The 57,671-nt window shown below is 36.9% G+C and carries 51 protein-coding genes (2 of these 51 cut by a window edge); 19 read left to right on the forward strand and 32 right to left on the reverse strand.

From position 1 onward, the window contains the following. From BZG01_RS00320 to BZG01_RS00330, 3 genes are all read right to left on the reverse strand, one after another. Positions 1-721 carry the beginning of a thiamine pyrophosphate-dependent enzyme gene (locus BZG01_RS00320; RefSeq protein WP_101307826.1) on the reverse strand. The gene continues 902 nt to the left of window position 1, outside the view, so only the first 721 of its 1,623 coding nucleotides appear in the window; its start codon is at positions 719-721; its stop codon lies off the left edge, out of view. Between the two features lie 449 nt (positions 722-1,170). Then, positions 1,171-1,962 carry an ABC transporter permease gene (locus tag BZG01_RS00325; protein ID WP_101307827.1) on the reverse strand — a complete coding sequence of 264 codons (792 nt, stop codon included), beginning with the start codon at positions 1,960-1,962 and terminating at the stop codon, positions 1,171-1,173. Beyond that, entirely contained in the window at positions 1,959-2,555 is a 597-nt protein-coding gene (locus BZG01_RS00330) for an ATP-binding cassette domain-containing protein (protein WP_180327150.1), read from the reverse strand. The genes BZG01_RS00325 and BZG01_RS00330 overlap by 4 nt, the downstream gene beginning before the upstream one ends. A gap of 331 nt (positions 2,556-2,886) precedes the next feature. On the opposite strand from BZG01_RS00330, the gene BZG01_RS00335 reads away from it, so the two are divergent. After that, positions 2,887-5,370 (forward strand): CoA-disulfide reductase, encoded by a 2,484-nt coding sequence (locus BZG01_RS00335; protein ID WP_101307829.1) that lies wholly within the window; start codon positions 2,887-2,889, stop codon positions 5,368-5,370. A 570-nt stretch (positions 5,371-5,940) separates the two neighbouring features. Here BZG01_RS00335 and BZG01_RS00340 read toward each other — a convergent pair. From BZG01_RS00340 to BZG01_RS00355, 4 genes are all read right to left on the reverse strand, one after another. Then, positions 5,941-6,318 carry a hypothetical protein gene (locus BZG01_RS00340; RefSeq protein ID WP_101307830.1) on the reverse strand — a complete coding sequence of 126 codons (378 nt, stop codon included), beginning with the start codon at positions 6,316-6,318 and terminating at the stop codon, positions 5,941-5,943. Positions 6,319-6,368: 50 nt separating this feature from the next. Beyond that, a complete protein-coding gene (locus BZG01_RS00345; protein WP_101307831.1) occupies positions 6,369-7,346 on the reverse strand; it encodes a deoxyhypusine synthase family protein in 978 nt (325 codons plus the stop codon). A 117-nt stretch (positions 7,347-7,463) separates the two neighbouring features. Then, positions 7,464-8,870: a type III PLP-dependent enzyme domain-containing protein gene (locus tag BZG01_RS00350; RefSeq protein ID WP_101307832.1), complete on the reverse strand. Its 1,407-nt coding sequence runs from the start codon at positions 8,868-8,870 to the stop codon at positions 7,464-7,466. Between the two features lie 190 nt (positions 8,871-9,060). After that, positions 9,061-9,309 carry a hypothetical protein gene (locus tag BZG01_RS00355; protein WP_101307833.1) on the reverse strand — a complete coding sequence of 83 codons (249 nt, stop codon included), beginning with the start codon at positions 9,307-9,309 and terminating at the stop codon, positions 9,061-9,063. Positions 9,310-9,531: 222 nt separating this feature from the next. On the opposite strand from BZG01_RS00355, the gene acs reads away from it, so the two are divergent. The 4 genes from acs (at position 9,532) to BZG01_RS00375 (ending at position 13,267) form a co-directional block, all read left to right on the forward strand. After that, a complete protein-coding gene (gene acs, locus BZG01_RS00360; RefSeq protein WP_101308025.1) occupies positions 9,532-11,445 on the forward strand; it encodes an acetate--CoA ligase in 1,914 nt (637 codons plus the stop codon). Positions 11,446-11,603: 158 nt separating this feature from the next. Further along, positions 11,604-11,978 carry a VOC family protein gene (locus BZG01_RS00365; RefSeq protein ID WP_101307834.1) on the forward strand — a complete coding sequence of 125 codons (375 nt, stop codon included), beginning with the start codon at positions 11,604-11,606 and terminating at the stop codon, positions 11,976-11,978. Positions 11,979-11,981: 3 nt separating this feature from the next. Beyond that, positions 11,982-12,731 carry a patatin-like phospholipase family protein gene (locus BZG01_RS00370; RefSeq protein ID WP_101307835.1) on the forward strand — a complete coding sequence of 250 codons (750 nt, stop codon included), beginning with the start codon at positions 11,982-11,984 and terminating at the stop codon, positions 12,729-12,731. Between the two features lie 95 nt (positions 12,732-12,826). Next, on the forward strand, positions 12,827-13,267 hold the full coding sequence (locus BZG01_RS00375) for a C-GCAxxG-C-C family protein (protein WP_101307836.1): 441 nt from the start codon (positions 12,827-12,829) through the stop codon (positions 13,265-13,267). 48 nt (positions 13,268-13,315) lie between these two features. Here the strand turns inward: BZG01_RS00375 and BZG01_RS00380 are convergent, their stop codons facing one another. Then, the gene (locus BZG01_RS00380) at positions 13,316-14,629 is read right to left on the reverse strand and encodes a cysteate synthase (protein WP_101307837.1); all 1,314 of its coding nucleotides are present in this window, start codon (positions 14,627-14,629) and stop codon (positions 13,316-13,318) included. A gap of 363 nt (positions 14,630-14,992) precedes the next feature. On the opposite strand from BZG01_RS00380, the gene BZG01_RS00385 reads away from it, so the two are divergent. From BZG01_RS00385 to BZG01_RS00400, 4 genes are all read left to right on the forward strand, one after another. Further along, entirely contained in the window at positions 14,993-15,970 is a 978-nt protein-coding gene (locus BZG01_RS00385) for a Gfo/Idh/MocA family protein (RefSeq protein ID WP_101307838.1), read from the forward strand. A 4-nt stretch (positions 15,971-15,974) separates the two neighbouring features. Continuing rightward, positions 15,975-16,442 (forward strand): hypothetical protein, encoded by a 468-nt coding sequence (locus BZG01_RS00390; RefSeq protein WP_101307839.1) that lies wholly within the window; start codon positions 15,975-15,977, stop codon positions 16,440-16,442. Between the two features lie 319 nt (positions 16,443-16,761). Next, positions 16,762-18,384, forward strand: a complete 1,623-nt coding sequence (locus BZG01_RS00395; protein WP_101307840.1) for an AMP-binding protein — start codon at positions 16,762-16,764, stop codon at positions 18,382-18,384. A gap of 284 nt (positions 18,385-18,668) precedes the next feature. After that, positions 18,669-19,244, forward strand: a complete 576-nt coding sequence (locus tag BZG01_RS00400; RefSeq protein ID WP_281256408.1) for an acetate uptake transporter — start codon at positions 18,669-18,671, stop codon at positions 19,242-19,244. Positions 19,245-19,430: 186 nt separating this feature from the next. On the opposite strand, the gene BZG01_RS00405 is transcribed toward BZG01_RS00400, so the two are convergent. From BZG01_RS00405 to BZG01_RS00430, 6 genes are all read right to left on the reverse strand, one after another. Then, complete coding sequence (locus tag BZG01_RS00405) at positions 19,431-19,745, reverse strand: putative quinol monooxygenase (protein WP_101307842.1); 315 nt, start codon at positions 19,743-19,745, stop codon at positions 19,431-19,433. Between the two features lie 312 nt (positions 19,746-20,057). Continuing rightward, positions 20,058-20,819, reverse strand: a complete 762-nt coding sequence (locus BZG01_RS00410; protein ID WP_101307843.1) for a DUF2202 domain-containing protein — start codon at positions 20,817-20,819, stop codon at positions 20,058-20,060. 122 nt (positions 20,820-20,941) lie between these two features. Continuing rightward, on the reverse strand, positions 20,942-21,388 hold the full coding sequence (locus BZG01_RS00415; RefSeq protein ID WP_143470798.1) for a hypothetical protein: 447 nt from the start codon (positions 21,386-21,388) through the stop codon (positions 20,942-20,944). Between the two features lie 86 nt (positions 21,389-21,474). After that, on the reverse strand, positions 21,475-22,008 hold the full coding sequence (locus BZG01_RS00420) for a periplasmic heavy metal sensor (protein ID WP_180327151.1): 534 nt from the start codon (positions 22,006-22,008) through the stop codon (positions 21,475-21,477). Beyond that, positions 22,001-22,438: a zf-HC2 domain-containing protein gene (locus BZG01_RS00425; RefSeq protein ID WP_101307846.1), complete on the reverse strand. Its 438-nt coding sequence runs from the start codon at positions 22,436-22,438 to the stop codon at positions 22,001-22,003. Before BZG01_RS00425 ends, BZG01_RS00420 begins: the two co-directional genes overlap by 8 nt. Before the next feature lie 46 nt (positions 22,439-22,484). Then, a complete protein-coding gene (locus BZG01_RS00430; RefSeq protein WP_101307847.1) occupies positions 22,485-23,060 on the reverse strand; it encodes an RNA polymerase sigma factor in 576 nt (191 codons plus the stop codon). Between the two features lie 283 nt (positions 23,061-23,343). On the opposite strand from BZG01_RS00430, the gene BZG01_RS00435 reads away from it, so the two are divergent. The 5 genes from BZG01_RS00435 to BZG01_RS00455 all read left to right on the forward strand — a co-directional run bounded on the left by BZG01_RS00435 (position 23,344) and on the right by BZG01_RS00455 (position 26,193). After that, positions 23,344-23,682 (forward strand): TM2 domain-containing protein, encoded by a 339-nt coding sequence (locus tag BZG01_RS00435; protein ID WP_101307848.1) that lies wholly within the window; start codon positions 23,344-23,346, stop codon positions 23,680-23,682. 26 nt (positions 23,683-23,708) lie between these two features. Further along, the gene (locus tag BZG01_RS22055) at positions 23,709-24,101 is read left to right on the forward strand and encodes a DUF2752 domain-containing protein (protein ID WP_425436046.1); all 393 of its coding nucleotides are present in this window, start codon (positions 23,709-23,711) and stop codon (positions 24,099-24,101) included. After that, complete coding sequence (locus tag BZG01_RS00445; protein ID WP_101307850.1) at positions 24,098-24,556, forward strand: magnetosome magnetite crystal formation protein family; 459 nt, start codon at positions 24,098-24,100, stop codon at positions 24,554-24,556. Before BZG01_RS22055 ends, BZG01_RS00445 begins: the two co-directional genes overlap by 4 nt. 24 nt (positions 24,557-24,580) lie before the next feature. Further along, complete coding sequence (locus tag BZG01_RS00450; protein WP_101307851.1) at positions 24,581-24,934, forward strand: hypothetical protein; 354 nt, start codon at positions 24,581-24,583, stop codon at positions 24,932-24,934. 614 nt (positions 24,935-25,548) lie between these two features. After that, a complete protein-coding gene (locus BZG01_RS00455; protein WP_101307852.1) occupies positions 25,549-26,193 on the forward strand; it encodes a PQLLE family protein in 645 nt (214 codons plus the stop codon). Between the two features lie 149 nt (positions 26,194-26,342). On the opposite strand, the gene BZG01_RS00460 is transcribed toward BZG01_RS00455, so the two are convergent. The 16 genes from BZG01_RS00460 to BZG01_RS00530 form a co-directional block, all read right to left on the reverse strand. Next, on the reverse strand, positions 26,343-27,629 hold the full coding sequence (locus BZG01_RS00460; RefSeq protein WP_101307853.1) for a glycoside hydrolase 5 family protein: 1,287 nt from the start codon (positions 27,627-27,629) through the stop codon (positions 26,343-26,345). 49 nt (positions 27,630-27,678) lie between these two features. Then, positions 27,679-30,279 carry a beta-mannosidase gene (locus BZG01_RS00465; protein WP_101307854.1) on the reverse strand — a complete coding sequence of 867 codons (2,601 nt, stop codon included), beginning with the start codon at positions 30,277-30,279 and terminating at the stop codon, positions 27,679-27,681. A 59-nt stretch (positions 30,280-30,338) separates the two neighbouring features. After that, positions 30,339-32,300 carry a sialate O-acetylesterase gene (locus BZG01_RS00470; RefSeq protein ID WP_180327152.1) on the reverse strand — a complete coding sequence of 654 codons (1,962 nt, stop codon included), beginning with the start codon at positions 32,298-32,300 and terminating at the stop codon, positions 30,339-30,341. A 68-nt stretch (positions 32,301-32,368) separates the two neighbouring features. After that, positions 32,369-32,509: a hypothetical protein gene (locus BZG01_RS21470; protein WP_180327153.1), complete on the reverse strand. Its 141-nt coding sequence runs from the start codon at positions 32,507-32,509 to the stop codon at positions 32,369-32,371. A 63-nt stretch (positions 32,510-32,572) separates the two neighbouring features. Further along, positions 32,573-33,208: a GDSL-type esterase/lipase family protein gene (locus BZG01_RS00475; RefSeq protein WP_101307856.1), complete on the reverse strand. Its 636-nt coding sequence runs from the start codon at positions 33,206-33,208 to the stop codon at positions 32,573-32,575. Between the two features lie 49 nt (positions 33,209-33,257). Continuing rightward, complete coding sequence (locus tag BZG01_RS00480) at positions 33,258-34,376, reverse strand: SGNH/GDSL hydrolase family protein (protein ID WP_101307857.1); 1,119 nt, start codon at positions 34,374-34,376, stop codon at positions 33,258-33,260. Between the two features lie 89 nt (positions 34,377-34,465). Continuing rightward, positions 34,466-35,839, reverse strand: coding sequence for an MFS transporter (locus BZG01_RS00485; protein ID WP_101307858.1), 1,374 nt, complete (start codon positions 35,837-35,839; stop codon positions 34,466-34,468). Between the two features lie 93 nt (positions 35,840-35,932). Further along, positions 35,933-37,144: a glycoside hydrolase family 27 protein gene (locus BZG01_RS00490; protein ID WP_101307859.1), complete on the reverse strand. Its 1,212-nt coding sequence runs from the start codon at positions 37,142-37,144 to the stop codon at positions 35,933-35,935. A 5-nt stretch (positions 37,145-37,149) separates the two neighbouring features. Continuing rightward, positions 37,150-38,349: an AGE family epimerase/isomerase gene (locus BZG01_RS00495; RefSeq protein WP_101307860.1), complete on the reverse strand. Its 1,200-nt coding sequence runs from the start codon at positions 38,347-38,349 to the stop codon at positions 37,150-37,152. A gap of 58 nt (positions 38,350-38,407) precedes the next feature. Then, complete coding sequence (locus tag BZG01_RS00500; RefSeq protein WP_101307861.1) at positions 38,408-39,829, reverse strand: glycosyl hydrolase; 1,422 nt, start codon at positions 39,827-39,829, stop codon at positions 38,408-38,410. A gap of 96 nt (positions 39,830-39,925) precedes the next feature. Further along, the gene (locus tag BZG01_RS00505) at positions 39,926-42,205 is read right to left on the reverse strand and encodes an IPT/TIG domain-containing protein (protein ID WP_143470799.1); all 2,280 of its coding nucleotides are present in this window, start codon (positions 42,203-42,205) and stop codon (positions 39,926-39,928) included. 26 nt (positions 42,206-42,231) lie between these two features. After that, positions 42,232-43,416 carry a glycan-binding surface protein gene (locus BZG01_RS00510; protein ID WP_180327154.1) on the reverse strand — a complete coding sequence of 395 codons (1,185 nt, stop codon included), beginning with the start codon at positions 43,414-43,416 and terminating at the stop codon, positions 42,232-42,234. A gap of 154 nt (positions 43,417-43,570) precedes the next feature. After that, entirely contained in the window at positions 43,571-45,292 is a 1,722-nt protein-coding gene (locus BZG01_RS00515; protein WP_218972970.1) for a RagB/SusD family nutrient uptake outer membrane protein, read from the reverse strand. Between the two features lie 17 nt (positions 45,293-45,309). Beyond that, positions 45,310-48,477 carry a SusC/RagA family TonB-linked outer membrane protein gene (locus BZG01_RS00520; RefSeq protein ID WP_101307865.1) on the reverse strand — a complete coding sequence of 1,056 codons (3,168 nt, stop codon included), beginning with the start codon at positions 48,475-48,477 and terminating at the stop codon, positions 45,310-45,312. 178 nt (positions 48,478-48,655) lie between these two features. Beyond that, positions 48,656-49,846: a glycoside hydrolase family 130 protein gene (locus BZG01_RS00525; protein ID WP_101307866.1), complete on the reverse strand. Its 1,191-nt coding sequence runs from the start codon at positions 49,844-49,846 to the stop codon at positions 48,656-48,658. Between the two features lie 9 nt (positions 49,847-49,855). After that, positions 49,856-50,953 (reverse strand): glycoside hydrolase family 26 protein, encoded by a 1,098-nt coding sequence (locus tag BZG01_RS00530; protein WP_101308026.1) that lies wholly within the window; start codon positions 50,951-50,953, stop codon positions 49,856-49,858. A gap of 371 nt (positions 50,954-51,324) precedes the next feature. Between BZG01_RS00530 and BZG01_RS00535 the strand changes: the two genes are divergently transcribed. Next, positions 51,325-52,203, forward strand: a complete 879-nt coding sequence (locus BZG01_RS00535) for a helix-turn-helix domain-containing protein (protein WP_101307867.1) — start codon at positions 51,325-51,327, stop codon at positions 52,201-52,203. A 110-nt stretch (positions 52,204-52,313) separates the two neighbouring features. On the opposite strand, the gene BZG01_RS00540 is transcribed toward BZG01_RS00535, so the two are convergent. Both BZG01_RS00540 and BZG01_RS00545 read right to left on the reverse strand, forming a co-directional pair. After that, the gene (locus tag BZG01_RS00540) at positions 52,314-53,435 is read right to left on the reverse strand and encodes a DEAD/DEAH box helicase (protein ID WP_101307868.1); all 1,122 of its coding nucleotides are present in this window, start codon (positions 53,433-53,435) and stop codon (positions 52,314-52,316) included. 188 nt (positions 53,436-53,623) lie between these two features. Then, positions 53,624-54,100: a hypothetical protein gene (locus tag BZG01_RS00545; protein WP_101307869.1), complete on the reverse strand. Its 477-nt coding sequence runs from the start codon at positions 54,098-54,100 to the stop codon at positions 53,624-53,626. 585 nt (positions 54,101-54,685) lie between these two features. Here BZG01_RS00545 and BZG01_RS00555 point away from each other — a divergent pair. From BZG01_RS00555 to BZG01_RS00570, 4 genes are all read left to right on the forward strand, one after another. Then, entirely contained in the window at positions 54,686-55,477 is a 792-nt protein-coding gene (locus tag BZG01_RS00555) for a DUF4382 domain-containing protein (protein WP_101307871.1), read from the forward strand. A 142-nt stretch (positions 55,478-55,619) separates the two neighbouring features. Then, complete coding sequence (locus BZG01_RS00560) at positions 55,620-56,003, forward strand: hypothetical protein (RefSeq protein ID WP_101307872.1); 384 nt, start codon at positions 55,620-55,622, stop codon at positions 56,001-56,003. Positions 56,004-56,320: 317 nt separating this feature from the next. Then, a complete protein-coding gene (locus BZG01_RS00565; protein WP_101307873.1) occupies positions 56,321-57,055 on the forward strand; it encodes a peroxiredoxin in 735 nt (244 codons plus the stop codon). A gap of 172 nt (positions 57,056-57,227) precedes the next feature. Continuing rightward, positions 57,228-57,671: the 5' portion of a hybrid sensor histidine kinase/response regulator gene (locus BZG01_RS00570; RefSeq protein ID WP_101307874.1), read on the forward strand. The gene runs 1,746 nt beyond the window's last position; 444 of the gene's 2,190 nt are visible here — the first part of the coding sequence; it begins with the start codon at positions 57,228-57,230; its stop codon lies off the right edge, out of view.

Below are 57,671 nucleotides of genomic sequence, written 5' to 3' on the forward strand. Positions count from 1 at the left end.
CAATGATACCCATTGACTTATCTGCAGCATCGGTATATGCATTATAAGCTGAATCTTCTGATGCGGCTTCGAATTTCTCCTGATTACTTAACAATTTCTTATAACGCTTACGCGCGATAGCTGGAAGTAATACGAATTGAACCTTATCTTCAGGAAGTTTCAATTCATTTTGTACCATTACCTCAGCAGATCTTGCAACACCGGCACGGGAATGAGCCAAACGAGTCGTAATTCTCATTAAAACAGGAATCTCAAATGCTTCTGACAATTCGAAACCGAAACGAGCCATATCGTATGCTTCCTGTTGGTTTGACGGCTCTAAAACCGGCATCATGGCAAACTTACCGTATACCCGGGAATCCTGCTCATTTTGAGAAGAGTGCATAGATGGATCATCTGCAACTACGATCAACATTCCTCCGTTTGCTCCTGTAATTGCAGCATTCATAAAACAATCGGCAGCTACATTCAATCCAACGTGCTTCATACAAACCATTGCTCTTTTTCCTGCATATGACATACCGAGAGCTGATTCCATGGCTGTTTTTTCATTCGCAGCCCAATCGCTGTGAATGTTTAATTCTTTTGCTTGTTTCGAATGTTGTATGTATTCGGTAATTTCAGTAGACGGAGTTCCCGGGTACGCGTAAACTCCGGACATTCCACCATCAATTGCCCCTTGAGCAATGGCTTCAACGCCTAATAATAAAGACTTTTGCATGTTGTATTTGTTTAACTATTTTGATTAATCTATAAGTTACAACACTTAGAAAAAAAAAGTGCCTAATTATAAAATTATTGATGCACTAAAACATCAATTACATTTACTCAAAAAATAGAATAGAAAATTGATCACAAGGATCGAGGTAGGGAATGGATTTTATAGTCCGCCAAACATTTCAAGGTAACTTACCAAGTAGGCGCAAACGTAAAAATAAATTTCAAGAAAATCCATATTTTTGCTTGTGAATTGGAATTAAAACAAGTCTTGTTTTTAATATTCGGCACTAAAATACCAATATTTGGTTTAAAATCAACAAAAGAGAAACCAAAGCAGGAAGTTTAGAATTAGTTCAAATAACGAAAACGGTTGCGCAAAAACAAACTGCGAAGCTTATGTATTAATATTCAACACAATAGCAAAAACACCTTACAAACTGGCGGGGGATACTATTTCTTAAATAAATTGGCTTTAATTCGTCCAAAAGAGTCGAATGCAAAACGATTTGCCAGAAGAATACTAAGCATTAGATTTATAGAACAACCAACAAATATGGCAAGCATAATTAATATCTGATATTTTATGGCGACCATAGGAGAACTTCCACCTAAAATCTGTCCTGTCATCATCCCGGGTAAGGAGATTAAACCAATAACAGACATGGTAGCTATTAACGGATTTAAACCACTTTTTATGGCCGAGCGGATAAATGGTGCCAGTGAATTCTTTCTGCTATCTCCGTTCACCAAAAGAAAATAATACAAATCCTGTTCCTTAGCTAACCTGCCAAAATAATTGCTGATACCAACAATGTTATGATTTAAAGCATTTCCCAACACCATCCCCGATATAGGAATAAAATAACGGGCATCAAAAACATAGTCGAGATGAATAACAAAACCTAGAAAGAAAGCATCCAAAATTAGAATACTTATAAATCCTGAAATTGCAAACGGAAGGATGAAAAACCGATAGGTAAGCCCTGCCCTCTTAATTGTTGTAAAAGCACCAACCAAAATCATTACACAAACCCAAATTACATTTACCCAGGCATTGTTCCATGCAAAAATATATTCCAGATAAAAGGCGACCAAAGAAAGTTGTATCACCATCCGAATTAAAGCAATAACAGTTTCCTTAACAATTTTCACTTTAAAATAGATGAAGCCTGCAATGGGAATAATCATGAGCAAAAATCCCAAGGCCAAACTCCCTATTCCTATGTCAACAATTTCTTTCATAACTCAATTGTTCTGTTGCAATAGTCAATCCATTTCTTGTTATGGGAAGTTGAAACTATTGTTTTGTTAGGCAAAGAATTCAATGTAGCAAAGAGAAGATCGATGGAATAATCATCAAGAGCGGAAACTGGTTCATCTAAAAGGATAATTGATCTATCAAGACTTAAACATGCAGCCAAAACTATCCTTTGCTTTTGGCCACCACTAATTTCTGCAAAACTTTTATCGTCGCCGCATTCCCTAACTCCCAACTGATCCTGAAACTGTTGAAATCTTTCTACTTGTTTTGCATTCATTTGAAGTAAATCAGATAGCTCATTGGCTGAATCAACAGGTAAATTACTATTTTGCGGCAACCAGATCATTTTGTTTCGAATCGCTGCAATCGTATCACTATTCAACTCTAAACCGTCAATTTGAATATTCCCGGATTGTGGTGTAATAAATCCCATTAATACTTTTAATAATGAAGATTTGCCCTTACCCGATGGTCCGCTAAAACATATTGACTCACCTGCAAAAACCTCGAAACTAAGATCTTTGCATATGAATTGCTTTGGAAAACTTAAATTAATTTTTTCACATTTTATCATATTCCACATCTATACTATAAAGAAAATAATATTATCTCAATTGTTCCCAATGCTAATCACATTTCTTTAGCAGAGATGAATAATGTTTGTTAAACGACTCTTATAATGAGAATATTCTCTCATAATTGTTTTCAATATCATCACAAACAATTTATTAAGCACTCTTTATCAGACAGTTTAATCAATGCAATCGATTTAATATGCTGAGCAACATATTAAAAACCCACATTGCATTAGTGATAAATTTTTCTGAAAGATTACTTTTGCATGATAGATATGTGGATATCTATATATGATGATTGCAATAAAATAACTTTTAAAACATATAACAATGGCAAAATACTTAATAGTTGGTGGTGTAGCAGGAGGAGCAACAACTGCGGCTCGTTTACGCAGAATGGATGAATCGGCAGAGATAATCATGTTCGAAAGAGGCGAACATATTTCGTATGCAAATTGCGGTTTACCATACTATGTTGGTGATGTTATTACAGAGAGGGAAAATCTATTGCTGCAAACTCCTGAAAGCTTCAAAAAAAGATTAAATGTTGATGTTCGGATTAAAAACGAAGTCGTTCGAATTGACCGCGAAAATAAATTAGTAGAAATCAACGACCTCATCAATAATACAAGCTATACTGAAACATTTGATAAATTGGTTGTTTCGCCAGGTGCAGAACCAATAAAACCACCAATTCCCGGCATAAAAGACAAAGCAATTTTCACAGTTCGAAATGTAAACGACACTGACAAAATTAAAGCTTACATCAACGAAAAAAAGCCAAAGAAAGCTGTAGTTGTTGGAGCGGGATTTATTGGTTTGGAAATGGCTGAAAACCTTCATCACCTAGGTATGATGGTTACAATTATTGAAATGGCCGAACAAGTAATGACGCCTCTTGATTACGAAATGGCAGCTGTTGTACATCAACATTTGAAGACAAAAAATGTTGAATTTTATCTGAATGACGGCGTTAGCCAGTTCAAAAGAGATGCCGATCATCTTGAGATTCATTTGCAATCGGGCAGAAAAGTGGACGCTGATATGGTTATTCTTTCTATCGGTGTTAAACCGGAAACCAAATTAATTAAAGAAGCGGGTATTGAATTGGCTCCCAACGGAGGAATTAAAGTAAACGAATACCTTCAAACCAGCGATCCTAATGTATATGCCTTAGGCGATGCTATCGCTTTTCCACATCCTATTACCGGTAAATACACCAATGCATACCTTGCAGGCCCGGCGAACAAGCAAGGTAGAATTTTAGCAAACAATTTGGTTCTGGGACACAAACAAACTTATAAAGGTTCAATTGCAACTGCCATAGCCAAAGTATTTGATCTCACCATTGGATCGACAGGATTGGCCGAAAAGGTTCTTAAAAAGGAAGGCATTTCTTTTGTCTCTAATATTACTCATGGAGGATCGCATGCAGGATATTATCCCGGAGCAATGCCTACAAGCATAAAAATCACTTTCGATCCAAAAAATGGAAAATTATATGGTGCTCAAATAATTGGATATGCAGGTGTAGATAAGAGAACCGATTTAATTGCAACAGTTCTTAAAAAAGGTGGAACAATTTACGATTTACAGGAAATCGAACATGCTTATGCTCCCCCCTACTCATCGGCGAAAGATCCTGTAAATCAGGCAGGATTTACTGCAGGAAATATTATTGAAGGTTTAGTGAATATTATTCATTGGGATGAATTGAACCAATTGCATGCAGCCAACAATTTTATATTAGATGTTCGTACTCCTGACGAATTTGAACTGGGTCAAATTGAAGATGCTGTAAATATTGAAGTAGATCAGATCAGAAATCGCCTGGATGAAATACCGAGAGATAAAAAAATAATTATCTATTGCGGAGTTGGTTTACGTGGCTATTTTGCTGCAAGAATATTAATGCAAAACGGGTTTTCGGACGTTTTCAATTTAAGTGGTGGTTATAAAACCTACGAACACGCAACCTGCAAACAAAGTAACGAGGATATTTTTGAATCCAGTTATGTGGCCAAAGACAGTCATATCTATAGAAAAAAAACAAGCTCCGAAGAAAAAGAAATTCAGTCTGAGAAAAAAATCATTGAGGTAGATGCTTGTGGATTACAATGTCCGGGACCAATCATCAAACTAAAAAAGGAAATTGACAAATTAGAGAACGGTGACCGATTGCTCCAAAAAGTTACTGACCAAGGATTTATGAAAGATGTTGCATCATGGTGTAACATGACAGGAAATAAATTAATTTCTCTTGATTCTGATAAAGGAATTATATCTGCAGTTATCGAAAAACAGAAAAAAGATGAACAATGTTCTGTTTTAAACAATGGCATAGCCAAGAATAAAACCATGGTTATTTTTTCTGATGAATTGGATCGGGCTTTGGCATCACTCGTTATTGCCAATGGAGCTGCCGCCACTGGAAATAAAGTAACCCTCTTCTTTACTTTTTGGGGCTTGAATGTGATTAAAAAAGCAAACAAACCAAAAGTTCAAAAAGATTTGATGGGCAAGATGTTTAGCAAAATGATGGCAAACAGCGCAGATGATTTAAAACTGTCAAAAATGAACATGATGGGTTTAGGTTCTAAAATGATGAAAAAAAGAATGATGGCGAAAAAAGTAGACTCTCTTGAGGATTTACTAAAAACCGCTATGGAGAATGGTGTTGAAATGATTGCTTGTCAAATGTCAATGGATGTAATGGGAGTTGATAAGGATGAATTACTTGAAGGTGTTTCTATTGGAGGCGTAGCAACCTATCTTGAAGAAGCTGAAAAATCCAATATTAATCTATTCATATAAAACAGTAGTGTCACTGTAAAACAAAAGGGTTGTTTCAGTATGGAAACAACCCTTTTTTGTATCCTGAGATGTAGGAATTCCAACAACAGGTTTCATTGTAAATAACAAAAGAAATTTTTTGGATTAGTATTCCTTAAACCTCACATTTTTCCAGATAAAACTTCCTAATTTACTGGACATTGCTTCTTTAATTTTGTAATTTGAATACTCAATTAACACAAAGGAAATTCTATTCCAAAACGATCCTCACCCTCTCAAATTGCAAAAGAAAATTGATTTAATATTCCCCTCAACCGAATTCAACAAACTTAGACTCAATGATGCTAATTGATTAAATTAGAAAAAACTAAGTTGGTTTCTCTCTGGCAGTAGAGAAAAACCATAAGTGGTTAGTGGTTGACTGAAATAGCAGGATTCCGTATAGTCCCTTAATTTATAGAATTCTGCTATTTCTTTCAACATTGGAGAATGAGAATACATTCAATTCAAAAAAGGCGGTAAAATCAAAATACATGATTTTACCGCCTTCTGTAATTATTTTATTTCTGGCAGAAATAAACGGCTAAACGTCTATTCATCATCCATATCATCGTCATCATCGGCAATATTATCCACTTCCTCATCATCGTCTGACATTAAAAAATCGGAATCAGAATCGGAGTATTTATCCTCATATGATTCCTTCTTGCTATCCAGCAGATTTCCATCATCGTCAAAATCATCATCATCTTCGATAAGTTCCTGAGCTTTACGAATTGACATACGAACCATGTAGATTTTATCCTCAGTCTCAAATGGCAAGGCACTTACTAATTCATTTTTATGATTTCTGAACTCAATCAAATTATCCATATATCCCTCAGGATAATACAATTTTATTTGTTCCTGTATCTCCTGGCTAAGCTTTTCATAGCTCTGGATTACTCTCGGTTTATTGCTGCTCTTCATACAATAATATGTTTATCGAAAAAATGGAAATATATTTGGCTTATTATTAATTACCAACCTAGTAGATATGCAAAAACCAAGGGCGCCACAATTGTAGCATCTGATTCAATAATGAATTTAGGCGTTTCAATACCTAACTTACCCCAAGTGATTTTCTCGTTCGGAACAGCGCCCGAATACGATCCGTAACTTGTCGTAGAATCAGAAATTTGACAGAAATAACTCCAAAAAGGAGTGTTTGTTCTTTCCATATCCTGATACAACATAGGAACTACACATATTGGGAAATCTCCTGATATACCACCACCAATCTGGAAAAATCCGATGCCTTGGTCTCCTGCGGTATTGGTATAATAATCAGCCAGCCAAGTCATGTATTCAATTCCAGATTTCATAGTTGACGCCTTCAATTCTCCTTTTAAGCAGTAGGACGCAAAAATATTTCCCATGGTAGAATCTTCCCAGCCAGGAACTACAATCGGAAGGTTTTTCTTTGCAGCTTCCAACATCCAGCTGTTTTTAGGATCAATTTCATAATATTGTTCCAGCACTCCTGAAAGTAACAGCTTATACATAAACTCGTGTGGAAAATATCTCTCACCCTTATCCTCAGCGTCTTTCCAAATATTATAAACGTGTTTCTGTAATCTTCTAAAAGCTTCCTCTTCCGGAATACATGTATCTGTTACTCTGTTTAAACCTTTCTCCAGCAAAGCCCATTCGTCATGTGGCGTTAAGTCTCTGTAATTAGGCACTCTTTCGTAATGTGAATGAGCAACCAAATTCATGATATCTTCCTCAAGATTTGCTCCGGTACAAGTGATAATATGAACTTTATCCTGACGAATCATTTCAGCCAAAGACCGACCTAACTCAGCAGTACTCATAGCACCTCCAAGGGTAATCATCATCTTCTTCCCTTCCGCTAAATGCTTTTCGTAAGCAACGGCAGCATCTACCAAAGCAGCTGAGTTGAAATGTCTGTAATGTTCCAATATAAATTTAGTAACGGGTCCTTTAGTTTGCATGATTTTATAATTTATAGCAAAGCATTTTAATAATACTATCTGGCAATTAAAAATTTGAGATTTTCGTCTCTCTTGCAGTGCCAATTCTGCAATTTTATTTGTAATACAATTACTTCTTTACTTTTTGTATCCTAAAAGTTTAAACATCTCATCGGCAGATTGTTCGTTTCGGTAAACGTAATCGAAAAAATTGCCTTTTTCATCTCTGTCAATTATTACATGTTTTGGAGATGGAATCAAACAATGCTTAATGCCTCCATATCCGCTGATTGCATCCTGATAAGCTCCGGTATGGAAAAAACCAATATACAATGGTTCCTTTTCATCATTGGAATAACTCGGCAGCAAAACCTCTTGATTTAAATCTTCAGAATTGTAATAATCCGAGTGATCGCAGCTAATTCCGCCAATATTTACACGTTTGTATTCATTTTTCCATTTGTTGATTGGCAATAGAATAAATTTTTCGTGAATAGACCATGCATCAGGAATGGTATTCATTAAACTATTATCAATCAAATACCAAGACTCTGTGTCATTTTGTTGTTTCTGCTCCAGCACTTTAAATATGATTGCACCACTTTCTCCAACTGTATATTTACCAAATTCAGTATAGATGTTTGGCTCTGGAATTTCATCCTTAATGCAGGCATCCTTAATGTTGGAAATAATTTCATTAATCATGTATTCATATTGGTATTCGAACCCCAGATGATTACGTATTGGAAAACCACCACCTAAATTAAATGAATCAAGAGTTTCACTATCCTTTTTTAATTCGGAATAAACCTTTAATGCCTTCTGAAATTCACCCCAATAATACAAACTATCCTTAATTCCTGAATCTACAAAAAAATGAAGCATTTTAAGCTCAAACTTAGGATTATTCTTGATTCTATCGTGATAAAAATTAATGATTTCATTACTGCGAATACCCATTCTTGAAGTGTAATAGGCAGATTGAGATTCCTCATTAATAGCCATTCGCAAACCAATTTTCACTACCCGATCCTTTGCCAGTATTTCCAAACGATCCAATTCCTGTACACTATCAAAAATGATGATGCTGTTCTTGAATCCAACCTCCTGCATATCCAGAATTTTTTTCAAATATTCATCCGTTTTGTAACCATTATGAATAATAATTCTGTTGAAATCAATTTTTTTATCTCTGTAAAGATTCAAAATCAAATCAATATCAAAAGCTGAAGAAGTCTCAAGATTAACATTGTGTTTTAATGCTTCGCCAATTACATGCGCAAAGTGATTGCACTTTGTACAATAACAATACTCATAAGAACCTGCGTAATTATTTTTCTTGATTGCCTTGTTAAAAAGATTCCGGGCTTTTTTTATTTGATCTCCTATTCGGGGAAGGTAAAAGAATCTAAACGGAGTACCATGCTTTTCTATAAGATACTTCATAGAGATCCCCTGAAAAGTAAGGTAATCATCGCGTAAGTCAAAGCCTTCCTGTGGAAAATAATAGCTCTGCTCAATCAAATCAAAATAGGTGTTTTTCATTTACGTAATCATAAAATATTTTTGTTGTTATTAACTGCCTCAATTTGCAAATAAAACCATTTTTTCAAAGAAATATCCACTTCATAAAAAAAAAATCACACAAGAACTTATTTTTTTTGCATAATCTTCCGAAACCCCAACAAAATCAACCAGTTCAAGATTCTTGCCCGTTCCATGACAGTCACAAAAATCATTGTATAACTTCATTCTCTGCATCTTGATCTTCGGGTTTAGCTTTTTTAAATCCTTCAACCAACGTATAAACCAGCCCCATTACACTTATAAAGCCCAACAACTTAATGTATTGTTTAAGTATTGACTTTGATTCTACAGTCCAATCATAAGTTAGATCAGGGAAGCCATTAATAACCAAAACACTACTAACCGAGAGAAATAAAATTACTGACAGGACAACAACCACAATTGTTTTTTTATTCATTATCAACTTCTTATATTACAAATTAAAAACTCTTCTAAGTTAAGAGCCACGTTAAATATACATGGTAATATAATAAAATATCATTCCAATCAAGACTACTTCTCTTTTTCCTTTGTCTGTTTTTTTAATTGAGAAATTTCAAAAAACAAATATTGGGCAATGAATACAGAATTTCATATATTGAGATATGTAGATTTAAACTTTAACCAAATTTTACAGCACATGATAGATAAGATTAGTACTCTGGGCGGATACATCCATGAATATCAGAAGAGTGTGACTAAACCGGAAGAATTCTGGAGTCGAATTGCAGAGAGTTTTTTTTGGAGGAAAAAATGGAATAAAATATTGGACTGGAATTTTTCTGAGCCAAAAATTAATTGGTTCGTTAATGGAAAAGTGAATATTACTGAAAATATTTTTGAACGGCATCTTTTCACCCGGGGAAATCAACCGGCAATAATTTGGGAACCTAATGAACCAAATGATGAAAATAGGGTTCTAACCTATAATGAACTGTTTACAGAGGTAAAGAAATTTTCCAATGTTCTTCTTCAACACGGAATTAAAAAGGGCGATCGCATTGCCTTTTATATGCCTATGATTCCTGAATTAGCAATTGCCATGTTGGCATGTGCCAGAATTGGTGCGATCCACTCCATCGTATTTGCAGGATTCTCTGCGAATTCTCTCGCTGACAGAATTATTGATGCTGAAGCTAAGATGGTTATAACTTCGGATGGTGGCTATCGGGGCAGTAAAATTATCCCTGTTAAGGAAATTGTAGATGAAGCAGTATCAACTTGTCCAACGGTAGAAAAGGTGATAGTGGTTCAACGAACTAATTCAGAAATTGCTTTCGACGATAAAATAGATTTATGGTGGCACGAATGCATGGCTGGTGCTGAAGAGTATCATGAAGCCGCAACAATGGATGCTGAAGACACCTTATTCATTCTATACACTTCGGGTTCGACCGATAAACCAAAAGGAATTGTTCACACTTGTGGCGGCTACATGGTTTACACCGCTTATACGTTTAAAAATGTTTTCCAGTACAGCGATGGTGATATCTATTTTTGTTCTGCTGATATTGGTTGGATTACCGGGCACTCTTACATTGTTTACGGCCCTTTGCTAAATGGTGCTACCACAATGATGTTCGAAGGAATACCAACTTACCCTGATGCAGGCAGATATTGGGACATTGTAAGTAAATATAACGTTTCGCAATTTTACACCGCCCCTACGGCCATTCGATCGTTGATGTCGAAGGGTCAGGAATATGTTGAAAACAAAGATCTCTCGTCATTAAAAGTTCTTGGAACGGTTGGAGAACCAATTAACGAAGAAGCCTGGCACTGGTATCACGATCATATTGGTAAAAACCGATGTCCTATTGTGGATACCTGGTGGCAGACTGAAACCGGTGGAATTGCAATCAGCCCGATTGCAGGAATCATACCAACAAAACCTTCCTTTGCAACTTTACCTCTGCCAGGCATTCAACCCATAATTGTTGATGCCGAAGGAAAAGAATTATCAGAAAAGAGCGTGGAAGGAAATTTGTGCATTAAATATCCCTGGCCCGGAATGCTTAGAACAATTTGGGGCGATCATGAACGATTTAAAAAAACCTATTTCAGCACTTACGAAAATCTATATTTTACGGGAGATGGTGTTAAACGTGATGAAGATGGCTACTATAGAATATTAGGGCGCGTAGATGATGTTATTAATGTATCGGGGCACCGAATGGGAACTGCCGAAGTAGAAAATGCAATTAATGAACATCCACTGGTAAACGAATCGGCTGTTGTTGGCTTCCATCACGATATTAAAGGACAAGGCATCTATGCTTTTGTTGTTTGCGGAGAGCTGTCAACCGGTGGTGAAGAAGGGATTAAAACCAGTATCCGAAAAGGCGTTACCAAAATTATTGGTCCAATTGCAAAACCAGACCGAATACAACTTGTGAGAAGCTTACCTAAAACCCGGTCGGGCAAAATCATGCGACGCATTCTTCGAAAAATTGCTGAAGGAGACTATTCCAATTTTGGCGATATTTCTACTCTTCTTGATACCTCGGTTGTTGATGAAATAATAAAGGGAGCCTTAGAAAATGTAAATAAGTAACAGGCAGAGAGCTTATCAAAATCGATAAGCTCTCTTTTTAAATAAAAAAACGAAATTAAAATAGATAAATCAGAATCAAATGAGTAATTTATGGATTGATAAATTCAGTTCTGAAACACGATATTCTTAACACACTATTTTAGGCGTAATCAATCGATATGAAAAAACAATTTTTAGGTCTGCGAACTACTATTTACAAAACAAATGAACTTTCAAAAGCAAAACTTTGGTACTCCAGAGCTTTTGAGACTTCTCCATATTTTGATGAGGATTTCTACGTTGGATTCAATATCGGCGGATTTGAATTAGGCCTTTTGCCTGAGACAGATTCAAACGCTTCAAAAACAGATAATGTTTTATCATACTGGGGAGTTGATGATATTAACAAAACATTTTCACATTTAATAGAAGTGGGTGCTGCAGTTCACGAACAGCCTACAAATGTAGGAGGAGAACTTTGGGTAGCAAGTGTAAAAGATCCATGGGGAAATGTTATTGGTATCATATACAATCCGGAATTTAAAGCCCAGTAATTAATGAGAATAGGAATAGCATTAGGTGGTGGCGGCGTTCGGGGCTTCGCTCATATTGGAGTATTAAAAGCACTCGAGGAAAAAGGAATTCGTCCTGATATAATTTCTGGTGTTAGTGCAGGAGCAATAGTTGGTGCCTTTATAGCCTCCGGCTATACCTATGAAAAAACGCTGAAGATTCTAAAAAACAAGAGTCTAATGGCCTACTCAAAATTGCATTATCCCAAATATGGATTATTTGGCTTGAATGGCTTAAAAGAAGACATTCAAAAACACATTAAAATCAAGGAAATTGAAAATTTAAAAATTCCGTTATTTATTACAGTATCGAATTTAAACGATGGCAGGGTTGAATATATTAAGGAAGGAGATTTAAGCACTTATCTTTTAGCATCGGCTAGTATTCCTGTACTCTTTGCTCCTGTTCTGATTGATGGCAAAATGTATTCTGATGGTGGACTATTCGACAACCTTCCCATCTCTCCCTTATTGCAAAAATGTGATGTGATTATTGCTGTAAATGTGAGCCCTGTTCATAAAATTGAAAAGTTTGACAATCTGGTTCAGGTGGCATCCCGAACTTTTCAGTTAGGAGTTCACTCAAATATTATTCGTCACAAAGAAAAATGCTCTTTATTTATAGAGCCAACCGGCTTACGTGAATATGAAATACTAAATGGAAATCACGCTCAGGAGATTTTTGAATTGGGATACAATTACACAAAAAATTTAGAAATAGCTCCATTTGAATGAATGACAAATAGAGATTGTTCCAAAATAATAATTTAATTACATTTAAGCTCCGACAAAGAAAATATTGCATTGCAAATTCAATCAAAACCACTCTCATGAATTCAAAAGCAACTCAGGCTTTAGAGGCTTTTCAATCAGGAATGAATTGTGCCCAATCGGTGCTGTTACCATATTCTACCGACTATAATTTTGACGGTAATTTAGCTTACCAAATCTCAAGCGGATTTGGTGGCGGTATGGGACGACTTCAAAAAACCTGCGGTGCTGTTACCGGTGCATTTATGGTTTTGGGAATTCATAACTGCAAAAAATACAGCAATCATCAACTCCAAACAGACAACAATCGAATTTTAATTCAGGAATTTAACCGCAAATTTGTACTAGAGCACAATTCTACAAATTGTGATGAACTAATAACATGTAATCTGAATACAGAAGAAGGACAAGCTTATGCTGAAAAAAATAAAGTGAAAGAGAAGATTTGTGAAAAATGCATCATCGATGCGATCGAAATTATAGAATCACTAATAAAATAGGCACCGATAAAATACCAATAAAAAAGCAGGCTAAAAGCCTGCTTTTTTTTATATTATTTCTGAAGATTCTATTTTAAAGAGCTTCTCCAACACCTCTTTTAGCGAATCAAGTTCAGGATTAATGTCGAAGACATGAGATGGTTTCAGATAGCAAACCTCTTTTTCTCTTTTAAAACGTTCTTCTCCTCCTCCGGTTATATTCAGCATGATACAAGCTTTTTTATTAATATTTCCTTCCTGCACATATTTAATTAAACTAGCTACAGCAACAGCAGAAGCAGGGTGAATATCATTTCCTTCAGTCTCTTCAAATATTTTGGACGCTTCCATTGCTTCATCGTTGGTCGCTTTCAAAACATCACCACCGGCATCCTTTATCGCATCAAACATTCCTCCAACAATTGAATAAGGAGGTTTGCGATTCGACAACACCTTTGCTACGATTTCTTCCACTTGCTTTCTCGCCAAATTATCGTCTAGCGGCAATATTTCTCTCGAATCTGCTTTCCATGCATCATACATTGGCAGGAATGGCGTATTCTGAGACACCATCAATTTCATTTTGTTGGAACCAAAACGGCCATCTTCAATAAAACGAAGATTAGCTTCCCATGCCGCAATTGCACCTGTTCCACTGCCAACAGCCTGAAAATAGTAATCAGGAATTTTACCAATCTCTGTTACCGCAGAAAGAACTGTAGTTCCCATTCCATCTCTTCGTGCAACATTTTTAGCTCCTCCTTCTGCAATGAAACCCTCTAACTGACAGGCCAGATTCGATAAATGAATGGCGTCAAAATAATCGCTTCCCGATTTTGTTGCAATCAATCTAACATTCTCTTTAATCGGTTCATCGAACCAAAGAGCATTAATATTATCCTCGGGAACACAAAGTAACAAAGGAATATTATTATCGGAACACACTCTTGCAAATGCACGTGCAGTATTTCCTGCAGATGCAACCACAAGGATCTGTCCTGTATCACTCAACCTGCCACTTACCGAAAAAGCCTCAGTTTCTTTGAACGAACAGGTTCTGAAATTTGCTCCCTTCTCAGGCCAGTACCCGCTAAATGTGATATATAAATTTTCTAATCCCAAATATTTAGACAACCCTTCACTTTTATATGTTGCCGGAGCAGATGATCCTTCCAATGTTCTGTGAATAGGTAACCAATCGGCAAACTTATAAATCCCCATAGAACTATCCTTAAGCTCAAGCTGCTTTTTTTGATATTTCGTTCTTATTAAACAAGCTTTTTCTTCAGCAGGAGCATCCAAAGTCCACCCTTCATCTTCAAATTTCTTTCCTGTCTGTAAAGACTCAAGAATATATTCAGTAGCTCGAAAATCTATAGCCATTCTTTTATGTTTTGATTTTGAAAGCGTAAAAATAGACATTTTGAATGGCTTGGTAAACTTTTTTCAGCTATTTAGAAACATTTCCTCTAAGTTTCCCAATCAATTTACTAAGAACAGAAAAAGGTAAGAGAATATAATTAGAGATGATATTCAACAGGTTAGTAAAAAAAACAGAATGCTCAATTCCGACCTGCAATTGATTTTATTATTAAAAAACACATTCAAACAATACTGCTTTTCATTTCACTTTTTGGAACAAAAGCTTATATTTAACAATCAGAAAATTTATATCCGAATCCTGTTTTTCAAAAGAATTCGTTTTTATATTCTTTTGAATAAAACATCAGGTAAACACATGTTTTTATGACTATTAAATGGGGAATTTTAGGTGCAGGCAGAATTGCGAAGAAATTTGCAGAAGATTTTAAAGTTGTGAACAATGGGACAATTATTGCTGTTGCCTCAAGATCGCAAGACAGATCCACAGAATTTGCTCATGAATTTGAAATTCCGAAGGCATATTCTTCTTACGAAGAAATGGTGAAAAATTCAGATGTTGATGTTGTGTACATTGCTACGCCTCACAATTTTCATTTGGAGCATGCCAGACTTTGTCTGAACAATGGAAAATCTGTTTTGTGCGAAAAACCGGTTACTGTAAACTCTGCAGAGTTTGAACTTCTTCAAAATCTGGCCAAAGAAAAGAATTTATTTTTCATGGAAGCGCTGTGGACCTATTACCTGCCGACCATTATCGAAGCCATGAATTGGATTCGGGAAGGTAAAATAGGCGAAGTTAAACAAGTACAGGTAAGTTTTGGCTATGCTGGTAATATGGATGAAAAAATTCGTTTGGCAAATCCGGATTTGGCGGGTGGCGCTTTATTGGATATTGGAGTATATGGTATTGCAATGGCTGAATTGGTGTTTGGTGAAGAAATTGAAGACATACAGGCAATGGCTCATTTTTCTAAAACAGGAATTGATGATTACAACAGCATCCAATTAAAATATATAAGTGGCGGAATGGCACAAATTTCAAGTTCTTTGGTTTCCGAACTTAAAAATGAGGCCGTAATTTGTGGTACCAAAGGACGCATAGAAATCCCTCAATTTTGGATGGCTAAAAAAGCATTTTTAATAAGTCCTGATGAAAAATTAGAGTTTATCAATAAAGAATTGCAACTTGGGTATAATCATGAAGCTTTTGCTGTAAATGAATTGCTAAAAAAAGGAGCAGTTGAAAGTTCTGTAATACCTTTACTAAAAAGCAAAAAAATATTATCAATAATGGATCAAGTAAGAGAACAAATAGGTTTAAAATATCCATTCGAAAAGTAATTGTATGAATAAAAACGACATCATATTGGGTAAAGGTATCTTAGGAATTAAATTTGGCATGCAACCTGCCGAAGTTGAAAAAATACTGGGAAACGCAGATGATGTTGGAGAATACTCCCTTTCTCCGGATGAAGTAAGTGTCACACTTTTATACATTGACAAAGGACTTAGCTTTACATTCGAATCTATTGATCAGAACAGACTCAGCTACATTTCGGTTCTGAATGAGCAATACAGTATTTTTCAATTCATTAAGGTTGGTTTAAGTAAAAAAATGCTGCTGGCTGAACTTGAACTTTTTCAACTTGGAAAACCGGAATTTGAGGACGTTGGTTCAGAGGAATTTCCAACTCATGAATTGATATTTTTCCCAAACGAAAATCTGCATCTTTGGCTTGACAACAATCAAATTTCAGAAATTCAATTTGGCCCCTTTTTTGATGATTTTAAAACAATTGTATGGGAAGATTAATAATCTTCCTTTTTTTTGCTGATCATTTTATAGAATTAAACCGAAACTGTTTTAAGGTGAAATACTTAATTCAATATCCCGGGAATAGGTTCTATTATCCCGGTTATATTTGTTGTCCGCTAAAATATTTTTTATAAATTGCGCCCATATTAAAACAAGGAGCTACGGCTCCATCACAACTTTTATTACTTCCTAATCAAAAAAGTTTAGCCGGTTCCGGTTAACTGCAGAAAGATGGTTTTCAATTGTTAATTGATGTATTACAGATAATCACATCACGGGTTAATTGTGTTCAATTGGCTCATTTATACATAAAAGAATGAACAAACTATCTTACGAGCACGGAAGCTCGAATTTGCCTCTTTTAGGCGAAACAATTATTGAACGACTTCGCAAAACGGTTGAATTATTTGGCGATAGAGATGCCTTAATTGTTCCTTATCAAAATTACAAAGCAACATATCTTGAATTTTGGCAACAGATTGAAGAAGTAGCAAAAGGATTACTTGCATTTGGAGTTGGAAAAGGAGATCGGGTTGGAATATGGTCGCCGAACAGACACGAATGGGTAATTGTTCAATTTGCCACAGCTCGAATAGGTGCTATTTTGGTAAATGTTAATCCGGCCTATAAATCAGCAGAACTTAAATTTGCCCTTCGTCAATCAGAAATTAGTCTTTTAATTATGTCGGAAGGATTTCGAAAAACCAACTACTTCGAAATTATTCAGGAGGTAAGACAATCCTGCATTCATCTAAAACAAATTGTAATTTTAGATCGGGACTGGCATGCATTAATTGAGGCAGGCAAGAGAATTTCAACATCTCAAATAGAAGAAATAGAATCTCAGCTTCAGTTTGATGATCCGATCAATATTCAATACACTTCGGGAACAACAGGTTTTCCAAAGGGAGCAACCCTAACCCATCACAACATTTTGAACAACGGTTACTTTATTGGTGAGCGTTTGCATTACAATGAAACAGACCGGGTTTGTATTCCGGTGCCGTTTTATCACTGCTTTGGTATGGTATTGGGCAATTTGGCATGCATTACACATGGATCTGCAATGGTGATTCCAGGTGAAGCTTTCGAAGCTGAAACTGTACTAAAAACTGTTCAAGATGAGAAATGCACTTCACTTTACGGAGTGCCTTTGATGTTTATTGCTGAATTGGAACATCCTAATTTTGAAAAATACGATTTAAGCAGTTTACGTACCGGAATTATGGCAGGCGCATCTTGCCCTGAGAAAGCGATGCTTGAGGTTCAGGAAAAAATGAACATGAAAGAAGTAGCCATTTGCTATGGCATGACAGAAACCTCTCCTGTTTCAACTCAAACTTTTGTAAACGACGAACTTAGTAAACGGGTAGGAACGGTTGGCCGGGTTCATCCTCATCAGGAAATTAAGATTATTGATCCGGAAACGGGAAAGATTGTTGCACGTGGCGAAGGTGGTGAATTTTGTACCCGGGGATACTCTGTAATGCTTAAATACTGGAACAATGAAGAAGCTACTAAATCGGTTATTGATAATGCCGGATGGATGCATACAGGTGATTTGGCCAGCATGGACGAGGAGGGTTACGTAACCATAACGGGTAGAATAAAAGATCTGATTATTCGCGGCGGCGAAAATATTTCTCCATTCGAAATTGAAGAATTCTTCCATTCTCACGAAAGCATCAGCGAAGTATATGTAATTGGTGTGCCCGACTACAAATACGGCGAAGTTGTAATGGCCTGGATAAAATTTAAAGAAGGAAAATCGGCCACCGAAGAAGAACTTAGAGATTATTGCAAAGGACAAATCGCTACTTACAAAATTCCTAAGTATTTTAAATTCACAAGCGAATTTCCAACCACGGTAACCGGGAAAATCCGTAAAGTTGAAATGAGAGATATTTCGAGTAAAGAATTGGAGTTGATTGGACGATAAAATATTCCCAATTGCAAAAAAAAGAAACAATCCTTATGCGTTTAATTGCATAAGGATTTTTTTTTGGAGCCTTCCCTCCTCTTTTTCAGACCTTTTAATATCATTTCCGCACAATCAAAATTCTATTTTCCCTGCAAAAAAGTTTCTTATCTCTTAATTATCACAAGCTTACAGATTTCAAAACAAAAACACAACCTAAAAGCATGTTTTATAACTACTTAGATAGAGTACTGGTCTCTTGATCTAATTGCTAGTTTTGCGATCTGAAAAATCAGAATAAATATATAAAGATGAGCAACGTAAAATTAGGTAATCCGGCTGTAGTCGGACTTGGTGGGTTTGGATTGACAACCCTTTTATTGCAGTTTCATAACATCGGATTGTGTGGATTAGGTCCTGTTGTTGCAATGGGATTTGTTTTTGGTGGACTGGCACAGCTTATGGCTGGTATGCTCGAGCACAAAAACGGCAACAATTTCGGCTTTGCAGCATTCTCCGGTTACGGTTCATTTTGGATTGGTTTAGGTGTTATCTGGCTGATGAATTTTTACGGGGTATACAAATCATCGACCACTGATGTTGGATATTACCTTGTTGCATGGACATTGTTTACTGCTATTTTATGGGTGGCATCATTCTTTATTCATGCTGCAATGGCTACCACTTTTACTACATTACTTATTGGTTTCATCCTTCTGGACTTAGGGCACTTCGGATTTCCAATTTTAGATGAGGTAGCTGGATACGAATTGATTATTTGTGCATTATGCGCCTGGTACATGATGGCTGCTATCATTATTAACGACGTTGCTGGTCGTACAATTTTGAAAGTGGGTCAGCCATGGATCAAAGCGAATTAATATTCTCTTAAATTCAACTCTTTTCGAGTAGAGTTTAACTGAACTAAAAAGAGGTAAACCGAAATTTTCTCAAATCAGATCGGTTTGCCTCTTTTTCTTTTTCTGCAACAACTTTTTACCACAAAGAACAGCAAGAACTTCACAAAGTTTACTTCTTTCCTTTTTTTACTTTGTGGTTAAACCATGCTACTTTAATATCTCCTTGTGCAGGCTCACATCAAACTCCTTTACGTGATCAGGTTTGCCATCATTAAAAAAGTCAGTAATATATTTTTGACTGCAATGCTCATCGAAGGTTTTCTGATCGTAAAACTTCTCTACAAAAGTAATTACATGCGGATTATCGATGCTCTGATTTAGTTCGTAACGAATGCAGCCACCTTCCTGATGTGTCGGCAATAATAAAGCATGTAAATTTTTGATTAACTGATCGGCCTCGCCCTCATTCGCAATAAATCTGGCAATACAAACCAACTGAGTTTCATTTTTTCTAATTTCCATATCTGTTTTTTATGTTTTGATTCTTTCGAAATTCAAACTTAAGGAAAATTTCAGAAACGATCATCACCTCTGCCAAGGGATTGTGAGGGAATAAATTGACTGATTAAAGCGACGTGATTTTGTTCTTTAAGAAGTTGCAAAAATTGCCAATAGCGGGCTATTAAATGTTTTTGCAAGGAACTTAATGGGCAAAAGGGCAAGCTTAAAGCGTCAAGTTATTTCGAAACATTTCCTAAGAACAAAAGGCCATTGATATTGCATCAACAGCCTTTATTTTCGGGATTACCCTACAATCTTTCTAAACCCGGAAAATCAATTCCATCCATTTCCGTTCCCTTTACGGTTTCTGTATTTATTTTGATAATCATTCAAACAACCATTACCGCGTTCGGTATCCGAATTAATGATCTCATTAAAATGATCATCACTTAAAACTGTTGGCTGATAAACTACTCCATAAGTACTTAACACCCGAACAAAAGCCCGTAAATGATTTCGTGAACCTCTCTGCAAATTATCATACACCAAAAGAATATCCTCATTCTCAGTTTCAGCCATCAAATCCTCTAAATCTTTAATATCCGCTTCCTCGATGAATGCACCGGCCTTTAAGGCTTCTTCTACTGATAATTTCCCTTTTTCGCTTACTTCATCATACAAAGCCTGCAGTGTCTCATTATTGTATTCCCCCGCAATTCCGGTTGCCGGATCCTCAATTCCGAACAAATCCAACAAAGTTAATACTGCTGCAGCATGAGTTGATTCCGAACGGGTAATATTGCTGAAAATCCTTACATCATACAAATCAGCAAACAAACTGTATGTATCATGAGCCAGCAACTCTTCTTCGCGCATTAGCAGCAATCCCTCCTGCTCACTTTCAGCCGCAACTGTTGTATCTATACTCAATACCGTTTTTAAGTTCGCCGTAATGATATCGGTGTATCCATCGGCCGAAACTTCAACCAAGGGCAAATTTGCCAAAGCTTCCGTTCCTCCATCCTCACTGTCGCAGGCAAAAAAGCCAAAACTCAGTGCAAAAGCGATTAAAAATTTTGTCATTCTATTTTTCATCTGTTTATAATTTTAAGTTTTTGTCCGATGGAACTTACCATATAATCATTTCCCTGTGTATAGAAAGCTTTATACATGGACGTTTCATGATTTCTGAATTTTGTTTTCAATTTTAAAATTCCTTACCTGTTTCCACGACCTTGTCCACCTCTGCCTCTTCGACCTTGTCCACAACCATTACCGCAAGCTCTTCCTCTTCTGCCTTTTTTCGCAAAAGACTGTGCATTCGAATTTTTGTTTTGCAGATATTGCTCACGCTGTTCAGGAGTAAGCACTGCACTTACTGCATTGGTATGTTTGCTCAGCTCTGTCTGCATTTTTTCTCTCACATTTGCTCTGTCGCTGTCACTTACAGCAGCCCTTCTTTCGGCACGTAAAGCGTCCATCACTTTCAAATGATCTGCTCTCAAATCATTCAATTGTTTGTTCTGTTCAACCGTTAAATTTGAAATTTGACTGCAATCGTTCCTACTGCGTCTGCTTTGTGCCTGGCTATCGGCGGCAGGAATTGCAAACACGATTACCATTAGCAGTAATCCAAAGTTTTTCAATAATTTTTGTGTTTTCATGATCTCTTTTTTAATTATTTTTTTGACATACTTCTCCCGGGATGCAATACAAATCACTTCCTAAAAAGAATATTTACAATAAAACGCTATTGATTTCTACCGCCGGGACCATTGCCGTGTCCCCAGCCTCTTCTTCTGCCTTTTGGTGTTTTCGCCTCATCATCATTTTGCAGCAAACGGCTAAACAAATCGTATAGTTTGGCCTGCTGCTCTTCGTTCAATTCACTCTTCATATCCAAATAAAACTGAACGGTTGCCAATTTCAACTCCTTATGCATCTCACCTATTTCACCGGCAATATTTTTCAGTTCCAGAGTATCGCAATTCTTGTTTCCCAATTGCTGCACCATTTCGCTTCGCAAAGCACTCAACCGATTCATAATCTGGTTTGCATCCTGATTGTAGTTCCTGTTTAATGATCGGAATATCATCTTCTCCTCTTCATTCAAGCCCAATTGATCTTTCAGAAACCTGGTTCTGAATTCATCCGGCATCTCCACCTTATTTTCTTCCACGATTCTTTCCTGCTGCATATGATACCAAAACGAGCCAATCGTTGACAAATTAACTGCCAATAAAATTAAAGCAAGCCACATCCAAATTTTATTCGCTTTATTCATGATATCCATCGTTTAAAAAGAACAATTCAATGGTTTCGTTATCTATTTCGTTAAAATAGGGATCGATTAAATTCGATTGCTGAATATTTTCAGTATCCGAAGCAAAATTTGCTCCCATAAAAATGCCCGATCCAATAGCCAGTACAAACAGGATACTCACAAATACAGGGATTAACAGTCTGGTAAAAACCGGCTGATTGGCTGTTCTTTGCTCTTCCTTAAAACGATTCATCGTTTTTGAGACAAAATATGGATTCGGCTGCAGCGATTTCTCCTTCTCGATAACATCCATAGCCGACTGAAGTAAAACCAAACGATTGGAACATGAACTGCACTCCGACAAATGATTCTCCATCTGCAGCATTTCATCCTTCAAGAGTTCCTTTTCCAGATAAAAAATTAATTTGCTATTTACCTCGTTGCATTTCATTTGTATTGTTTTTTGTATTGGACACCACTTTGAATAAAAACTTGCGCTACTTCTTAAAATTTTTATAATACCCGATGAGTTTTTTCTGCAAATTCGATTTTGCCCTAAACAGCAGCGACTCTACCGACGATTTCGAAATCTGCATCAAATCAGCAATTTCTGCATAGCTCAGTTCCTCATACTTACTCAATGCAAAAGCAATTTTCTGATTTTCGGGCAAAGAATCCAATGCAGCACGAATCGCATTGGCATGATCTTTTTCTTCGAGAGCCTTATCGGGATTTACAAAACCTGCCTTCTCCTGAACCTCTTCCTTTTTTCCCTGAAAAAAATCTTCGATACGACTAAAAAACTTTCTCCTTTTATTGGCCCGAATTGCATTTAAACTGCGTGTTATTGTAATTCTATACAACCAGGTTTTCAGGCTCGACTCATTTCTAAAATCGCTTATCGAATGATAAACCTGAATAAAAACATCCTGGGCAATATCTTCAGCATCTGTCTGATTGTGAATCATCCCCATAGCCGTATTCACCACCATCGACTGATAGGTCTCTACAAGCTGGCGAAATGCTGTTTCGTTTCCGGATTTGAGTTGTTCAACTAACTCCTTTTCAATCATGGTAAAAATACTTCGATGCTGATTATGTGAATTTAAATGCTTAGACACCCATTCGCAAATAAACTTGCGTTCTTTCACCAAAAAAATTGAAATAAGTAAATCTAAAAACTTCGATAAAGCAGGTATTTATTTATCTTTTTAGTATGTTAAGCAAAATGATTTTCATAAATTAGCGCTTTTTTATTTTAAAAATAAAACTTAACTGTGGAATCAAACACCACTATAAAAATAGGGCGTATCCGAAAAGCCAAACGAGTAGGATTATAATATATAATTTAGCAAAATGGATTCACAGAAAGTGGACATGTTTATCATGACCTATGGAAAGTTTTTTGAAAGTACCCAAATTATTGGGGTAAGAGAAAGCTTAAAAAATGCCGATGAATCAAAATGGGAAATTGTTCAATCTATCTCATTTAAAGATCCAACAACAAGTTTAATCGTTTCCTTACTTGGCGGCCCCTTTGGCATCGATCGTTTCTTTTTAGGCGATACAGGATTGGGAATTGGCAAATTGGTAACATGTGGTGGCTTTGGAATCTGGACTCTTATCGATTGGTTTCTGATTATGGGCGCAGCAAAAGAAAAAAACATGTCGAAACTTATGCAGGCACTGGCTTAATGGCAGGAAGCAGGAATCGGCTTTATATGCTGCTGATTGGAGCATGTTTAGTGGGGTATCTATGGTTATTTGTCAACCTAAATAAAGAAACTTCAATATTTCCGAATGAAGTAAATGTTTGTTTGTTTAAAAAAATAAGCACAATTCCCTGTCCTTCCTGCGGCTCTACAAGGTCTGTTCTATCTTTGCTTCATGGCAGGATAGAACAGGCTTTTCTTTTAAATCCTATAGGCCTTCTTCTATTTTTAATAATGACGGCAAGTCCGATTTGGATCTGTATTGATTTTCTGCTTAAAAAGGATAGCTTTTTTATTTTTTACAACAAAGCAGAGCACATCCTAAAACAAAAACTCGTTGCCATACCTCTTATCGTGTTGGTTCTCTTGAATTGGATTTGGAACATTTATAAAGACATATGATATCAACTGGTAAGTTTGCTTACGAACCAAAAGATGATGAAGCTGAAAAAGCTTCGAACAGCTATGTGATGTCGCTTGCTGCGCTGACAGCAGGATTACCTCTCCCTATAATAAATTTGATTGCAACTTTCTTTTTTTTTATCGCCAATAGAAAAGGAACCTACTTTGTTCGCTGGCACTGCACACAGGCATTGTTATCGCAATTCTCTTTGCTATTCATAAACAGCTTTGGCTTTTGGTGGACCACAGCAATCCTGTTCGATTCCGAACCCATTACAAACAGATACTTTTCCTATCTGATTACTGCTTTTATTTTCAATCTGGCCGAATTTATAACAACAATATATACAGCAGTACACACTCGAAAAGGAATTCATGTATCGTGGTGGTTCTATGGTCGCTTAACCGATCTACTTTGTCATCCGAAAACAGAAATACCCAAGAAATTATTTTAACCAAGCTTATTTCAGATTGAAAATATGAAGATCTTATTATTTCAGGCTATTATATCCATCAGTTTATTCTTTGGAATTTGGGGTTTACTTACTAACGTTAATTGGATTTCTATTTTTCAGATGGAACGAATTCAAGAAAATACGGAAGAAAAACCGGGAGAGCTCTACTGGAAGCTTTTTAATGAATATGAGGGAGTGATAAAAAACATTGAAGTTCTCGCTCCTCTGGATAGTATTCTTTCCAAAATTTATACTTCTAATAACATTGACAGGACGCAAATTAAAGTCCACATTATTGAGAGTGACGAAATATCTACCAAGAATCAAAATCCAGGAATATCTGAAAAAGATGCAATGGAAAATCGGGAATTAAATTGAAACTGTAATACAGAAGCAGAAGAAAGAATCTTTGACAGTAAAGAAAACAGAAAGAAGATTTGAATAATTTTGTGCAAGCGCAGATCAATTAAAAAACAATACGACTATTAAAAATTAAGTAATAATCTGTCAAGCTATTTCAGGAGAAGACACTTTCCCTTGCCCAAAAGTGCTTCCCGAGGCTAAAAAGTGCTTTCCCCTGCCAAAAAGTAAGTTCCCGATACTTAAAAGTGAATTCCCAATGCTAAAAAGCGACAATTTGTCGGAAAAAGCGTACTCCCGATCGTAAAAAGTGAATTCCTTATGTACAAAAGTGCTTTCCCTGTCCTAAAAAGCTTTCTCCCAATGGTAAAAAGTTCCTTCCCTGAATAAAAAAGTAAATTTTTAGTTTAAAAAATGAATTCCTAATCATAAAAAGTAAAATACCCTGACACATTGGTTTTTTTACAGCCTAGCAATCCATTTCCAGCCTTATTAACATATCCACCCTGGCATTAAAACATAATTTTAGCTTCTTATGTTTTTGTTTTTTGAAATATTATACTTACTTTCAATATCGATTAAAAAAAAACATATAGATAAACAGAATAATTGACCCTGAAAAAGACATTATCATGCCAAAAAGTTTACAAAAATCATTAGAAGAATGTAGAATACTCGTATATGGTTTATCGGGTAACGAAGCTATTAAAACACGAATTGCAGCGATTTATCCGGAAGATCGAATTTTGACTGGAGTAAAGCTTTACGAAAATGCCAAATCGGCTTTCGAAAGCCAATCGACAGAAAAAATTGAATCGACAGAAGCAAATCGTGAATTTAAAATTGTTTACGACAAGATATACGGGCAATTGGTGAAGATCCGTAAAGCCAGTCGTTACTTCTTCAAGAATAATGCTGAACTAAGCACTCTTCTTCGTTTAAACAAGGAAATACCGGGCAATTATGCTGACTGGAAAAACCTATGTGAGGAAACTACAAATGCAGTTCTTCAGCACATTGTAATTCAGGATAAATTAGCATTGGTTGAGTTAGGCTCTGAAGAAATTACTGAAATGGTACAGCAACTGGAAAAAATTGATGAGTTAAAAATAAAAGCGCAAAAAGAGGATGGTGAAGCTCAGGTTGCTACGGTTCGAAAACAAGAAACCTTTAACAAATTAATGGCATACTGCAACGATTTACGCGCCTGTCTGGATCTGTTTTACGAAAGGTCGGAACGCCAAACCTTGGAACAGCTTGGAATATTGGTTAAATAGAGACTACTACCACATATATATTTTGAAATGTACCCCCAATTGCTTTACAGCGGTTGGGGTTTTTCGCAATAAAAAAGACGTGGTAAAAACCGCGTCTTTCTGATATCTCATTGATTCGGTTTTCCCGAACATGAACTGTGGAGCAATAGCTAAAATTTAGATCCGCAGCATCTTTTTATGATTGCAAGAGTTGTAGAATCTTTATCATACACTCCATACCATCCCTGCAGTTCGTGAGGAGGATCTCCTAAATAAGTATCACCTTTTTTCCAGAATTCTCCCGGATGTGGTGGTCTTCCTTCTCCTGAATAGGACCAAAAATTTACACCTCTCACCATTCCATTGTTCTTTATGGATTCATCTACTTTGCTGAAAATAAATTCGTAAAAACGATCGCGGCAATTGGTTGTTGTGTCGGGAGAAAAAGATGAACCATCGCGGGCAATTCCAAATTCTTCGAGCACTATTGGCTTTTGAAGCTTTTTAGCTGCATCTACATGAACATCCCAATAAGAATTTACCTTTTGAAGCATTTCAGTGTATACCGAATCGCTTTGTTCGGGACTGTACCAGCCCCAGTTTTGTGCCCAGATGTGCATGGTTATGTAATCGATATTCGAATCGTCGTTATCAATTAAAACATTAACACCGGAAACCAAATCGGCCGTATTTCCTTCGGTACCCAAACACACTAAATGATTTGAATCAAGACTTTTGATATAGCCTGAAGTGGCACGCGTCCATTTCTGCAGTTGCTTAGGCACATCGTAACCCCGTGGTTCGTTCGCCAATTGCCAGGCCATAATCACAGCATCATCTTTATAGGCTTTTCCGGTTATCGAATTAATTCTGCCAATAATGGTTTTAATATGATTCTTCATCATCTCCTGCGCCGAATCGTTGCTAAAAAACTGTTTGGAATAGTCGGTGAACTGCTGCCACGAAGTTGGGGGCTCCTGAGGATAGGGAACTTCACCCATACCTGCCCAACGCAGATACTGAGGAAATCCCCCACTCCAGGTCCAGAAATTACCAAGCACCATAACCGCTTTCATCTCTCTTTTTCCCATTTCGGCAAGCAGGAAATCCAATCCTTGCCATATATCATTGTTGTACACTCCCGGAGCCGTTTGCAAGGCTGGATGGATACAGTAGCGCATAGCAGAGTCCGCTTCACTTGCAGCCAATATCCGCAAATTGGTAATCCCTAATTCCTGCATCTCATCCAATTCCCTTACTAATCGCTGCTGATCGCCCGATTGAGGCGCTCCCAGATTCATTCCCTGCCAATAATTAGCTCCTTTAAAGCTATATTCCTTTCCGTTTAGTGTGAATCCATTGTTAGCCACTTTAACAAAGTTGGCTTCATTTTTTTGCTGACAAGCAGAAAAAGCAATGAGTATGCCGGCTAATAAAAAGAGTAGAGTCTTGTTCATAGTTTTTATAAGTTTATGCACCAATATTTTTTAGGTGCTGTAGTTTTTCTTACTCGGAAATTTGCTGCAAATGCCTTATTTGCAAATCGCTTTGCTGCGGCACATCATTTCCTGTCAATTCTATTGTTCGTTTTTCGCCCGGCAGCAAATCAAAGTAATTATCGGAACATCTGATATCTGAATCCTTAAAATTCAGGTACAAATCGCGAACTAATTTATCGGCTGAAACTTGAATAAAGTGCCTGCCTTCTTTTTCAATCAATTGTACGTTAATCTTAGCTTCGGGCAAAAGCAGATCTTTTGGTTTGGCAAAATAGTACTTGCCGTCAGTCAGGAGCTGATCCTCTTCTCTTACTTCCATTTGCAGCACAACCGAATTTTTATCGAATTTACCAAGTAGATCAGCAAGACTGCTTGTGAAAAGTACCGAACTGGTATTGGCTGCCAAATCAACAGAAATTTCCTGTTTAAACAATTGTTCTCCTTTAAAACTGATCAGATTCAGACTCAAAACACCCTTCTTCCCAACCAATAAATCTGAAACACCATAAATAGCCAGAGTATCATTTTTTGCAAAAGCAGACAGCAAAACGGGTTGATATGCTTTTCGAACCATGTAATGCATGGCTTTCCATTTGTGATAATAATCGGTACTGCTCCAACTGGCAACCGGCCAGCAATCGTTAATCTGCCAGTAAAGAGTTCCCATGCAATAAGGTCTGGCCCGTCGGTGTGCTTCAACCGCGGTTTTTATTCCCCTTGCCTGCAATACCTGACTCATGTATAGAAATTTCTCAAAATCAGTGGGTACTTTGTAATCCCAACCCATGTATTCTTTAATGCGCAAATTACCTATTCCGCTTCGCTGATGAGAAGCCATCACTTCTGATTCGATGTTGTAATCTTCGGGTAAGGTGTACTTTTTCACCGTTTCGAAATCGGGGAAAGATTGAAAACCGTATTCGCTCATAAAACGAGCTTTGTATTTGTCAAAATCCTCGAACGGATGCAATCCGTGCCACACGCCCCAATAGTGCATATCTCCGCTCCTGTTATCGTAATCAGCATGCTTTTCGGGTTCGAATCCTGCCTGAGGCGACGATGGCCAATAGTCATCTCCATCGGTATATTCCGCAACTGCATCCGGTAAAATGTCATGGAAAATATCCATGTATGCCTTTTGAATTTCTTCGCGTTGTTCCTCGTTATATAGTTCTTTCCAACCCCAACCCGATTTGGAAAAATAACTCCAGGCAGTATTTATTTCGTTGTTCCCGCACCAAAGGGCAATGGATGGATGGTTGCGCAAACGCACAATATTGTCTTTGGCTTCCTGTTTCACATTTTCTAAAAATTCCTCGTTGCCCGGATACAAGGAGCAGGCAAACATGAAATCCTGCCAAACCATAATGCCGTTTTTATCGCACAAATCATAGAAAATATCGTTCTCGTATGTGCCGCCTCCCCAAACACGAAGCATGTTCATGTTGGCATCTTTTGCATCGGCAATTACTTTTTCGTAATCGGCTTTGCTAACCCGCGGCAAAAAATTATCATTGGGAATGTAATTTGCACCTTTTGCAAAAACAGCAACTCCATTCAGTTCAAAATAGAACGACTCCCCTGCCTCATCTTTTTCCCGAACCAGTTTCAGACTTCTTAATCCTGTATTTACAACATATTTAGCCATTACAGAATTGTCCTTTACCAATTGAGCTTCGAATTGGTACCTATTCGGCTCACCCAATCCGTTCGACCACCACAATTTTGGGTTTTCGATATTGAATGGAACAGAAATCAAATTGCTTCCTTTTTCAATTTCAACCTGCTTATTCAGCAATTCCTTGCCTGTAGATTGATCTTTTACGATTACTTTTCCTGTAAAAGCTTCGTTTGCTTCCACTGTAAAATCTGCAGTCAGTTTAGCCTGTTCTTTCTTTACCGATTTTTGCTGAATGAACACATCTTTAATACGAACTTCATCCCAGGCTTTAAGCTCAATTGGCCGCCAAATACCGGAGGTCACAAAACGCGGTCCCCAATCCCAGCCATAATGATAACCGGCTTTGCGTGTAAAAACAGACACTTTTTTGTCGCCCAACCCGCCATTCTCCGATTGATCATTGCTTGCTGGGTATGTATAGGCTGATGCGTTCAATAATTCCAATCCTTTTTTAACAGGAGAATGAAAATAGATGCGAAGTTGATTCTCGCCTGCTTTTGCCAGCTTTTTAATATCTATTTCCCATTCCCGAAACATATTATCGGCTTTCAACACCAACGAACCGTTAACATACACATCGGCATAGGTATCCAATCCTTTAAAACCGAGATGCAGATTTTGCCTGCTGATTTCCTTTTCGGATAATTGAAAAGAACTGCTGTATTCCCAATCCTCTTTATCAATCCATTGCTGATTTTTCTCGTTTGTACGATAAAACGGATCTTCAATCTGTTTATTCGCAAGCAAATCGGTATGAATGGTTCCGGGTACTGCCGCGTTTCCTGCAAGCTCACTATTTACCTGATGATAAGTCCAGTTGGAGTTTAATTCCCTTGTTTCCATGTTTTTAATTTCATTCGGTTGACATGCATTAAATAGTCCTGTAAAAAATAGTAATGCCATTAAATTCAACCTGTAATTGTTCATGAGATTGTTGTGGTTTTGACAAAGTTTGTTTTGATATAAATCAATTAGTTCATCCGAATCTACAATTTCGCTTCAAAAGGACCCGCAGGCAATTTGGCAGAATTGATTAAGTTACAATCGGGATTGGAACTCCATGCGTAACGCACCGAAACAGGTTCTGCCACCTGATCCGAATTTAGAATGATTGTATTCTTATCGATTTTAGCCTTTGCCCAATGGTAAACTCCATCTTTTCCGGCAATGGCAAAACCTGTTACTTCCCTGTTATCCGAAACTGTGAGCCCTTTGTAACAATGATCAAATTCTACAACAAGAGAAGAGTTTTTAGCAAGCATCGCTTTATAAGTGGGCCCGCAATAAGGGATATTCCCGCCATAAACTTTGTTTCGAGCCCACAAAGCCAAACGTTTTCCAACATCCTGTTTGTTGCCCGGGTGAATGTTTTTAGCATCTCCTATATCAACAGCTACTGCCATTCCTGTATTTGGTAATTTAAGGGTTAACCGCTGCGCCTCGCGAAGTTCGGCCCAACTATCGTTCACAGGTTCTGTATTTCGCTTCAGATAAGAAGCGAGCTGCACGAAAATAAACGGAAAATCTTCTCCTCCCCATTTGCTTCTCCAGTCGTTAATCATAGCAGGAAATAATTCTTCGTACTGCTTTGCTCTGCCGGCATTGCTTTCTCCCTGATACCAAATTACACCACGAAAACTGTATGGAATTAAAGGATTAATCATGGCATTAAACAATACTGTTGGTTGATTGGGATCGTTTATTTCTATTGGAATTGTTTTGATGTCTTTTAAATTATATCCGACTTTGCATTTCCAGTTTTTAGCCAATTCCATTCTAAATCCATCTTCTGATGTTAAAGCAAAATGAGAAGCTTCTCCCATAAAACCTCCGGCACCACGATAGTCGGATAAACGAATTGCAATTACATTTTTACCGGGTTTTACCAGATTCGAGGCCAGCTTGTATTGTCTGGGAACATCCCATTCGGTGCTCTCTCCCACTTTTATACCATTAAACCATGTTTCATCAGCATCGTCAGGCGCGGCAATGTGCAAAGTCATTTCTTTATTTGCATTTTCATCAGAAATGCTGATGGTTTTTCTGAACCAAATACTTCCGTCAACAGATCCAATTTTAGTGCTTTCTACCATACCCGGCAGATTCATTGGCATCCAATCTGCATCATTCAAATCAACCGAAGCAAAAATGGTATCCTTACCATTAATTCCTTTGTCGGCCTCGCCTGTTTCCTGAATAAAAGCGGCAAGGTCTTTTTTGTATTTTAGTTGCAACTCTTCTTTGGATGCTGGATTTTTTTCAATTTGAAGTACTTTCTCCCGAAAATCAGCTATGCTTTTTAATGTTGAAGCACTTGTCCAGGCTTCGGCCACAGTACCTCCCCACGCAGACTGAATCAATCCAATAGGCATATTTAAATTTTCAAGTAAATCGCGACCAAAAAAGTAAGCAACTGCCGAAAATTCTTTACAGCTCTCGGGAGTGCATGTTTTCCATCCTTTCGATTCTATTTCTGTTTCAGGTTGAAAAGATGTGTTTCGATCAACCATAAAAAGGTGGAGGTTTGGAAGATCGGCATTGGCAACCTCCTCTTCAGCATTGTTAACATGAGCCCAATTGCCTAAAAGAGGCATTTCCATATTCGATTGACCGGAACAGATCCAAACTTCGCCCACATAAACATCTTTAATTTCCAATGTTTCATTTTTGGTTTTCACCGTCAGGTTATTCGGACCACCATAAACTTCAGAATCAAGTTCAATTTTCCATTTTCCTTTTTCATCTGAGACTGCTTGTTTATGCTGATCTCTGAAGAGAACAGTAATTTTTTCGTTAGCCGGAGCTTCACCAAATACGGAAACAGGCTTATCGCGCTGAATAACCATACCATCACCAAATAGCGGAGACAGAATTATTTCCTGAGCAAAACAGTTCGCGCCTGAAAATATCAGTGTGAACAAAAAAATGACAAATTTATAGCGTTTCATATGTTTATTATTTGTTTTTATTTGCCATATGGAACTTACCATATAATCATCTCCCTGTGTGTAGAAAGCTAAATACATGGACGTTTCATATGTTTATTATTTGTTTTTATTTGCCATATAGCCTGTCCCGAACTTGTTTCGGGAGAACTTACCACGCCGGGAATAATCATCTCACTGTGTGTAGAAAGCTTTATACATGGACGTTTCATATGTTTTTTAAATTTTATTATGAATTCAAAACCATGAACAAATTCCTTGAATCCATACTATTTCTATTTACTGATGGCCTCATCTACAATTTCAGCCATTCGTTTGTATCCAATTTTATTCGGATGAATTTTGTCCGGAAACAAATCTTCATTATTGTACATCGCAGAATGCAAATCAATCAATTTAACATCTCTTTGGGTTAAAATGGAATCGACAACAGGAATAACGCCATTTACAATAACTGAATCACGAATTCCCCAAACCTGAGCAAATGCACGCGGTGGATAACAAACAAAAATCTGCATTTTCGGATTGGTGGTTTTTAGAGTATCAATCATACTCAAATAATTGGAATAGAATTCATTGCCATATTGATCCCAATTCTGAGGCTTTGAATCATTGGTTCCCAATAAAATTACTGCAACATCTGCCTTGTACTGAAGAGCTTCGGTAAATGCACTTTCTTTCCAAAGTGGATAATCTCCTTTTTTCAACATGGTTCTGCCTCCAACACCAAAGTTTCTCACCTCTTTGTTTTCACCCAACATTGCGTTCATCTGATTTGGATAAGAATCCTGATTATCTCTTCCAAATCCTTGTGTAATACTATCGCCAATACATGCAATTTTAACAACCCGCTCCTGACAGCCAAACAAACAGAAGCAACTTAGAAGACTTACAATTAGAAATTTTCTCATTTTATCTTATTTAAATTAATTTATATCAAAAATATAAATCCATTTGGGCTTACCAACACATTAGTTTTCTAAGTTCCATTTCCAATTCGTCAGCAATCAAAGCATGATCATCAATATTGGGATGAGTACCACAACCTCTGATGTACCTTTTTTTAAAGAAATATTTACTCACTTTGTTATCTCCTTCACTCTTTCTTCTTTCTACTACGCTGTTGATGTATTTTTTCAGCACATCATTTAAAGTTTTATCGCCCATTGGACTTGTTAAACATACAATTTGTGTTTCCGGATAATAAGTTCTAATCAGCTTTATAAAATTTACGTAGGCATTACAAAACAAGGTAGAATCCTGAATCCCATCATTCTGCCCCAGGCAAATGGTCAGCACATCAGGAATGTATTTGTCAAAATCCCAATTTTTGCCATCAATACCCAAACTTGTCCGGTGAAATACTTCAGGTATTTCCGTTGATGATCCGCAACAACTATGAACCAGTCCAATTCCCGAAACAGAAGTCAAATGCCATTGTGCATTTAATCTTCTGGCCGTTCTCGGACCATAAGCCATATACGCATTGTGTTGATCGTACCATTCTGAAGTGCCGCATTTTTTATAGGATTCGTCGCTGCCCATACCGCATGTAATTGAATTTCCGATGCACTCAATCTTTCTTTCGGAAGATAATTTGCCGGGCATAATCGCTGCACAGTGAATCTCTTTTATTTTTATGTATCCGATACCAGCTTCGGTATCCTTGCAGATTAAAACCGTATGTTCGCCGGAATCTAAATTTGTCGGAAGAGAGATTGTATCCAACTTTCCACTAAGTCTGATGCGGTTCTCAATTGAATTATCAATTACCAATTCTATAAAATTATGATTTCCCCATAGGTTTTCATCCTCAATAATAAACCGGCAGGAATTCCCCTTAAAACGAAACCGGAGATAAGCTCCAGGAGCCCACACCTTTGGGTATTGACCACTAAAGTCCCAGCGACCTATGTATTCTATATTTTCATTCGAAAGATTCACTGATGCTAAATCAGATTCGCAATTCTGATTTTGAGAAGCAGCAGACGAAATAAAATTAGAAGTCCCATTTTGTCCCAATGCTGAAAAATGCATGCCTATTACCAATCCTAATATGTATAAATATTTTGTCCTCATTACTATTCTCTAATTTACTTCAACAAGATGTTTTTAACTGCTTTCAATTCCATAGGTGTCTTTTCCTGTAAAAGACACTTCAACTTATATTATTGACGCTTTTCAGCCAATTCGGAAATTACCTGTTTCATATATTTATCGCTCAATTTATACAGCAATAAAAACAGAGCAGAAAGCGCGGCACCAATGGCTGGATAAATACTAATCATCAAGCGAATTCCTTTTAATGATTCGAAAGATTGTTCAGCATTGGCCTCGAAACCATAAGCGGCCAACAGCCAACCTGTAACGGCACCTCCAAGTGTCCATCCCATTTTTTGCGACATTGAGGAAGATGAAAACACCAATCCAGTAGCACGTCGTCCGGTTTTCCATTCCGAATAATCGGCAATATCAGCATACATCGACCAGATTAACGGCAATACAATTCCTGCGGTAATTCCGATAAAGATATTGAGTAGGAAGATCAGACCAATTTGTTCTGGTTGCAGCCAATATAGGGCAATACTGAAGAATGATGCCAAAACCATTGCTCCAATAAAGGTTTTCTTCTTTCCTATTCTTGCTGAAACGGGTTTCGCCAGCAAAACTCCTATCATATTTGTTACCAACCAAATGGTCATATATGCACCCGCCAGCTTATCCCACTTCATTTCTCCAAGTAAAGGAATGGTTTGATCTTTGATAAAATACTTGAAATAATACATGATACTTCCATCGCGAAGAGAATTGAAGATCAGCACAGCAATACCGGCGCCAAGCATAATAAACCACTGTGCATTTTTCCCCAAATCTTTTACATCTTTCCAAATCGAATTTTTCACTTCCAATGGCTTTACTCTCTCTTTTGTCCACAAATAGGTCATGATGAAAAAGAAAGCTGCAACAACAGCATAAATTGCAACAGAATATTGATAGCTGCCCGCTTCACTTGAACCTATTTCCCTAAAAAAATCCAATAAGTAAGGAATGGAAGCAGTCATGAAGATTCCGCCGGAATAGGCACCAATAAATCTGAAGGAAGCCAAAGATGTTCTTTCATCCGAATTATCAGTCATTACTCCCATTAAGGAAGAATAAGGAACATTAATTGCCGTGTACACCATCATCATTAAGGTGTAAGTTACATAGGCGTATATCAATTTCCCTGACGGACCAAATTCCGGAGTGGAAAAGGTTAAAACCCCAATAATTCCAAACGGAATGGCAACCCATAAAAGGTAGGGTCTGAATTTTCCTTTCGAAGTACTGGTTCTATCTGCAACAATTCCCATAATCGGGTCATTCAATCCATCCCACAAACGAGTCAACAACAACATTGTACCCACTGATGCAGGAGATAACTCAACCACATCAGTATAAAAAATCATGAGAAACATGGAGAAGATCTTCCAAAACATAGAAGATGCAAAATCGCCAAAACTATATCCAATTTTTTCTTTTAAACAGATTTTCTGATCCATTCTATTCGCTTTTAGTGGAGCTGCGTATAAATACTCCAGATAGGTTCGTACTTGCAAAAGCCATTCAACACAGCTTCCCGTTTGCTGGTTTTATTATTTCTGAGGACTAAGTTTTAGCAGTAAAACATCATGCCCTTTAATTTTTGATTCAAGATTTTTATTGGTTAACCCGATATTTTTGGATGCATACAGATCATACATGGAGTAACTTTTGTATTTCTTTTCCAATTGTTTGTGAGTTAGCTGATCGTTTATTGGATGTTTCCACCAATCATAAGAAAGTTGTAATTCCTCTTTACTCATGTTAACAAAAGCCACAGCCCATTCTTCATTGGCGAGAGGTTTTACCCATATTTCCAAATCAGGACTTTTCAGATGGCAATAAGCTTGAATTCCCAAAACATCCTGATTGACAGCTATAACATTTTTGTTTTCGATTGTTTTCAAAGTTTCACCAGACATAGTGCGAAGGTCGTTTCCTAAAATCAGAGGTGAGGTCAACAAACTCCACATGGCCAAATGTACACGATCTTCCGAATCGGTCATGCCATTCCCCACCTCCATCATATCCAAATCGTTCCAATGCCCCGGGCCTGCATATTTCCGGAGATCTTTACGAAGATTAATAATTGGCCAGATTCCTCGCGATGACCAGTTTCCATGACCGACTTCACAATCCCAGCAATTGGTAATATCGCCGGTAACGCGCCATAAATGTCCCATTTCTTCGCCCCATTTCCATGGCTCGTTATCTCCCCATTCGCAAATACTGAAAACAATTGGACGGCCTGCTGCATACAAGGCATCCCGCATGGTTTGGTATGCTCCTTTTGCATTTATGTTCTCGGTATTGCACCAGTCGTATTTCAAAAAATCAATTCCCCATTCTGCATAAAGTTTGGCATCCTGATATTCAAAACCACGGCTACCAGGATAACCAGCACAGGTTTGATTTCCGGCACATTCGTACAAACCAAATTTTAAACCTTTTGAATGCACATAATCAACAATGGATTTTATTCCTCCAGGAAATTTCTTTGGATCCGGAACGAGATTGTTATTTTCATCTCTTTCCTTAGCCATCCAGCCGTCATCCAATACAATATATTCGTATCCGGCATCTTTTAATCCTAATTCAACAAAAGCATCAGCGGTTTGCATCACCAACTGCTCATTTATATCTGTACCAAAAGTATTCCAGCTATTCCAACCCATGGGAGGAGTTAAGGCCATTTTTTTTGCTTTCTGAGCATTCGCGCAAATGCTGAACGCAATCATTATTAGTAATAGAAACGATTTTCTCATTCTGATTATTCTTTTAGTCTGCTATAACTTTCAATTAGTGCTCTGGTATTATGGTACGGGCATTTCCAAAATCCTACTTTGCAATCACCGGCTACAGGTTTTCCTGCTGCATCAACCCGCCAAAACCATTCTCCACCCTTACCATCTTTAATATTGGCTTTAACAAATGTCCATATTTGAATGGCTCTGTCTAAATACTTTTTATTTCCTGTTATTTTGTAAGTATCCACCAAGCCTATAATCGCCTCGGCTTGAACCCACCAGTGCTTATCTTTATCAATAACCCCATCAATTTTCTCGTAAAAAACACTGCCATCACTATCCATTCCGTCATGAATAACTTTATCGGTTACCTGAACGGCTATTGTTTCCATATTCTCAATCCATTTCTCATCATGAATCACTCTTGCCGCATCACTAAGCAACCATGCTGATTCAATATCATGTCCAAATGATATTTCATTGGATTTTACTGTCCAATCCATATCAAAAAACAATTGAAACTGAAAAGTTTGTTGATTAAGAATCCGATCGTAAAATATCGACAACAAATCTTTAATACTGTTCTTCACTTCAGCATTATTCCAAACCCGATAAAGATTGGTATAGGGTTCAATAATATGAAGATTCGTATTCATTGACTTTGGCTCATTTGCATCTTTTTCACTCAAGCGCATATCATCCAACATCTGCCAGTCTCTGCCCAAAGCCTCAATATAACCACCAAATTCATTGTCTTTGTATTTACTTTCCAGCAAATGAAAAAGATTTATTGCCTGTTTAAGACTGTTTTCGTCATTGGAAGCTTTATAATATTCCGAAAAAGCATAAATACCAAATCCTTGCGCATAGGCTTGTTTTCTGTCATTCACAACCTCTCCTGCTGCATCAACAGCCCAAAACAAACCACCATTCTCATGATCCAAAAAACAGGCAAGAATATAATCAAAAGCCCGCTTGGCTATTTCAAGATATCTCTCATTTTTACTATGGTTATATGCGGATGAAAATGTCCATAAAATTCTTGTGTTTAGTACAACTCCCTTTGCAATCCCATTATTGACTTCACTGGTATTGGAAATCTCACTATAAAAACCACCATTATATTTATCAATTGTACTTTCTGCCCAATAATCAAGTATATCGAACCATTCTTGTTTAATCTCACATAGGAATTGCTCCAGTGAATTATTTTTTTCTCTCATCATCAATCTATTAATCCGTTTGGGGATTCACATTAAAATAAAACATCCTTTAAACATTCTACTTTAAATCAGGCATTTGATCTCGTGTAATCACATACGTATTGCTAAAAGCATTCGTCCACCAAGCAGCATTGGCATGTTCATGATCGGTACCCGCAAAATCTGATTCATTTGTATCATTTGTTCTTTCGTAATCGTACCAAGGCATAAAATAAGACCATTTAGCTCCGGCATTCCATTGTTCAGAAACATCAGCCGTGTTGCCACATTCACTTAGAGTGATCATTTTAGTAGGATAAGTTTGCTGAATTGTATTGAATTCATCAGCAATAGAAGCCGCTTCAGCATTATTATAAATGTCTCTTCCCACAATATCAACATAGTTGTCACCAGGATAGAAGGCGTTGTCTTTTGTTTGTGTAGTCCACACCCATATCAAATTATTTAGTCCTTGAGCTTTAAAATAATCGAACATAAAAACCCAAAGTTCTTTGTAGGTATCTGCACCGTCAGTACCCCACCAAAACCAAGCTTCACCATTCGTATATTCATATGTATTACCTGCAGCTTCGTGCAATGGCCGCCAAATAACAGGGATGTTTTTAGCCTGAAGCAACTTTAAGTATCCAACTATTTCTTCTAAATCAGCTTTGGCAGCCGCATTTTCCCAGGTGCCATCTATTGTAACATTTAAAGCCTTAAAAGTTGTTTCTTCCGGTTTATAAGTATCATCTGCAGAACCTTCGTAGGTAGGAACAATCCAGTGCCATCCAGCACTTATGATCCCATTGTTGTTCCACCAATCCTCAACAACAGAAATGTCAGAATAATCAACCCAATCGGCAGGAGAATAAGGCAAATGAACGTAATCAAAAGTTGCAATTGCAGGATATTTCCCTGTATGCTGTTTCACCCATTCGGCCTCGTTGATGTTCCAGTTCACATTGGCCATTGCAGAGGAAATTATTTTTTCCCCATAGTTCTCCTTTAAAAAGGAATACAGATTTGTGGCTTCCGGGGAAGGATTATCAACAGCAAGCTTATTTGTAATATCTACAGCCTGGCCTGCAGCAGTTGTAAAACTTATTGAAATTTGGGCTGAATTTACTGCCCCGTTTACTACTTTTAAAGCCAAGGCATCAATGAGCAGGGTATATTCTGTTTCAGGCTGAAGAGTTGAAAAAGTTACCGTTAAAACATTTTCTTCAGCAGTTACAGTGCTTACAACATTATTATTTAAGTGAAATTTGGATTCTGAAACAACAATAAGGTTGCTTTCGAACACTAATTGCATAGCGGTTGTTTTTGTATCTACCTCTGCAGCTCCATCTGCAGGAATTGAACTTACCAAATGTGGAGGTTCAAGTACATCAGGCTCATCCGGGCTGCTTTCTGCACCGCACGAAAAAATAAAAAGTACAGATAAAGCAAGCAACATACTTTTCACTACTTGATTATATAAGAATCTTTTTTGCAGCATTATTGTTTATTTTAACCTTATTGCCAATTTTCTCTTTCGAGAAAAAGGCAATAAGGTTTATTGAAAAAATAAATTCAAAATTGTGTTATAATTTAATTATGACCTGATAGAAACCTCGGTCGCAGTATAATCATGACCACTAATTATCAATCCTCCCGATTGTAATGATGTTAAAATATCAGCAGTAATGGTTAATTCAAAATCTCCCGTTATGTCGAAGTAATCCGTTCCGGCAGCTATTTCTGTCCATGAGCCATTTTTAAACGAACCTTGCGCCCCAGTCTGAACATCTGAGGATTTTACGTGAATTACATCGCCCACATTAGCAGAAGCAAAGAGATCTGCGGATAATTGAATATTCCCAGACCAATCACCAGGCATAACTTGTGAGCCTGTCCATATTGTTTCAGAAGCAGAAGCCTCGAAAGTAATAACAGTCACCTTAGAAATAACCAAATTTTGCCCTTGTATTGCTGCAGCGGTTTCAGACCATCCATCACTTGTATTTAATATCTGATCCAGAAATCCTTGTGTCAACTCCATCTCGTAAGATGTTTGTGCTTCATCAGTAAACTCAAGCATAGCCTGTTGTCCCCAATTCGCATCATTTATCTGCATTCGTCCGGGAGTACCTGAAACTGTAAAATAAAATTTCAATATCGAACCGGCTTTCACTCCATTAAAAGAAGGTTTGTAAAGACGAAATGCTCCACCAGCATCTTCATTTGCCCATGATCCTAAATCATGAGTCTCATTCATAATCACAGTTTCGATACTACTTACGCCAATTACCGAAATTGTATATGAAATACTTCCTGTTGCAGAAATCAAAGTTAACTCGGTTTTGCCACTAGCCTTACTTGGAATAAACACATACATATTGGTTCCTTCAACAAAAGAACTAGTTGTATTGCCATCCACTTTTACTTCTGTTAATGCACCACCATTTACTACATCAATTGAGAATACTTTACCCGAATTAATCTCTGTTTCGGAATCAGGTAGTACCGGAATGTAGCAATAATCAGGACTATTTACAGTTACAGAAGAAGTGTTAACGACAGCTCCATTAATCATTGTCAGGATCAGCTCACCCGTTGTGGCCTCCATAGGAACAGTAACAGTGATACTTGTGCTGGATTCGGGAGTTATATCAACCGTTAAATCATTCCCAAAAGTAACCGACTTCACCAAATCTAAATCAGTACCGGTAATCGTGATGTCGTTATTTGCATCAACCGGGTTTGGAGTCACATCTGCTGCGATTGGCTTTACCAACACAATAGCATCAGTTGAAGCACTTTTACCTGAAGCGGTATTAAGAACAACAACTCCGTCCATTGCATCATTCGGTATAACAACAGTAATACCGGTTCCATTATAGGTGAAATCTGTAATTGCAGTTCCTCCTGTAAACTGTACCGAAGTTGTTAAATCAAGGTCAGATCCGGTAATAAGCACTTCAAGTCCTGCTCTGTAACGACTTACTGCAGCAATAGTAAGTGCTGATGGAATAACTGTTGTTACGGATTCCGAACTAATTACTTCCACACCGGAATATGCCTTCAAGGTAATAGGTCCATCCTGAATATAAGCAGAGCTTACAATCTCTATTGAGGTTGAGCTAACGGATACAAAATCTTTAGCCACAACTGAAGAATCTCCGGAAAAAATTATTTCTGATACCAAATCAAGATTTGCTCCACTAATCATTACGTTTTCACCAGCCTTAACAAGCGTTGGCGAGAAACTCGTTAGAGTTGGCTGTGAAATGCTTAGTTCCAAATCTGAATAAAGTTGATTCTCGTGAATATCTTCCACGATGATTTTACCGGAAACAGCCTCTTTTGGGACTTTTACAACAATTTCTTTACGAGACTGTGACACAAAATCAGCTGAATCAACACTTGCATTTCCCTGAAAAACGACCTTTACAATATTATTAAGGTAATCACCACTAATTGTTACCTCTTCTCCTTCCCGAACAGCTGTTTCTACCGGCAAAATTGAAGTGATCGAATAAGGTTCTGTATACCCAATTCTTGATTTGGTTGTAATAGATCCTCCTTTATATTTTAAAGTTACAAGACCAGGTTCAGCCTCTTGCGGCACTGTAATGGTTATTTCAGAACTACTAACTACAGTGATATTGCTTACCTCGATATTATCCGGTAAAACTACAGAGGTAACTAAGTCCAGATCCTGTCCGATAAAATGAATATCACTACCACGTAAAACCGGGCTTGGACCAAACGAATACAGCTCAACACTTCCCCCATTATCATCGTCTTTGTCGCAGGAAACAACAAAGATGCCAGCCAATAGTGTAAAGCATATTAATGCTATACGTAATCGATTATATATATTATTTTTCATAACTAAAATTCGTTTTTGTTCGATTTTTACTCTTTACTATTCACAAGGCGAACATTATCAATCCACATTTTCAACCCGAATTCGGTAGTTGATTCATTAACAGCTCCAAACCACATTATATTTAAATTCTGAAGTTCACCCAGACTTGTTATAGCACGATCTGCTTCTGATTCATCTTTGCTATATATAAAATCGGAAATTGGCATGACTACAGTAATCCAATCATCGGTAACATAATTCTCAGAAACGCCGTTATTGTTGTATGGTTTCCAGTGATATTGAGCATTGGAACCATCTACATTGTGGCTGCCGTCATTATCAAACCAAATTAACATTGGAGTATCATGCCACTCATGACAATAACATTCAAATTTCAATACATAATCACTTGCATCCCCCTCTGAAACAAGAGGCTGTGCATTAGGATTAATGTATAATAATTGAATTGCATTTGCAGGCCATGCCCAGGAACCAGTTGTTCCTTCAAAATTCACATAACTGCCCGAAATTCCATTTTCAGAGGCAAAATCAGATAATCCCCAACTATTCCATGCTGTTGGATTTTCTCCATCAATAAAAATATCAGCGTCATCTCTAAAAACAAAAGATGTGCGCTCTGTCCCATAATCATTTGTTACAGTAATGTAACCTTTCATCGTTCCGTTTGGCACGACAGCGGTAATATATTCGTCGGTAAACTCAAGCACTTCAGCCTGCAAATTACCTGGAAATAAAACTTTAATATCACCATTTGCGGTTGGGAAAAAGTATGAACCATAAATCGTAATTTCGGCAGCATCTTTTGCCCATTCGCAGCTTACTGATTTAATCTTTGGAGGAGTAATTTTAGTTGTGAAATTATAAACCAAACTTTTACCCGAAGAAGTATTTAATGTAATCGTATTTGTTACTTCATCAGGAATAGATCCAGGTACTGTAACAACTATTGAATGTGATGTTACAAAGTTTGGATTTAATTTAGCTTGTTGATCATTAAAATAAACCGATACAACACCTTGCAGGTCCTTTCCTATTATTGCAATGGTTTGCCCCATTGAAGCACTTACAAGTAAAGAGTCCGAAGCTGCTGCATCGGTAGGGCGTACGTATTGAATGGAAGGTGTACCTCCATCACTATCATCATCATTACAGGCAGTAACACCAAGTATTACTACAAATAGTAATGATAATATTTTTAGTATGTTTTTCATATGATTATAATTTGTTTTTGATTTGCCATATGGAACTTGCCATGCAGGAATAATCATCTTCCTGTTTGTCAAAATCGCTTTGGCATGGACGTTTCATATGTTTATTTTTTTCTTATCCTTAATGATAAGGAGTTTACTATAGTCACAATACATGCTATTCACTATAATAGTCAACAGCACCTTCAAGCAAGATAGGAGCTTTAGTAGTTACCTCTGCTGGTAAACTAATATACATTGAAGAACTATTGAAAACGATATTATTAACTCGTTCTCCATCCCATTCTCCATTGTCAGTAGTTTCCCATCCTATTATATAAGAGTTTCGATCGTTCTCCAGAACATATTTGTCTGCAGTAGATAATCCTTCCTGATCAATACTATTGTAATCGAATACATACAACTGATCTCTTTTCATGCTATTTAAATATTCTATAGCTGCAGTGTTGTTTCTATAGTAGTAACGTTTTATATCGTACCATGAATTGGCCTCAAAAGCAAATTCCTTACGACGCTCTTTAATCAAATCAATGTAAGTTAAAGGAGCAGAAACATTGTAACCGGCACCATGAGTATCCAATACCTTATTGATGTACCCAACAGCGGCTGCATCAGAGGTTGTTTCGCTTAAACCCATTGATGCTTCGGCATAAAGAAAGTAAACATCAGAAAGGCGTTGAACGTAGATATTGTTCCCTGCATCCTGATTTGTTCCAACCTGTCCTCCTGTATCAGCAGATTTTCCGATAACATACTTTTTAATGTGTGCCAACATCCCATTAGTGGATTCTACCTGCGTATCTAAATCTTCAGGATCGCGGTATGAGAATTGGTATGTATATCCGCCATTGGCCTTGTCCATATTCTCATAGTTATCTCCATAGGTCATATAAGTCCATTTACGGCGGGCATCATTAGGGTGTTCTTCAAAAAGTTCCTGAAGAGAAATGGTTGGGCCCTTACCTGCTCCCCATGTTTGGTCGGCAATACGAGATCCCCGGCTCCAATTCACATTTCGTGAATTACCATCGCCATAATTTCCTACCATACATTGAATAGAAAAAAGAGATTCAGAACAGTTATTCGCTTCCACATCAAACATTGTAGAAAAGTTATCATACAAAGCAAGGTTCGAATCTTCAATCACCTGGCGGGCATATTCCTTGGCTAAGCTAAAGTATTCGCTATTCCCCTCATAAGCTCCTCTTGTTACATAAACTTTTGCCAACATCCCTAAGGCCGACCATTTTGTTACGCGACCTTCTTCATCTGTTTTCGGAAGAATACCTGCCGCAAACTCCAGATCTTCACACATAAACCTATATAGGCTTGATTGTGTATGTTTATTTACATAAATATCAGCAACGTTTCCCGAAGTAATTAACTCTGTGGCATTTTCAATAATTGGCGCTTCCCCCCAGTTTTCAGCTATAAAATAATAAGCAACAGCTCTCATATAACGGGCTTCGCCAAGCGCTTTCTGTATTACGTCTTCTGAAACACCGTTTTCGCGTGCAGACGATGGCATATCATTTATAATCGAGTTAGAAAAAGAAACTACCCGATACAAACCTTCCCAACCCGTATTATTAAATTTATTACCAGCTCCTACTTTGTTATAATAAAACTGACCTTCGGCATCATAGGTATAATACAAATCACCTGCTAATTCGTCTCCGGCAAGCCACATAAACTGAGAATGAAAATCCCACCAAACACTACCATAAAGCGATGCGGTATTGGCCCGAACATTAGCTTCAGAAGTATAATAATTTTCTGCTACAAGCGAATCCTGTGGCACCACAGTCAGAAAATCATCACAACCACTCATTGTCATTACAACAATCAAAAAATATATGATTTTAAATAAATTCTTCATTTTCTTCATTTTTTAGTTTAAAATCCAACATTAATACCAAAAGTATAAGTACGAGGAGTTGGATAACGTCCCATATCAATATTTTGATACAATGCAGATTGGTTGTAAGCTCCAACTTCAGGGTCGTAACCAGAATAATTTGTCCACGTAAAGACATTTTGCACAGTTCCATAAATTTTAGCACTATTCAAACCCACCAACATAAGAGCCGATTTTGGGATGCTGTATCCAAGTGTAATATTGGATATCCTTAAATAACTGCCATCTTCAATCCAACGATCACTCATTCTGGTGTTCCTGTTAAAATCGTTGGTTGACGGACGAGGAATATTTGCTTCCGGGTTTAAAAGGTATGCATTACCAGAACCATCGGAACCAACCTGAGCACGATTAACAACAGCCTTTGACTGATTGTCCCAAATTGAGGTCATTCCCTCTGTTCTTACGCGTGAAAAATTTAAAACATCACCTCCATAAACACCGTTTATCCCAACGGCTAATTCAAAGTTTTTATAGCTGAAATTATTAGTAAATCCGAATGTAAATTCAGGATTAGGATCTCCTATTACAGTTTGGTCGTTATCATCGATAACTCCATCAGAATTTAAATCCTGGAATTTGATATCACCTACATAAACACCTGTTTTCTGATTGTATAAATTCAGATCAGAATTTCCCGGATCTTCGACTTGAACAGGTGAGTTTAATATATCTTCTTCATTGGTAAATAAACGATCAGTTTTGTATCCATAATACACTCCCATCGGTTGACCAACCATAATAGCTGTTGCTGTTTGAAATTCACTCCACCAATCCAAATTTCCATAAAGTACCTGAGAATCATCATTCAAAGCAAGTACCTTATTTCTGTTTACTGAAACAACAACATCAGAAGTCCATTTAAAACTATCATTCGATATATTTACAGTATTTAAAGATATCTCAACACCTTGGTTTCGGGTCTCTCCTATATTAACATAAGGAGCTGCAATTCCTGAATATTCATCTTTATCCCCCAAATAGGAAGGAATTGAAACCTGCATCAATAGGTCTTTTGTTGATTTCCGATACATATCAACAGTTAGAGAAATTCTGTTTTGAATAATTCCCATGTCAATACCAGCATTGTATTGTTGAGATGCTTCCCATTTTAGTTTTGGATTGGATACATTGGCCAATCGGTAAGCTGTTCCCAAAGGAGTAGTCATAGTATGCATAGCAGAACCGTATTTATAGGTTCCAATATTGCTGTTACCTACCATACCGTAACCTAATCTTAATTTCAAGTTGCTGACTAATTCAAAATCCTTAAGAAATGATTCCTGCGAAACTCTCCATGCAACAGCGGCAGAAGGGAAATACCCCCATTTGTTATCTCCTCCAAACTTAGAAGATCCATCCGCACGCATTGTTGCAGTTAATAAGTATCTATTGTCATAATTATAGTTAAGTCGACCAAACACAGAAGAACTGGTTGCTTCGTCTTTCCATCCATCATTAGACACAAAATCGCCGTCTTCTGTCATTACAAAAATATCATCCGTTGTAAAACCTTGTTTAATAAACTGAGTACCTTCCCATGCGCTTTTAGACATCTCAACACCAGCCATGATATTAAAACCATGTTTTTCGAGCTTGAAATTGTAAGTGGCATAATTTTTCCACAACCAGTAAACAGAGTTGTCTTCGCGCTGCATCATCTTATTAAGGTTGGATTCAATCAGACCGAAATCGTAGGTTGGAATAAAACTTTTATTTTTATTACTTGATATATCATAACCAAACTCACTTCGGATGTTCAGATTTTTCACCGGATCGATTGACAAATACACATTCCCCATTGCACGATTTCGAGCCAATGTATTGTTTTGCATTTTGGCTAACCAAACCGGATTGTACTGAGAGGCGCCGTTAATATCACCAGGACCAGCCCAAGTACCATCAAAGTTGAATACAGGTACCGATGGCTGCATGGTTAAAGCCTGCATAATTACACCATCGGTACCATCCTGACGCGTTATTGTTTCATCGGTATGTGTAACGGCAAGAGACGCGCCCATTTTAAGCCATTTACGAACCTCTCCATCAACATTAAGACGTGAATTATATCGTTCAAAACCAGAACCAAATATGATACCATCCTGATTCATATATCCAACACTGGCGGCAAGTTTGAATTTTTCTGATCCTGCGGTTAATGATAACTGATGCGATTGCAATGGTGCAGTTCTAAAAATTGCATCCTGCCAATCTGTACCTTCGCCCAAAATAGAGGGATCTTTGTATGCCTCATCAACCGGTTGTTGGATAAATTCCCCAAGTTCAACCTGATATTGTGCATAATCTCTCAGATTCATCATATCAATCGTTTTGGCAACTTTTTGAAATGCCATATAGCCTTCGTAGCTAATCTTTGCCTCACCGGATTGCCCCCTTCGGGTTTGAATAATTACAACGCCATTGGCCCCTGCTGCACCATATATTGCTGTAGCTGATGCATCTTTTAAAACATCCATGGATACGATATCTGATGGCGAAATAGTAGATAAAGGATTCACCTTTGTTTGTCCACCAGTTCCACCAGCCCAAGCAAAACCACCAATTTCTGATCCTTCACCGCTAAATGGAATACCATCAATAACATAAAGTGGTTCGTTGGAATTGTTGATTGATGAAGCCCCACGTATTCGAATAGATGCAGCTCCACCAGGAGCTCCGGAGTTTTGAGTAACCTGAACACCAGCCAGTCTTCCTTTAAGCATTTGGTCGGCATTCGAAATGGTCATTCCCTTAAGCTCGTCTGTTTTTACAGAACTAACAGCTCCTGTCAAATCACTTTTTTTCATCTTACCATACCCAACAACTACGACTTCATCCAAACCTTCTGTTTCAACTTCCATTTTCACATTCAACGAAGTAAGTTTAGATGCATCGATAATTTTGTCTTTAAAACCAATAAAGGAAAATACAAGAACTGTTTTTCCCTCTGGAATAGAGAAACTATAATTTCCGTCAACATCGCTGATTGTACCTTGTGTAGTACCTTTAATTACGATGGAAACTCCCGGTAATGGGAGCATTTGATCATCTGTTATTGTCCCGGTTATTGTTTTATTTTGTCCGTAAGCCAATTGCTGTGAACAAAACAAAAAAACAATAACCAAGATTTGTAGACTCTTGTTCATAAAATATAGATTTAAATTTAAATGGTTAAATTTATTTACACATTACACTCTGTAATTGTATTTTACTCATCATTATTTAACAGTTACAAAAACAATATAAGTGATGAAACAGCGCATTATTTTGTCTTTAAACATTAGTAGGCCGGCATGGAATATAGCCTTCGAGTAGATTACTTTATCATATTAACATATTTGTGAAATTTAGATTTTTATCAATCAATTCATTAATTGTATTTACAGATTGATGTGAGTGAAATTTATCTTGCGGTGAATTAATGCAATAGTCAACTAATTGATCAATAGTTGAGGTTGCCACATGCATACGCGTATCCGAAGAAGCATAATAGATTTTCACACTGCCATCTTCATCAGCAATCCATCCATTCGAAAAAACTACATTCGAAACATCACCTACACGTTCAGATTGCAAGGGGGCAATAAAATGACCATGCGGTTTGTGAGTAATCACCCATGGCTTTTCCAGATCCGTCATGAACATGTATAAGGTATATCTTAATCCTGCCGCAGTATTCCGAACTCCGTGTGCCAGATGCAACCACCCATCTTTTGTTCTTATTGGTGCCGGGCCTAATCCGTTTTTCACTTCGTAAATGGTGTGATAGGTTTTGGCATCTACAATGATTTCATTTTTCACTTCTGCATCTTCAATTGTTTCTGACAAACCAAAACCAATTCCCCCGCCTTTACCTGTATCAATAAAACCATCCTGCGGACGGGTAAAAAACGCATACTTTCCCTCAATTACGTGAGGAAATAACACAACATTACGCTGCTGTCCTGAAGTTGATTTTAAATCAGCCAAACGTTCCCAACTCACTAAATCTTTTGTTCTGGCAATACCAGCCGAAGCTACTGCGCTTGAAGTGTCACCATCCGGTGCGTTTGGATCTTTTCTTTCAGTACAAAACACGCCATAAATCCATCCATCATCATGTTGAGTCAAACGCATATCGTAAACATTTGTATCCTCATCTTCAGTTTGAGGCATGCTTATTGGGCGATCCCAAAATTTAAAATTATCCACTCCATTTGGACTTTCAGCAATTGCGAAAAACGACTTTCTATCGTTTCCTTCAACACGAACCACAAGAAGGTATTTACCTTCAATTTTCACAGCACCCGCATTAAATGCTGCATTAAACCCGATACGCTCCATAAAAAACGGATTGGTATCAGGATTAAAATCAAACCGCCACTGCAATGGCAAATGATCTCTTGTTACAATAGGGTTTGCATACCGATTGTATATGCCATTGGTACTAAACAGTTTTTCATTCCTTCTTCCCAACAATTCTTCATGTTTTTCACGAATCAATTTTATTCGTTCTGCAAACAACTCTTTATTCATACCAAAAGTTTAATTATTTATTTTTTTCAGTTTATTAAAATCGTTCAGTAAAAGCATTTCAGGTTGATCTAAAAAGTTCCTGGCATCAGTGGCTGACGAATGATTTTCGTATGAAAAAAAGAAATGAACCTTTGGGTCATTCCTCCAAACCATTACATAACTTAATTCTTTGCTGATTAATGAATCACCAAGCACTTTGCCCAGTTTTTTAGTAAACCACAAAGAATCCGTCACATTCTCCAAGCCTGTTTCTGTAAGCGCTGCCAATTTGTGCTTCTCTTTTGCATAAGCAATTAGCAAGTGTAATTTTTTAACAGCCTCTTTTTCGCCATCCTGTATTTTTAAATCGTAATAATTGTCCATTCCGATAATATCAACAATATCATCACCAGGATACCATGTAAGGTATTCGTCCAATGTTGTAAAATTTCGATCGGGAGAGTAAGCAACCAACATTTGAGTCAGTCCTTTTTTGTTTTTTAAATAGTTTATGGTGAACCTAAATAACTCCTTAACTTCTTTTGCAGTACAGTTTTTTGTTCCCCACCAAAACCAAGTGCCATCCATTTCGTGCCACGGACGAAAAATAAAAGGCATTGCGATTCCATCATCTGTTTTCAAGGATTTGAAGAAATCAGCAACTCTATCCAATTGAATCAAAAACTCCTTGTGATGTGATCCATTTGGTAACATATGCTTCACGACATCGTTTTCGGTATTCCATGAACTTTCTCCATTAACAACCGAAAAAGGATGCCAGCTAAACGTATTGATTCCACCCATTGAATACCCTTTTATTGCCAATCGCTTCATGTCCGAAAAAGGAACACTATCCAAATTGTGCGTGCGTTGAAGTTCTATACCACCTAATTCCCAACCGAACATGGCTGGATAATCTCCGGCAACCCGTTTCACATCCGACTCTCCATCCACATAACTCCAATTCTTTCCATATGCCAAATCATCCTGATGTCCGAAAAGAATTCCTTTTCCTTTCACAGATTTCAATTGTTCTGCAATTGAATTGGTGATTTTCTCAACTGGTTTTTGGGAGCAAGCCATCAACACAGACAGACCTAAAACAGCTGTTATTTTCGGTATTATCATTACATTATTATTTTTAAATACTCTTTTTAATGGCAACTTTCTCATCTGTACAAAATCCTCTAAATAATTACATTTCAAAATTATATCGTTTGCATACTTCAGCCAAGTATTTTTCAATCGTAAGATGATACTTTATTATCATTTCCGATAAAAATGATGCGCAACACCAAAAAATGAACAAAAACCACTCTTATTCAACCGAATAACAAAACAAATAAATGATACAAAACCCGAAAATACAGCTAAAACACTCAATATATTTACCAAAACTTAACTCTATGATCCAAATATTTATCTTAAATAGTACAATTCAATCACTATTTATTGTACTATCACATCATTTTAAGTAGTTTTGCATAAAATAACAAGCTATGAAAGACCATATTCACAGAGAAATTACCCCTCTGCAAGAGAACGATTGTTTCCTAATATTTGATAGAGAAAGAAATGCTTTTAACTTTCCAATTCACTTCCATCCTGAATTCGAAATTAACTACATACATAAAGCTAAAGGAGGAAAAAGAATCATTGGAGATCACATTGGGGAAATCCAAAACAAAGAATTAGTTATGGTTGGTCCTAATCTTTATCATGGATGGGAAAATTACAAAAACGACAGTAAAGAACTTCTGCACGAAATAACAATACAATTCCCCAGAGAATTATTTGATGATAACACTCTGAATAGAAATATGCTTAAACCCATACGGGAATTGCTCAACAATGCCAACAGAGGTATTTTGTTCTCAGAGGATACGACAAGAATGGTGGAACCAAAACTGATTGCTCTTAGCCAGAAAAGAGGTTTCGACAGTTATTTAGCATTTCAGTCCTTATTATATGATCTGGCCATTTCCAGAGAACAACATTTGCTTACGAATATGTCATTCCACCGCCAAAATGATTTTCACAATAGTGAAAGAATTGAACGGATCTACAAATACATACAAGACAATTTCCAGCAAAAAATTAAGCTTGAGGATGCGGCTGCACTAGTAAACATGTCAGTAATATCATTTAGTCGCTTGATAAAGCAACGGACAGGGAAATCCTTTGTTGAATTTGTTATCGAAATTCGTTTGGGAATAGCTACCCGGCTATTAATTGAAACCAACAAGAGCATCGCGGAAATTTGTTTCGATTGCGGTTTCAACAACATTTCCAACTTCAATCGAATATTCAAGAAAAAACAAGACTGTACTCCATCTGAATTTAGAATGAACTTTAACGGGACTAAAAATGTGTATTAACTTAGCAGTAGTTAAGGTTTACTGCAATTTTATGACTGTGAAATAATCTTATAAAAAAAGAGATCCTGCCAACAGGATCTCTTCGATATATTTTTATGAACAATAGATATTTATTTTCTAGGTCTGATTTGATTGAAAGCAATGTTTAACGTTTTTTGGAAATAACGAAGGTTTTTAAGCTCCTTATTATTCACCAATGCCAGAGAAACACCTTCTTTACCTGCGCGGGCAGTTCGTCCGCTTCTGTGTGTGTAGTACTCTTCTTTATCGGGCAATTCATAATGTACCACAAACGAAAGATCGACAATATCGATACCACGGGCAGCAATATCTGTTGCCACCAAAATTCGCAGGCTTTCGTTTTTAAAAGCACGCATTACCTTATCACGTTCTATTTGCTTTAAATCGCCGTGAATGGCATCAGTTGGAATGTTTTTTGCAATTAACTGCTTGGCCAAAACCTGTGCCGAAGCCTTGGTTTTGCAAAACACCACTCCCCTGTTTGATTGTTCCGATTTTAAAAACTGAATTAGTATGTTCAATTTTTCATTGTCTTCGCAGATCAGGAACTGATGCTGAATATTTTTGTTCACCACATTTCGCCCACTCACCTCAATTTTATGCGCGCCTGGAGAAAAATGTCTTTTAATTATCTGCATAATTTCCTGAGGCATGGTAGCCGAAAACAACCATCGGTTTTCTACTCGCGACAGATGAGTTAAAATCTCATCCAACTGGGTTTTAAAACCCATGCTCATCATTTCATCGGCCTCATCCAAAATTACCGTCTTTACATCGCTCAAATCAACCGCTTTTCTCTTCACCAAGTCAATTAACCGACCTGGAGTCGCAACTATAATATGAGTTGGCCGACGCAAAGCACTAATTTGTCGGTCAATTTGTTCTCCTCCATAAACCGATTCAGTAAAAATCTTATCGGTGTACTTGGTAAACTTGAACAATTGCTTGGCAATTTGCTGTCCCAATTCACGGGTCGGACAAAGAATCAAACCTTGCACCTTGTCTGATTTGGTATTGATTCTGTGCAGCAAAGGGATTCCGAAGGCTGCTGTTTTACCTGTACCAGTTTGAGCCTGACCAATTAAATCGGTGTTAGCCTGAAGAAGTACCGATATCACTTCTGCTTGTATTTGAGTAGGCTTAATAATATTAAGATCGTTTAATCCCTTAATAATATCTTTATTTACACCTAATTCCTTAAAGTTTTCCACAACAAATAATTTAAATAGTCCGCAAAGATAGCTTAATCAATTCAGAATTAAGAATGATGGCTAAAAATACTGGGACACAAAGAATATGAAGAGTGGCATTAAGGTCACAAAATTATTTTTGCGTTTAATTACCAGTTAAAATAAACCTCATCCCCTGCACTCATCATAGAATACAAGATTGATTCATCTTAGAATAACTCCCTGTCTTCTTCATTTTCTATTTGCATGGCATGTACCAATGTCCACTTAAACGGGAAGGACTTACTCAGGGTGTACAATGCCATGATCCATGGTAAAAACCAAATCAAATTTTCAGTTAGAGAATAGGCCAGCATTGCTACAATTCCTGTTAAAGCTCCAAATAACATTTTAAAAGAAAATGCTTTTCTGAAATATTTTAGTTTTTCTTCCAAAGTCTCAAATAAGCCCACATATTCCAATTTCTTTTTATACATCATTTCCGAAATAATAATCTCTACAATAATCAAAGAAATTCCCAATATGTTCTTCCATATAGATATATTCAAACTTTTATGAATACTTAAAATTGAATATTCACCACTAATAGCCAGAACTCCCAAAGCAAGTTCAACAATAAGAACAATAAAAAATGCTGAAACCAATCCAAATCTTGTCCACTGAACCAATTGTTGTAAATTCTTCATAATAATAAATTGAGCAATTAATAATAGATTTAATCTTTAGTAGGAAGATGGCAATCTTAATGAATAATCGCTTCACTTTGAACCATACTGATTAAAAAAACAAGTTTTTTTAAACTTTTTTAACACACAAACGATTACAACTCATTGGTAAGAATCAACAGAGGAATTCAAATTACCCCGAAACAAATGGATTTAAAAAATATCCAGTTTGCAGCTGGATGCTTCGTGTTTCTGAAAAAGCAAAAGCCGTAATGAACTTAATTCCCATTGTAAATACAGAAAACAACAAAATGGGATGTTTTCTTTTGGTTGGATGTACACAATATCAAATGATTTTGGAAGCTCTCCTACTATTACTATTAACTGAGGAATTGAGGAATATATGTAGAATAATTCCACGTAATTTGTCAATATTTAAAATATCGTATCCATTTTAGTTTTCATCATCTCACTGATAACATACCCCTTACTGTGTTAAGGCTATATCTGGCATACTTATTGGCTTTCATAAAATGTTCGAATAAAACAAAATCTATTTTCACCGTTTTATCCGAACACCTTTATTTAATTAAAATTTAAAACACAATGAAATTTTTAAAACCATTCAGTACAATTGCACTTGCCGCGCTTGCATTTATTTTCATTCAATGCTCCAGCGATAATGTAAAACTAACCACTCCTGTTAAAATTCGATTAACAGATGCTCCCGCACAATACGATAAGGTTAATATTGATATTCAGGCTATTCAATTTCATTCATCAAACGATGAAAACACAGAAGATGGATGGCAGGAAATGGAGTTGCTAAACGCAGGTGTATATGATCTTTTACAATTTAATAATGGTTTGGACACGCTTTTGGTTGATCAGGAAATGCCAAGTGGTTCTGTTTCGCAAATGCGCTTGATTCTTGGCACAAATAACTCGGTAGTTATTGATGGTGTTTCTTATGATTTAGATACTCCATCAGCTCAGACTTCCGGTTTGAAATTTCAGATTCACGATGATTTCTTAGCTGGAATTGAATACAAATTATGGATAGATTTTGATGCAGCCCGTTCTATTGTTGCAACTGGGAATGGCAAATACAAGTTGAAACCTGTAATCAGAACTTTTAACGAAGCAACAAGCGGTGCCATCTCTGGAACTATATCTCCAGCTGAAGCACTTCCAACCATTCATGCAATAATCGGTTTGGACACCATCTCGACCATTGCCGAAGAAAACGGAAGCTTCCTTATTAAAGGACTGCAAGAAGGCACATACAAGATTGATTTAATGCCTGTTGATGGATTCGCTGAAAAAGAAATTGAAGATATTGCAGTAAGCAATGGTGCAGTTACCGATGCTGGAATCATAGAAATTTCAGCTAATTAAAAATAAACACTACTACTACAATTAAAAGTTGCTCTTTTTAGGGCAACTTTTTTTTATTTATAAAAACCCTACAGCCAATGTTCCTTCCTTATTTTTGCTCAACTAAATTGATCTTCCTATATTTAATTGAAAAGAAATAGGAATGAAATTCAAATACAAAATATCTCCGGACTTAAAACTGATCAATGAATACTATTACGGTTATTTCAAATGGAATGATCTAATTCGTCATACATTATGCACTCGTGAAGATTCTTTATTTGATGAAACCTACAATGTGATTGCCGATTTTACACAAGCAAAAGTCATACTGAATATCAAAGATTTGGATGATTATATTGAGGAATATCAAAAGTACAGTTTAATAGCAAATAAATGCGCCATTATTGTAAGCGAATCGTATGACACCTCAATGGCGATGCTGTTCGAAATTCAAGTCCGAATTCAAAATGCAAAAGTTTTTCATTCCCATGAGGAAGCATACGAGTGGCTTGAAATAGATCCTGTTTTAATCGTAAAAGAATAACCCACCCTGTTTAAATTTATTCAAACTGATTTAAAATTACCTCTCCATCAGTCATTTAACTTGACATCCGCCATTCAATGAGTTAACTTTAATTCTACAGCTGGGGATGAATGAAAATTTGTCCAAGCACCTAAGATTCCCTCCTGAGGAATCGGAAGTATTGGCTTATCTCCCATACCTAACTTAGTTCGTTAATTTATAGTATGAATTGGTAAGATATTTTTTTTTAGAACAAATCTTCAGCTTGTAATGCAAGTTGCAGGTCTTCCAATTTCAGTGCAATATCAAAAAAACAGTCACCCTTTAAATCTTGAATCATGGAAGAAAAGAATGAAAGAAGTGTAATTTCAATGCCACGTATCGGTGATAAAGCTCCCGAATTTAGAGCAGTTAGTACACAGGGGAATATCCACTTCCCAAATGACTACAGTGGCTCGTGGGTCATACTGTTTAGCCATCCTGCCGACTTCACTCCTGTATGTACTTCAGAATTCATGACTTTTGCAAACATGGAAAGTCAATTTCAAGAAGCAAATTGTGAGTTAGTAGGCTTGTCAATCGATGGTTTGTACAGCCATATTGCCTGGCTGAGAACAATTAAGGAGAAAATTGAATACAAAGGGATGAAAAACATAGAAGTCAAGTTTCCTTTAATTGAAGACATTACCATGGAAGTGGCAAATAAATACGGCATGATTCAACCTGGCGAGGACAGTACAAAAGCTGTTCGTGCTGTATTTTTCATCGACCCACATGGAATTATCCGTACAATTATTTACTATCCTTTAAGCTTAGGACGAAATTTTGATGAAATCTATCGTGTAGTTATTGCACTGCAAACCGCCGACAAATTTTCAGTTGCAACCCCGGCAGATTGGCGCCCGGGCGATGAAGTGATTGTTCCTCCTGCCGGATCTTGCGGCATTGCTAAAGACCGAATGGAAAATACTGATGAAAATGTGCACTGCTACGATTGGTTCTTCTGCACAAAAAAAATTGAAGAGGAAGAAATTCTGAATGCTATTCTAAAAAAAGAAGAGCATACCCATTAAATAAAAAACGATGACTGCACAAGTATTTTTCTTCTGCAGTCATAACTTTTATTGACACATAAGAATATCTAAATTTGGAGCTTCAAATTAATATGAATTATTTCAGAACAAAAACCACTTTAATATATATATTTAAATATCTTAAGGTTAAAATATATTTAGAGAAGTTAAGATGAAGAATGATTTGCATCACGAAATAATTAAATCATTACCCTACCCGTATTATGTAATCGAAGTGGGTACGTATAGAGTAATAGACTCAAATGATCCAAATTTTATTGTGAATCAAAATTGCAGCAATCTTATTTTCTCCAATCCAAATAATTACACCACAAAAAACCATTGCAAATGTTTTGTGAATATGGTTTTGGAGAAAAAAAAATCCATAAGAACAAAACTCAATAATGTCAGAATTAAGGGCGAAACCAAGAGTGTTTGGGTTCATACCAGTCCAATTTTCAATTCCAATCAAGAAATCACTCATGTGATTGAATATTTTATTGATATAACCGAACAGAAAATTTTACATGATAAAGTTGAGACCAAAACACGTGATCTTGAAGCCGCCATCTCTGATCTTTCAAAGCTTAACTCCGAATTAAGCGAGACAACGAAC

It is taken from the genome of Labilibaculum manganireducens (assembly GCF_002843385.1).
GTDB lineage: Bacteria > Bacteroidota > Bacteroidia > Bacteroidales > Marinifilaceae > Labilibaculum > Labilibaculum manganireducens.

What these genes read in the sequence shown, in the direction of transcription:
- BZG01_RS00495 (WP_101307860.1), bottom strand. Translation starts at nt 38,349, where the DNA reads ATGAGAGAAAAAAATAATTCACTGGAGCAATTCCTATGTGAGATTAAA.
- BZG01_RS00505 (WP_143470799.1), bottom strand. Translation starts at nt 42,205, where the DNA reads ATGAAAAATAATATATATAATCGATTACGTATAGCATTAATATGCTTT.
- BZG01_RS00390 (WP_101307839.1), top strand. Translation starts at nt 15,975, where the DNA reads ATGAATAAAAACGACATCATATTGGGTAAAGGTATCTTAGGAATTAAA.
- BZG01_RS00530 (WP_101308026.1), bottom strand. Translation starts at nt 50,953, where the DNA reads ATGATAATACCGAAAATAACAGCTGTTTTAGGTCTGTCTGTGTTGATG.
- BZG01_RS00430 (WP_101307847.1), bottom strand. Translation starts at nt 23,060, where the DNA reads ATGATTGAAAAGGAGTTAGTTGAACAACTCAAATCCGGAAACGAAACA.
- BZG01_RS00525 (WP_101307866.1), bottom strand. Translation starts at nt 49,846, where the DNA reads ATGAATAAAGAGTTGTTTGCAGAACGAATAAAATTGATTCGTGAAAAA.
- BZG01_RS00450 (WP_101307851.1), top strand. Translation starts at nt 24,581, where the DNA reads ATGAAGATCTTATTATTTCAGGCTATTATATCCATCAGTTTATTCTTT.
- BZG01_RS00375 (WP_101307836.1), top strand. Translation starts at nt 12,827, where the DNA reads ATGAATTCAAAAGCAACTCAGGCTTTAGAGGCTTTTCAATCAGGAATG.
- BZG01_RS00510 (WP_180327154.1), bottom strand. Translation starts at nt 43,416, where the DNA reads ATGAAAAACATACTAAAAATATTATCATTACTATTTGTAGTAATACTT.
- BZG01_RS00480 (WP_101307857.1), bottom strand. Translation starts at nt 34,376, where the DNA reads ATGAGGACAAAATATTTATACATATTAGGATTGGTAATAGGCATGCAT.
- BZG01_RS00475 (WP_101307856.1), bottom strand. Translation starts at nt 33,208, where the DNA reads ATGAGAAAATTTCTAATTGTAAGTCTTCTAAGTTGCTTCTGTTTGTTT.
- BZG01_RS00520 (WP_101307865.1), bottom strand. Translation starts at nt 48,477, where the DNA reads ATGAACAAGAGTCTACAAATCTTGGTTATTGTTTTTTTGTTTTGTTCA.
- BZG01_RS00335 (WP_101307829.1), top strand. Translation starts at nt 2,887, where the DNA reads ATGGCAAAATACTTAATAGTTGGTGGTGTAGCAGGAGGAGCAACAACT.
- BZG01_RS00545 (WP_101307869.1), bottom strand. Translation starts at nt 54,100, where the DNA reads ATGAAGAATTTACAACAATTGGTTCAGTGGACAAGATTTGGATTGGTT.
- BZG01_RS00330 (WP_180327150.1), bottom strand. Translation starts at nt 2,555, where the DNA reads ATGATAAAATGTGAAAAAATTAATTTAAGTTTTCCAAAGCAATTCATA.
- BZG01_RS00415 (WP_143470798.1), bottom strand. Translation starts at nt 21,388, where the DNA reads ATGAAAACACAAAAATTATTGAAAAACTTTGGATTACTGCTAATGGTA.
- BZG01_RS00420 (WP_180327151.1), bottom strand. Translation starts at nt 22,008, where the DNA reads ATGAATAAAGCGAATAAAATTTGGATGTGGCTTGCTTTAATTTTATTG.
- BZG01_RS00345 (WP_101307831.1), bottom strand. Translation starts at nt 7,346, where the DNA reads ATGCAAACTAAAGGACCCGTTACTAAATTTATATTGGAACATTACAGA.
- BZG01_RS00460 (WP_101307853.1), bottom strand. Translation starts at nt 27,629, where the DNA reads ATGAACAAGACTCTACTCTTTTTATTAGCCGGCATACTCATTGCTTTT.
- BZG01_RS00380 (WP_101307837.1), bottom strand. Translation starts at nt 14,629, where the DNA reads ATGGCTATAGATTTTCGAGCTACTGAATATATTCTTGAGTCTTTACAG.
- BZG01_RS00370 (WP_101307835.1), top strand. Translation starts at nt 11,982, where the DNA reads ATGAGAATAGGAATAGCATTAGGTGGTGGCGGCGTTCGGGGCTTCGCT.
- BZG01_RS00365 (WP_101307834.1), top strand. Translation starts at nt 11,604, where the DNA reads ATGAAAAAACAATTTTTAGGTCTGCGAACTACTATTTACAAAACAAAT.
- BZG01_RS00445 (WP_101307850.1), top strand. Translation starts at nt 24,098, where the DNA reads ATGATATCAACTGGTAAGTTTGCTTACGAACCAAAAGATGATGAAGCT.
- BZG01_RS00535 (WP_101307867.1), top strand. Translation starts at nt 51,325, where the DNA reads ATGAAAGACCATATTCACAGAGAAATTACCCCTCTGCAAGAGAACGAT.
- BZG01_RS00410 (WP_101307843.1), bottom strand. Translation starts at nt 20,819, where the DNA reads ATGAAAAATAGAATGACAAAATTTTTAATCGCTTTTGCACTGAGTTTT.
- BZG01_RS00485 (WP_101307858.1), bottom strand. Translation starts at nt 35,839, where the DNA reads ATGGATCAGAAAATCTGTTTAAAAGAAAAAATTGGATATAGTTTTGGC.
- BZG01_RS00490 (WP_101307859.1), bottom strand. Translation starts at nt 37,144, where the DNA reads ATGAGAAAATCGTTTCTATTACTAATAATGATTGCGTTCAGCATTTGC.
- BZG01_RS00405 (WP_101307842.1), bottom strand. Translation starts at nt 19,745, where the DNA reads ATGGAAATTAGAAAAAATGAAACTCAGTTGGTTTGTATTGCCAGATTT.
- BZG01_RS22055 (WP_425436046.1), top strand. Translation starts at nt 23,709, where the DNA reads ATGCTGCTGATTGGAGCATGTTTAGTGGGGTATCTATGGTTATTTGTC.
- BZG01_RS00560 (WP_101307872.1), top strand. Translation starts at nt 55,620, where the DNA reads ATGAAATTCAAATACAAAATATCTCCGGACTTAAAACTGATCAATGAA.
- acs (WP_101308025.1), top strand. Translation starts at nt 9,532, where the DNA reads ATGATAGATAAGATTAGTACTCTGGGCGGATACATCCATGAATATCAG.
- BZG01_RS00385 (WP_101307838.1), top strand. Translation starts at nt 14,993, where the DNA reads ATGACTATTAAATGGGGAATTTTAGGTGCAGGCAGAATTGCGAAGAAA.
- BZG01_RS00565 (WP_101307873.1), top strand. Translation starts at nt 56,321, where the DNA reads ATGGAAGAAAAGAATGAAAGAAGTGTAATTTCAATGCCACGTATCGGT.
- BZG01_RS00465 (WP_101307854.1), bottom strand. Translation starts at nt 30,279, where the DNA reads ATGAACAATTACAGGTTGAATTTAATGGCATTACTATTTTTTACAGGA.
- BZG01_RS00355 (WP_101307833.1), bottom strand. Translation starts at nt 9,309, where the DNA reads ATGAATAAAAAAACAATTGTGGTTGTTGTCCTGTCAGTAATTTTATTT.
- BZG01_RS00395 (WP_101307840.1), top strand. Translation starts at nt 16,762, where the DNA reads ATGAACAAACTATCTTACGAGCACGGAAGCTCGAATTTGCCTCTTTTA.
- BZG01_RS00425 (WP_101307846.1), bottom strand. Translation starts at nt 22,438, where the DNA reads ATGAAATGCAACGAGGTAAATAGCAAATTAATTTTTTATCTGGAAAAG.
- BZG01_RS00455 (WP_101307852.1), top strand. Translation starts at nt 25,549, where the DNA reads ATGCCAAAAAGTTTACAAAAATCATTAGAAGAATGTAGAATACTCGTA.
- BZG01_RS21470 (WP_180327153.1), bottom strand. Translation starts at nt 32,509, where the DNA reads ATGAAACGTCCATGTATAAAGCTTTCTACACACAGTGAGATGATTATT.
- BZG01_RS00500 (WP_101307861.1), bottom strand. Translation starts at nt 39,829, where the DNA reads ATGCTGCAAAAAAGATTCTTATATAATCAAGTAGTGAAAAGTATGTTG.
- BZG01_RS00555 (WP_101307871.1), top strand. Translation starts at nt 54,686, where the DNA reads ATGAAATTTTTAAAACCATTCAGTACAATTGCACTTGCCGCGCTTGCA.
- BZG01_RS00350 (WP_101307832.1), bottom strand. Translation starts at nt 8,870, where the DNA reads ATGAAAAACACCTATTTTGATTTGATTGAGCAGAGCTATTATTTTCCA.
- BZG01_RS00435 (WP_101307848.1), top strand. Translation starts at nt 23,344, where the DNA reads ATGGATTCACAGAAAGTGGACATGTTTATCATGACCTATGGAAAGTTT.
- BZG01_RS00340 (WP_101307830.1), bottom strand. Translation starts at nt 6,318, where the DNA reads ATGAAGAGCAGCAATAAACCGAGAGTAATCCAGAGCTATGAAAAGCTT.
- BZG01_RS00325 (WP_101307827.1), bottom strand. Translation starts at nt 1,962, where the DNA reads ATGAAAGAAATTGTTGACATAGGAATAGGGAGTTTGGCCTTGGGATTT.
- BZG01_RS00470 (WP_180327152.1), bottom strand. Translation starts at nt 32,300, where the DNA reads ATGAAACGCTATAAATTTGTCATTTTTTTGTTCACACTGATATTTTCA.
- BZG01_RS00515 (WP_218972970.1), bottom strand. Translation starts at nt 45,292, where the DNA reads ATGAAGAATTTATTTAAAATCATATATTTTTTGATTGTTGTAATGACA.